The organism is Colwellia sp. KS18-150 (genome assembly GCF_057551365.1).
Window position 1 is genome coordinate 1 of the sequence record NZ_BAAJMC010000012.1, and the last position, 57,671, is coordinate 57,671.

Sequence of the window (57,671 nt, forward strand, 5' to 3'; positions counted from 1 at the left end):
GCTTTACTTGTTAATATTTACTTTTACTTTAGTATTGAACTCATGCGGTTAAGTGCTTAAAAAATAATAAATATTCTTAATATGAAACTAAAACGTAAAACACTTTTTTGGAAATTGTATCCGTCTTTTTTAACAATTTCCTTTATCTCTCTTTTTGCCATTGTGATGATCGCGCTATGGTCTATTAAGACCTTTCATTATCAGGAGCGTGCTGACGATTTAGAAATTCGAGCAAAAATATTAACACCTGAATTTTCTCGACTGATACAAGCTAAAGACTATCAAGAAATTCAACAGCAATCTCTCAAACTAGGTAATTATTCATCTACCCGAATAACCATTATTTTGCCATCTGGAGTGGTGATTGGTGATAATAAAAAAGATCCATCAACCATGGACAATCACAAAGAGCGCCCAGAAGTAAAACAGGCAACACGTTTTGGTAAAGGGCTTTCAATTCGGTATGGTCGAACATTAAAAGTTGATTCAATGTATTTTGCTAAACCTATCGTGGTAGAGAACCAATTAATAGGGATAATGAGAACATCTACAACTTTGGACACCCTGCAAAACACCTTGCTGAGTATTTACTACAAAGTTGCCTTAGGTTTTTTTATTCTTATCATCATTATGGCGATTGCCAGCTGGTGGATGTCGAAATCTTTAGTCAGACCCTTAGTCGTTATGAAAGTACAGGCGCAACGTTTAGCCAAAGGTGACTTTTCTAGCCGTGTACAATTAAGTGCTAATGATTCGCTTGAATCTGAACAATTAGGCCAAGCATTTAACGAAATTGCTATTCAATTAAATCAGCGTATAGAGATTATTCTCAACCAAAGGAATGAGCAAGAAGCAGTGTTTTCCAGTATGGTTGAAGGGGTAATTGCCGTCGATAACAACGAAAACATTCTACGTATTAACCAATCAGCCTATAATATTTTAAAAATATCAGAGAAAGATATTGAAGGTGTAAAGTTACAAAATGTAGTTGAAAATGTTGAATTGCATAAACTTATTCTCTTCGCTTTACAACAAGATAAACCGTTCGGACAAGAAATAGTAATTCATAATGACGTTGAGCAAGTGTTATTTGCTCAATCAGCACCATTGCTTGATATACATAAAAATAAATGTGGCACACTAATCGTATTTAATGATATTACTCAGCTGAAAGAGTTTGAATTACAAAGGAAAGAGTTTGTCGCCAATGTATCCCATGAATTGCGAACACCTTTAACGGCAATACAAGGCCTTTCAGAAACTTTGATTGAATTTCCAGATGTTGGTCGAGAAAAAATGACCGAATTTATCGAGGTAATTCATACTCACTCTATACGTTTAGAAAGTATTATCGAGAACTTATTAACCTTATCTAAAATTGAGAAAGAAACAGAAATAGATGAAATTGATTTTGATGATGAGTCTATTACAGCAGCATTAAGTAATGCGATATTCCTTTGTAAAGATAAGGCGCTAAAACGAAACATTAACATTATCTTAAATAGCGGCGAAGACATCACTTTTAAACATAATTCATCGTTAATAGAACAAGCGATAATCAATCTGCTAAATAACGCCATAAAATACAGTAACGGCGATAGTGAAATAATAATCACAGTCGTTAAAGAAGATAATGCCGTTGTCATTAGTGTAGAGGATAAAGGAACAGGAATTCCGGAAGAGCATTTGTCGCGTTTATTTGAGCGTTTTTATCGGGTAGATAAAGCTCGAAGCAGAGCATTAGGTGGCACAGGGTTAGGCCTATCAATAGTTAAACATATTGCTTTAGCTCACAATGGCTCTATCAATGTGAAAAGCGAAATAAACAAAGGTAGTGTATTTTCATTAACATTACCTTTAGATAACTAAGTTTATCAATTCAAAGAGTGCTGTTCGCTAGCAAACCGCTTAATTAACAAATTAGATGAAACACCACCCTCTTTATTAGAGGCCGGTGTTTATAATAAAGGTGTGAGTTACTAACTATCAGATTGTGCTTTTAGTTTTCGTGCTTGATGAAGTTTTTTATAACTTTCAATTAATCGCAGGTGTTTATCTAAACCTTCAAGCTCCATGCTGGTTTTGATTAAACCATAAAATCTCACTTCTCCTGATATCGAACCTATAACATTTTCCATTACTTCTTTACTGAACATTTTATTTAAGTTATCGATAAAGTTATCTAATGCTAGTTCATCATCAAGCGATATTTCTAATACGGTTTGAATTGCTTGGTAAAACAAACCTCTCTCAACCGTATTATCATTGTATTGTAAGAACTCTCCTACCAACTCCATCGCTTCTTCCTGTTCACCAAGAGCAAGATAAATAAGAATTTTCAACTCAAGTATGGTTAATTGTCCCCAAACGGTATTCTCATCAAATTCAATGCCGATTAAGGTGATAATATCGATGTAATTGTCTAACTGGCTCTCTTCAAGGCGTTCGACCAAATCAACTAACGAATCTTCACTTAACTTATGAATGTTTAAAATATCTTCACGGTAAAGTAATGACTTATTGGTATTATCCCAAATCAAGTCCTCTACAGGGTATACTTCAGAATAGCCCGGGACCAATATACGACATGCAGTAGCGCCAAGCTCATCAAACACAGCAACATATGCTTCTTTACCCAGCTCGTTTAAAATAGCAAATAAGCTTTCACATTCTTGCTCGTTAGTACCTGAAAAGTCCCAGTCGTTGAACTGATAATCGTGTTTATTGCTAAAGAATCGCCAAGATATCACACCTGTTGAATCGATAAAGTGTTCAACAAAATTTTCAGGCTCAGCAACAGCCATGCTATTGAAAGTCGGTTTTGGCACATCATTAAGACCTTCAAAGCTGCGACCTTGTAGTAGTTCCGTTAGACTTCGCTCTAGCGCTACTTCCATGCTTGGATGAGCACCAAATGAGGCAAATACCCCACCATTTCTTGGATTAATTAATGTAACGCACATTACCGGGAACTTCCCACCTAATGATGCGTCTTTAACAACAATTGGAAAGCCTTGCTCTTCAAGACCTTTAATACCTGCAATGATATCGGGATATTGCTCTAAAACATGTTGAGGAACATCAGGTAAGACAATTTCTTGCTCAATAATCTGTCTTTTTACTGCCCTTTCAAATATTTCAGACAAACACTGTACTTTAGCTTCGGCGAGGTTATTGCCTGCACTCATACCATTACTTAAAAATAAATTCTCTATTAAGTTAGATGGAAAATAAACCGTTTCACCATCAGAATGACGGGTGTATGGAATAGCGCAAATACCACGTGTGACATTTCCAGAGTTTGTATCTATTAAATTTGAGCCACGTAACTCATTGTCAGGATTATAAATATCATGGCAATAATCATCTAGGATTCCCTCGGGCAATTCATCGTTAACCTCTGGTTTAAACCACTTTTCATTTGGATAATGAACAAAATCACTATTGGCGATTTCTTCTCCAAAAAACTGATCATTATAGAAGAAATTACAATTTAGCCGCTCGATAAATTCTCCTAGCGCTGAGCAAAGTGCACTTTCTTTGGTAGATCCTTTACCGTTTGTGAAACACATTGGCGAAGCAGCATCTCTGATATGTAAAGACCAAACATTAGGCACAATATTACGCCAAGAAGATATTTCTATTTTCATGCCTAAATCCGCCAAGATTTTAGTCATATTTTCGATAGTCTGCTCTAACGGTAAATCTTTCCCTAATATATAGGTATTGGTATCTTCCGTCGCTTGCCCCATTAACATGGCTTGAGCGTCTTCTGCGAGGTTTTCTACCGCATCAACTTTAAATTCAGGAACTTTTTGAACTACTTTTTTCACTGTACAGCGATCGATAGATCTTAAAATACCCTTTTTATCCTTCTCTGAAATACTTTCAGGTAATTCCACTTGAATTTGAAAGATTTGATTATATCGATCTTCAGGGTCAACAATATTGTTCTGAGATAGCCTTATGTTTTCAGTAGAAATATCACGAGATAAACAATATACGCGTACAAAGTAAGCCGCACATAGAGCTGATGATGCTAAAAAATAATCAAATGGACTAGGTGCAGATCCATCACCTTTATATCGAATAGGTTGGTCGGCTATTACACTAAAGTCATCAAACTTTGCTTCAATTCTAAGGTTGTCGAGATAATTTACTTTAATTTCCATTACTTTGTTTCCGAAATCATGTGAGGTTACTGCTATCTTTTTACTTTATGTCTTTTTAGTCACGATTAAAGATTAATAGCGAATAAAACTAAATTAAACTAATTATCGGTGTTTTTAAGTCAATAGTCTTGGCTTAATTTCAGAAATAAAATAGTTAGTTCCCTGTGCTGTTCAAAAAGAAAACATAAAGAGCACATGAACACGATAACCAATAGTCAATAAAGGGTATAAAGACTTAGGATAAATAATACTTTATAGATGTGAGTTTTAATTATTGAAGTGCCTTATATAACAACTTCACCTAAACAAAACAACTGCCATTGCCCAGGGTTCATTTTATGCCAGGTTTCATCATCCGTTAACGGCTGGGTGGCGATCACAGTAACTATATCATTGGCTGTCGTTTCTTTATGAAAATCAACAGCCATCTCAGCATCAATTAGACTCGCTTTACCAAATGGTGCCCTGCGAGTAATCCAATGTAAATTATTAGAGCAATACGCAAATAAACTTTCACCGTTGGTGATAATGATATTAGCCACTCCTAACTCATCTATTTTACTGGCTAATGAGGCTATATAACTAAAGAGTGTTTTTGCTGATGGCTCATTAGCACCGAATTTATTGTGAAGCTGATCAAGTATCCAACAAAAAGCATGCTCACTATCCGTGGTACCAATTGGTAGATGGAATTTAATCGCTAATTCTTCATCAAAGGATTTTAGTTGACCATTATGAGCATAAGTCCAGTTTTTCCCCCACATTTGCCGTGTAAATGGGTGAGTATTCTCTAAACAGACTCCACCAGAATTAGCTTGACGAATATGACATATTACCGCCTCACTTTTCATCGGGTATTTAGTGACTAACTCTGCAATGGGTGATTGTGCACTAGGGTTTGGATCTTTAAAACTTCGACATCCCTTACCTTCATAGAAAGTCACCCCCCAGCCATCTTTATGTGGTCCGGTATTCCCACCTCTTTGCATCAAACCACTAAAGCTAAAACAGATATCGGTTGGTACATTGGCTGACATCGCCAAAAGCTCGCACATAAATCTCCCCTTTCATAGGTCTTTTTTCTAATATAGTATTGTAAAGCAAAGGTAAAATATGCTTGGCTAACAGGATAATTTATCCTATAAATATAGTATACCATTGAAAAAAATTATTTTTGTATTCATTACTTTATAAACTTTAGGGAAGTAAATTCATGGACATTGGCATCTGGCTCTTAATCGCATTTTCGTTATCTTGGTACATGAGTTATAAAAGAATTTCATTATCAAGTTTTACCTTGGCATTTATTGCTCTGATGGCAATAGGCTCATTTGTAAATGTTATCGGTTTTGTTTCTTGGTTATTATTTGCCGTCATTGCGCTACCTCTAAATATCAGCAGCTTTCGTAAGCAGTTCATCTCTATGCCATTATTGGCAATATTTAAAAAAATAATGCCGCAAATGTCTGAAACAGAACAGCAAGCCATTGATGCAGGTACAACTTGGTTCGACGCTGAATTGTTTAGAGGTAATCCTGATTGGAAGAAATTACATAATTACCCTCAGCCAAGGTTAAGTGCTGAAGAAGAAGCATTTCTTAACGGTCCGACAGAGCAAGTTTGTGCCATGATGGATGATTGGCATACAACACATGAAATTGCTGATTTATCACCACAAGTTTGGCAATTTTTAAAAGATAACAAGTTTTTTGCCATGATCATCAAGAAAAAATATGGTGGTCTAGAATTTTCAGCTTATGCACAATCAAGAGTTTTACAAAAGCTAACCGGCGTTAGCACCGTTTTAGCTAGCACTGTTGGAGTGCCGAATTCACTAGGCCCCGGTGAATTGTTACAAGCGTATGGCACCCAAGCTCAGCAAGAGCATTACTTACCACGCCTTGCTAGCGGTGAGGAAATCCCCTGTTTCGCACTAACTAGCCCGGAGGCTGGGTCTGACGCAGGAGCTATTCCTGATACTGGTATCATTTGTCGTCAAGAATTTGAAGGTAAAGAAGTGCTCGGTATGAACCTCAACTGGGATAAACGCTATATTACCCTAGCTCCTATTGCGACAGTGTTAGGTTTAGCATTCAAACTAGAAGATCCAGATCATTTGTTATCTGAACAAACTGACTTAGGGATCACTTGTGCACTTATCCCTACGGATCTAGAAGGTATTACTATCGGCAGACGACATTTCCCACTTAATGTCCCTTTTCAAAATGGCCCTACTCAGGGCAAAGATGTCTTCGTTCCTTTAGATTATATTATCGGTGGTAGCGATATGGCAGGCCAAGGCTGGCGTATGTTAGTTGAATGTTTATCGGTAGGTCGTGCGATAACCCTTCCCTCAAATAGTGCTGGAGGCATCAAAGCAACAGCATTAGCTACAGGGGCTTATAGTCGCATCCGTCGCCAGTTCAAACTTCCAATCGGTAAAATGGAAGGTGTTGAAGAGCCTTTAGCGCGCATTGGTGGTAATGCTTACTTAATGGATGCGGTGACGACCATGTCTACTGGAGCGATAGATTTAGGTGAAAAACCCTCGGTAATTTCTGCTATTGCTAAGTACCATTTAACCGAAAAAATGCGTTCCTCTATTATTGATGCAATGGACATTCATGGTGGTAAAGGTATTTGTATGGGGCCTAATAACTACCTAGCTCGTGGCTATCAAGGAGCCCCCATCGCCATCACAGTTGAAGGAGCGAATATATTAACTCGTAGTTTAATTATTTATGGACAAGGCGCAATAAGATGCCACCCATATGTACTCGCTGAACTTCAAGCAGCTAACAATGATAATGAGCTGCAAGCAATTGAAGACTTTGATCATGCATTATTTGGCCATATCGGTTTTAGTATCAGTAATATTTCAAGAAGCTTATGGTGTTCAATCACTGGCGCTCGATTTCTTTCAAGCCCATTTAATGATGAAACTCAGCACTACTATCAATTATTAACTCGATTTAGTGCTAATTTAGCCATGCTTTCAGACATAGCTATGCTCTCTTTAGGCTCAGACTTAAAACGTAAAGAGCGACTATCCGCACGACTAGGTGATGTACTTAGCCACTTATATTTAGCTAGCGCCTCTTTAAAACGCTATAACGATGAAGGGAGAAATAGTGATGACTTGCCATTATTACAATGGGCAGTGGAAAGCTCATTATATGAGTGCCAACAAGCAATAGATGGGATTTTACATAACTTTCCAAATAGATGGTTAGCGTTCACTTTGCGTCTTATTATTTTTCCATTAGGAACTTGGCTTACTAAACCAAGTGATGATTTAGATCATAGAGTAGCAAGGTTACTACAAACACCAAGTGCCGCTAGGTCTAGAGTGGGTCAAGGTCAATATTTATCCCGTGAAAATGACAATGTATTTGGCTTACTTGAACAGACACTTGAGAATATTATTGCCTGCGAGCCTATTTTTAATAAAGTCTGCACTGCTATCAACAAATCACTGCCTTTTTATGACTTGGACAAAGTCGCTGAGCTTGGTTTACAAGCTGATGCAATTACAGAGCAGGAAGCAAACTTACTTATAAATACTGAAGTAGGAAGGAAATCAATTATCGCAGTAGATGACTTTGATCCTTCAGAATTAACTACTAGCTAATATTGATTACACCGTTTTTGCTAAACACATTTTCTACATAATTGATTAAAAAAACAAAATTGAAACATGTTTTAAATTTATGTTAAAATATGGTTAATTTTTAACTAGTTCATATTTAGAAGATTGATAAATGTCTTTAGCGAAAATGGAAACCACAAAGAATAAAACTGTTTCACGTCGTTCAAAAGGCGAGCGAACCCGTGAAAAAATATTAATTGCAGCCATTGAAGTATTAGCTACTCACGGCATAAAAGGGACAACTCATAGAGCAATAGCTACTCATGCAGACATTCAGCTTTCTTTGACTACATATTACTTTAAAGATATACAAGAATTAGTTCAGCAAGCATTTGAGTTAAACTCAAGTTTAATGCGAAAACGAACAGATTATATTTTACAACAGGCATTTAAAACCTTTGAAAACATTGATAAAGCAAGTTTAAGAAAAGTTTCAGTAAAAACCGAACTTTGCGATAATATGGCAACCATGGTTGCGGAATATATCTTCGATCATATAAACACAAATACGATATCTCTTGCTGTTGAGCAACTCATGTTCACAACAATGCAAGTGACACCAGAGCTTAAAAAGTTAGCTCAGATTCATGAAGAATCACAATTGAGACCGTTCACCATGTTAGCGGGATATTTTAATAAAAAAGATCCGGAAATAGATGCGCAATTAATGATGACGGTTTTTTCACAATTAGAATATAGTCAATTACCTTTAAAGCATAGTGAGCGTTCAATTGAACCAATTTACCAAGTTACGCGAAAGCTAATGGGTTGGATTATGGGCTTAAAGAGTTAACTTTTATAACGTTTAATAAAAAACGCACAAGTGATTCACTTGTGCGTTTTTTTTAGCGTAAGATTAATTCTTACAAAAATGACAATAACTCTTGATCAAGTTGCATCAATGTCTTTGGATCTGCCATCATAGTTTTACCTAAAGACTTTGTTTTAGGTAGCATTCGTTCAAAATAAAACTCTGCGGTTTTAATTTTAGCTCGATAAAAGTCTCTATTTTCAAGGTTTTTATCCGCTAACTTCTCATAAGAAGCTTGCGCCATTTTTGCCCAAAAGTAACCCATCACTATGTAACCAGAAAACATTAAGTAATCTACTGATGCTGAGCCGACAATATCGCGATCTTTCTTCGCTTTTAACGCTAATCTAAGTGAATATTGCTGCCAATTAGCAACCGCTTTACTTAATGGCCAGATAAATTTATTCATTTGGCGTTTATGCGGGTTACTCGATAGCATGCTTTTATCTTTACAAAAGCCAAGCACTTCTTTGGTAAACGTTTTTAACGAACGACCGTGAGTTAATAAGATTTTGCGACCAAGTAAGTCAAGAGCTTGAATACCAGTTGTGCCTTCATACAAAGTAGAAATACGCGCATCACGAACAATTTGTTCCATCCCCCACTCTTTGATATAACCATGACCACCAAATATCTGCACACCATGGTTTGCAGCTTCTAGGCCTAGCTCTGTTAAAAAGGCTTTTAAAATAGGTGTGATAAATCCTAATTTATCATCAGCTATTTTCTTTTCTTCATCTGTTTTGGCCATTTCTATTTCATCAACAATTTTTGCTGCGTAATAGATCATGGCACGACCACCTTCAGAAATAGCTTTCTGAGTCATTAACATTTTACGTACATCAGGATGAACAATAATAGGGTCAGCAACTTGTTCTGGATATTTCTTGCCCGTTAATGAACGCATAGATAAACGTTCTTTAGCATAGATCAGGGCATTTTGATAAGATAACTCAGCAGCACATATACCTTGTAAAGCGGTACCAATACGTGCCGTATTCATAAAGGTGAACATACATTCTAAACCTTTATTTTCAGGACCAATTAGCTCACCCACAGCATTATCGAAATTTAATACAGCTGTTGATGATGCTTTGATACCCATTTTATCTTCAATCGAACCACAAGTAACATTGTTAGACTCACCTAATACACCTTGTGTATCAGTTTTCACTTTAGGTACGATAAATAATGAAATACCACGGGTACCTTTTGGCGCATTGGGTAATCTAGCAAGTACAATGTGAATGATATTATCAGTTAAGTCATGCTCACCTGCTGATATAAATATTTTAGTGCCGGTAATATTATAAGTACCATCATCATTTGGCTCAGCCTTGGTTTTAACTTGGCCTAAATCAGTACCACATTGTGGCTCAGTTAAACACATAGTACCTGTCCAAGTACCTTCTGTTAGTCTCGTTAAATATAATTCTTTTTGTGCTTCAGAGCCATGTGATTTAACAGTATTCATCGCACCATGACTTAAACCTGGGTACATTGCCCATGACCAATTCGCTGTGCCCATCATTTCAGAGCTAACCATACCAAATGAGGGAGGTAAACCTTGACCACCGTGCTCTACAGGGTGAGATAAACTTGGCCAGCCTCCTGCTACAAATTGCTCATAAGCAGCTTTAAAACCTTTTGGTGTAGTTACTTGACCTTCATCAAATGTACAACCTTCTTTATCACCACTTTGGTATAAAGGAAGCAACTCATTTTCACAGAATTTTGCACATTCTTGAAAAATAGCGTCACCAAGATCTGGTGTAGCTTCTTCAAATTCTGGATATTTTTCATAGTGTCCATAATAATCAAAAACATCTTCAATTAAGAATTTGATGTCGGTTATTGGTGCCTTGTAACTAAGCATAAAGTGCTCCTACCAAAAAAGTGATTTATTTACTGGGTAAATTAAATATAGATAATAACAGTGATTAAAACACTGGTCGTACCACTTATTCAAGTCTTTTTTTACTATTTAGTAAATATTATCGATAAAAGTTAAATAAAACCTTGTTATAAATATGATTAATAAATAGGTAATATTCAGCAAAGGGATGACAAAATATAAAGCCCTTGCTATATTTTAGCCTAGTTACATTTGTTACAGGACGTTAAAGTGTCAAAGTTATCATGGTTATCAATGTTATTAGTACTTACAGCGTTAAGCGCCTGTCAAAGTACTAGCAAAACTGAGTCAATAAAGTTACCTAATTGGGTTACAAGCCCTCCACAAGATACCAGCAATGTTTTTTACGGTTTAGGTAGTGGTTACAACTTGAAAACGGCTAATGCTGCTGCACTTAAAGATGTATCGAGCAAGCTTGGTGTCACTGTAAGTAGCATCTATCAACAACGTCAACAGGTTGCTAATCAAAGTTATCAAAAATATATTGATGATCAGGTACAGCTATCTACTGAACAAACACCAATAACTCAATATCAAGTTGTTAAGAATGAAGCATTTAACCAAACTGTTTATTCATTAATTAAAGTTGAAAAAGCGAAGATATTACAGGCAAGCAAAGAAAAATTATTACAAGAAAATAAGCTTGCTGAAAATATGTTGGAAAAGAAGAATACTACTAGCAAGCTTGTTTGGTACTCACAAAGTAACAACTTACTCCAGTCAAATGCTAGCTCAGCTTATCGTTTAGCAGCAATTATCAAGTTATTGTCTCCAGAAAATGATATTAACACCAACCTATCTTCTTGGAACTCCTTATCAGAGCAAGTAATTAAAAATCAAAAAGCTTTATGTGTAGCGCTAATTGATCAAAACAAACAGTCTGCTGACTTTATTAAAGCAGTTAAAGAAAGTTTAACTAAACAACAAATTAGAATTATTAATAGTTGTGAAGATAAATTATTAGTTGCAAATACCGAACAGCAAAGTATCTTATTTAAAAAATATGTTTCTTCTAATGAAGTAAGTTTTGAACTAATTGATGATAAATCAGTTAGTTTAGCTAGCCATAGTATGACACTGTCAGGGCAGTCTGTGTCTAACTATAACAATGCTAGAAAAGCTGCAGTTGCACAAATGAAAAACAAATTACAACAGCAATCCATTTGGCAAATATTAGCGATAACACAATAATAAAAAGGATTTCACATGAACAAAACTGCCCTAATAATTCTAAGCTCACTATCGGTAGTAGCTTGTAAGTCGACTATTGATAATAAATTAGATTTTCAAAGTAACCCTAAATATCAACGCCCTTTAGCTAAAGCGCAAATAATGCCTACAAAAGAGCAATTACAGGGTAAAGCAATTAGAGTTATCGTCGTCCCTACTGAAACTAATAATCAGTTAGCAAAAAAGTCGCAATCAGTTAACGCACTGAATAACTCGCTTGATAACATATTACAAAAAGCCGGCTTAGAAATTATCGACCGCTCAATGGCAGATAAAGTTAAGGATGAGCTCATCGCTTATGAAACTACCGGGCAGTATAGCGAATCAACCGTCGATGTTGCTGATATTGCTATATGGACAAATATAGCGTCAGCATCATTTAGTCATGATTTTACTGAAGGACATGAAGGAAAAAATATTTTCACCGGTAAAAAAGTCTGGATTGAGCCTTCTTGTACTTTCAAAGCGAAAGTAAAAGGAACAGCAAAGTCATTTAAACTACCTAATTTAAAATTAAATAATCAAGTGTCTTTAGATGGTGTTGCAACCATTAGCCGTGATACCAGAGGCTCTAGTTGTCGATTACCAGCTGTTGAAATGTATGGTTTGATTAATGAAGCCGCAACTACGGCAGTACGTAACTACCGTACAACAATTCAAAATGCATTCGCACCTAAAGCTTATGTTTTAGAATATAGGGTGGTGAATAACAAACATTACATTCAAATTAGTTTAGGTGCTAATCGACAGTTAACCCACGGTGATGATATTAAATTTATACGACAAGTTGAAAAAAGGCACGCACTAACAGACGAAGTTTCAGTTAATGAGTTTGAAATTGGGGATGGCGAAGTAACTGATATCATTCAAAATAAATCATCATGGGTTGAGGTAAATCCACAAGTGGCTCAACAACTTAACCTTGGGGATATCGCTAAGGTGATTTATAGCAAAAGCATTTTCGAACATGTTACATCGGTTGGGCAAACATTGAATAGCCTTTAAAATTCGATCACTGTGGCAATAACCTACATGACAGATATTCAAAAAGTACCTTCAATCTATCCTAAAATAGCTTGTTTCTTTATCATGCTTTTTATGAGCATAGTAAGCCATGCTCACAATATCTCGCCATGTTGGTTTAACACCCCCGTTAATCAGCAACATTTAGGTTTCATTGGCGCGGCTAGTCCATTTAGTGCCAAAGTTAATGGTTCATTAATTGCTAGCAGACAAAGAGCTCTGATGAAACTACTAGATTATTATTCATTAGATGAGCCACAAGATACTTATGACTTCACCAGTAATTCTCTTACCTTATCTTCAGGTGCTAAAGTGGTATTTTCTGAACCGTACATTGATAGTCAGGCGATGTACGCGTATGCAAGTCTGGAGGATAGTAAAAATATTAAGGCTCAGCAAACGTGGTTACTACAAACATGCTCTCTGCAAACATGTAACTTTAGTCAATGCTCTCCAAGTTGGTTATGTGACACTGATAACAAGCATATTATCAGTGTCAGTCAAAACACCAGTAACCCTTCAAAACAGCTAAATAAAACGTATGAAAATGCACAAGTCTTTCTACAATTTATCTCTAAATCAAAGGTCGATGATTATAGCTACAAAGTAAAATCTGAAGGTAATTTTCAGCAATGGGGCTATAGCGAACACAAGGGGAATATTCAAGCGTTGGCAGACAAACGTAAATTGTTAAATACTCAAAGCTGCCAGACCCCAAGTTATATGTTTGCACAATATAGTTACCTTAGTGGTCATGATATAAAACCGCACAATACACACCTAATAAATGATAAAAATGCTAAACCATTTTCTTTGTGGAAAACTGAGCCAAACCTTGAAAATATAACCGGTGTGGTTGGGATTTTCTCAGGCATTACTGCTGATGGTTTATTTAGCAGCGCAATAAAACATTCGATAAAAGAGGGCTTATTAGAGCTTGCAAAAATTAAACAAATTGACATTGATCATAATTACCAAATTCGTAATGAAAATGGCTTATATTCACTAGCTAAAACCACAATGACAACGTCAGCAACGGTATCGGCTAAGTTACAAGACATTAAAATTATTGAAGAAGATAATCAATTAGTCATCTATACTTGGCTCTTGGAAGAAAATCAAAACAGTCAATAAACGCTCTTATTTAAAAGATAAAATTAAAATTACATAGCAATATCAATAGAAATTATTTATAACTAGTATTTAACAATTGAATAACAAAAAAGGAAATAACATGAAAACTCAAAAGCTTATCATTGTTGCAGCCATGACTACTATTTTGGCCGCTTGTGGTTCAACTAAAAAAGAAGAGGCTCCAGCGCCAAAAACAAATAGCTTAACTGCAGGTATCCCTCAATGGGTACTTAACCCCGTTGTTGAAGATGGTATTGCCGCCACCGATTGCGTGAAGTTTTCTGGTAATTTATCTGTCGATCAAAAAATGGCTACTGCAAATGGTCGCCTAGCGTTAGCTCAGCAATTAGAAACTCGTATTGAAGGTTTAGATAAAACTTATTCAAATCGTACCGATTCTAATGACGATACTACAGTAGGCTCCACATTTAGCTCTGTTTCAAAGCAACTAACCAAAAAGACTCTAGTCGGCTCTCGTGCAATAAAGTCTGATATTGTTGATATTGCTGGCAAGCAACACTTTTGTGTTTTAACAACATTAAGCCCATCGGCAACAAAAGAATTGTTCGATGCCATTGTTAAAGAAAGCGGCCGCTCAGTTAACCCACAAGATGAAAAATTCTTATATCAAGAGTTTAAAGCGCATAAAGCAGAGCAAAGCCTTGAGAAAGAAATTCATCGTTTAACAAACTAATTAGTTTATCTAAATGAGTCAATCTGTGTAGGGTAACAAACCTGCTCTACACAGATTTTTATTAGCGCCAATAGTGTAAAATTAAGATTATGGATGAACAATTAAAAGATGTTGTTGAAGATCTTGTTGAAGATAGCTTAGAAGAGCAAGCAGCTACTCCCACCCCGTCTTTTTGGAAAAAATTACAAACTTCTATCATGATGATTGGCATCGTAATGATCACCGCCGGCCAATTTAACGACACCAAAGATTTAGCTTCAAGTATTTATGAAGCGACACTGACACACTTCACCCATAGTATTGAATACGATCTCATTGAAAAAATACATGTTGGTAATAGTATGGAGTATGTTAAATCTCTCGTTGGAGAGCCACACGTATTAAAGCGATCATCACTAAATCTTCAATTGCAATTTCACTATTATAGTAAAGCAAAATACCATCTAACTTTGATATCTAAAGACGATCGCTTAGTCGGTTATAGTGTCTTCCCTTTAAAAGACGGTTTTGCGCCTAAAATTCCATTTTCTGAAGAGTTAGGGACAAAAACGTTAGCAAAAGCGCATAAAACAACCGGTATTTATAGTTATGATGTCGGAAATTTACTCTATTTCATTGAATCTCAAGACTTAGGTAAGCAGCAGATGTTTCTTACCTTGATGCGAGGTTATGTTGAATACGGCGCGATGCCTCAAGAAAGCTCGTCACTAATAGATAATAAAAACAAAGTGGCTAAATTAATAGAAAACCTCGATCAAAAAGTAACGTTCGCCGAAGATGAACAAGCATTGGTGGCCCCAATAAATGATATTAGAAATATTATTCATCCTAACTTTTATGCTATCACTGAATTAGAGCCTATTGTTATTGCCGAAGCTCTACTGACCCGCTACGAATTCCAAATGTTTACAAAAAGCTAAAGGATTACCCCCATGAAATTGCGTTTAACAACTTCAGCTCTATTACTGACACTAACATCAGCTATTTCTTCAGCAACTTTTGCTGAGCAAAATAATCCACCTGAAGATGATCCTTTTGCTGAATTAGATCAAGCCATGGAAGCATTTGAGTACGAAGGTAGCGAAGCTGAGTTACAAGAGTTTGAACAATGGAAAGCTGACTATTTGGCAGAGTACCAACAATTTAGACAAGAACACTTTCAAAAACTTGATGATGTTAGAGACAACTTAATTAGTTTATGGGGAGATGCCGAAGTATCATCACAAGAAGAGTACGTTGACTACAGCGAAGACAAAAAGGTTAAAACGGTTCTCGATTTTGAAAAGAACGAAATACGCGTTAGTGTTTTACACGATAGCGATGAAGGTGTTGATCAGCAAGCAGTAGTAGCAGCGTTAACTGAGCAATCTCAAAAAGATGAAGCTTTGGCACAGCTAGTTGGTGAAAGTGTTGATGAAAAATTAGCGACGAAACTTATTACATCTGCAAATAAAGTGGAAATAGCTCCCTCGCCTGTTGACAATCAAAAAGCTGTTGTTGAAAAAGAGATAAAAATTATTGAGCAACAATCAGCTGCACAAGAGCAACAAATAGAGAAAGTTTATGACCTTCTCAATGCCCAAGAAGAAATTCAGCCAGATAGTAGCGTTAATGCAAAAGTAGAGGAAGAAACAACCGAAAAAAGTATTGCGCAACAAAAAGCACAAATAGAAAAAGAAAAACAACAGCGAATTGCAGCTTTGCAAGCTCAAACAGCTAAACTAGTAAATAACAACAAACAAAAAGAAGCCTTAAAAAATAAAAAAATTACTACATTTACCATGCCACTTGCGCATAAAAATAACCTAGCTAAAGCTGAGCCTTTTATTGCACAAGTAAAAACTCAAAGTGATCGTTGGCAGCTTTCACCAAGCTTGATGCTGGCAATTATGCATACTGAAAGCCACTTTAATCCCAAAGCACAATCTCATGTTCCAGCATTTGGCTTAATGCAAATTGTGCCTAGAACAGCGGGAGTTGATGTTAATCGATTTTTGTATAAAAAAGATCAGCCAATGGCGCAATCTTACTTATTTTCACCCAATGAAAATATAGAAACCGGTGGTGCTTACTTACACATTTTGAATTCTCGCTATTTAAGAAAAATCACTAACCCGCAATCACGACTATACTGTATTGTAGCTGCCTACAATACTGGGAGTGGTAACGTAGCTAAAACCTTTAATAAAGATAAATCTCGTAATATCAGCCGTGCTGCTAAAATAATTAATACTTTGACGCCTGATGAGGTATACCAACAGTTGGTTGAAAACCTACCTTATGATGAAACCAAACATTATGTACAAAGAGTAATTAAGCGCCAAAATATTTACCGACCGCTTGACCGCACAACACTGTAAATTTTAATTTAGGGGTAAAATGAATATAATTGAGCATCCCCGCTTATATCGCTTACTTGGCTCGGCTTCGAACTCTTACCCCGCGCAATGGCAAGAAGTTGAAGATGAAGTTTGGCAAATGTTCGGCCAAGAAGCGCTAGTGCTGGTGACCGATATGTCGTACTTTACTCAAGTAACCAATGAACTCGGTATCGTTTACTATTTAACCATGATAAAGAAAATGCAAGACATTATCTCTATGTCTGTACCTCGATATAATGGTAAAGTCATTAACTTTGTTGCCGACAATTCTTTCTCAATTTTTACCGATATCAACGACGCCATTAGTGCTATTGTTGAAATTAATGATAAAATGTCGCAAATAAACAGCCTATCTCCAGAAGCTCGCGATATAAAAATTTGTGCAGGGATAGACTTTGGGAAGTTTTTAAATATTAATGGTCAATACCTCTACGGAGCTTGCGTTAATTCAGCGAGTGTATTGGGTGAAGATATTGCCGAAGCGCAAGACGTACTCCTTAGTAAGAAAGCACATGCTTTAATCAAAAACTCATCTTATAAGTTTAATTCATTAACAGTTGAATTTAATGAGATAACCATAGAGTACAAACAATTAATCTATTAATTCATCTTGCTATAAATCGAAAAATAATCAATTAAGGAATCCAGTGTCAAGTTATCTAGAAATACAATTAGCACAGCAACCTATAGAGTTATGTAAGTTATTAAAAGTAGCTGATCTCGTTGGCGGTGGCGGAGAAGCTAAAATCGTGATCAGTGAAGGTTATGTACTACTAAATGGCGAGGTCGAATTTCAAAAGCGCAAGAAAGTTTATCATAACGATATTGTCGAATTTAACGGTGAAGTTATTCAAGTTATTATTAATGAATCACTTGCCGAACAGGTAAATGAGCCTAAATCGAGTAACTCTGTTGATGAAGCAATAAAGCCATCAGATAAAAAACAAAATAATGAAAGTAATGAAAACAATAAAAATAAAGAGCCAAGAAAGAGAAAACCTATTTCCTTTTAATACCTGACTCAATACGATTGCCCTTTACTGTGACAACTTTTTCTCCCAAAAAAGAGCATGCCCTGTACTTGCATCAAGTTCATAACCAGCAAAGCCCAATTTCTTATATGCATTTTGAGCAATCGTATTTCCTTGTAATACTTCTAATGTCAGCTTACAGCTGCCCTTTTCAAGGGCTATCCTTTCCACTTCAGCAAATAGCTTCTGACTTAATCCTAACCCTCTATATTTAGCTAGCACACCACAGTCATGAATATTTATAAGCGATTTACATTGAAAAGTAGAAAAGCCTTCAACACAATTAATAATTCCCGCTGGCTGCCCATCAACATAACAAAGTATGCTAAATACATCACTACGTGATGCCAATGTTGGTATTAGATTCTGCTTAGTAAATTCACTGAGGGCTTCCCCGCCCCCCATAGGGTCGAGAGCATACGCATTCAACAACATCAACAAGTCACGACCATGCTGAACATTGTTATAATCTGCTTTAACTAACTTAATTGACATAATTATCCTTTATCTGCATTACTATTTTTTATTAAGGCGCACTATACTCTTAATATGAATAAAGAACAGCCCCTATGTCAATATCAAGATCCTGATAATAGCCCTCAGCAAAAGTTTTGCTGTACTGAACGTGCCAATAACTCAGGCTTGTGTTTTTGGCACGATAAATCGATTGCAAAAACAGCTGATGACATCAAAGAAAAATTAGAAAATCATGCCCAATCTGGAGGGATGCTCAGAGGAATAGACTTGTCTCGAGCCCAGTTATCTGGTGTTGATCTGGTAAATCATCATAGTAAACAAGGTTATGATTTATCCCACGTAGATCTTTATCATGCCAACCTGTGCGGTGCTCATATGTTTAACATTAATCTATGTAATGCCAGCATAATGAAAGCAGATTGTAGAGATGCCAACTTCAACTGTGCAAACTTTGAAAAAACAAATTTACTTGGGGTGAAATGGGCAGGAAGCAAGTTCGAAAATGTCACTATAGGAGCCAAAGTAAAACAAGAGTTAGATGCTAAGCAAGCACTTAAAGAAGGTAAGCAAGCAGATTCAAACGATTACCTTCAACAAGCAGAAGAAATTTATAGAGACCTTCGTAAACATGCCGAACAAGAGGGTATATTCACATTATCAGGCTTTTTTATCCATAAAGAACTAACAATGCGCCGTTTGCAGCTACCACGCTATAGTGCAAAACGATTTTTATCAAAGCTCGTTGATGTTTTTTGCGGTTATGGCGAAGCACCATTGCGCATTATTGGCTTGTCTGTGGTCATTATCTTTATTTGTGCTGTGCTCTATTCATTTACAGGGTTAAATTATCAAGGAACCATTCATCAAGTATCGAGTTCTAACAGTGTAGAGGAGAACATATCGTTATTATTTTCCTCTATATATTTCTCTGTAGTCACATTTACCACGCTTGGCTACGGTGACTTTAATCCGATAGGGTTATCACGCGCCATTGCTGCTATCGAAGCATTCACAGGAAGCTTCACCATAGCGCTATTCGTGGTTGTTTTCGTAAAAAAAATGACTCGCTAATTAATACTTCTACTTTTTTTATCCAAGCAGCACTTTTTTAGATGTTAAATAGTTAATTTAATACTGTTTCATCAGCATTCGCCCTGTTAGAATAGCCAAAATTATATTTGTTACCGCTAGCTTCTTATACTTTTAGTTAGTGGAAATCTTTACGGAATTATAGTGTCATGCGTACCAGCCAATACCTACTCTCTACTTTAAAAGAGACACCTGCCAGTGCAGAAGTAATCAGCCATCAATTAATGCTTAGGGCAGGACTTGTTCGTAATCTTGCTTCAGGCTTATATACTTGGTTGCCTACTGGTTTAAGAGTATTGAAAAAAGTTGAAAATATTGTGCGTGAAGAAATGCAGCGTGCAGATGTGAATGAAATTTCAATGCCAATGGTACAACCTGCAGACTTATGGGAAGAGTCTGGTCGCTGGGATGATTACGGCCCGGAATTATTGAGATTACATGATCGCCATCAGCGCCCTTTTGTATTAGGACCAACACACGAAGAAGTTATCACAAAATTAGTTGCTAACGAACTAAGTAGTTACAAACAGTTGCCATTATCTCTCTTTCAAATTCAGCAAAAATTTCGTGATGAAATTCGCCCACGTTTCGGTGTCATGCGTGGACGAGAGTTCTTAATGAAAGATGCTTACTCTTTCCATTTAGAGCAAGAGTGTTTAGAGAAAACCTATCAAAAAATGTTTGATGCCTATTGTAAAATATTTGACCGACTGGGTTTAAATTATCGACCAGTATTGGCCGATACGGGCTCTATAGGCGGGGATGCTTCACATGAGTTTCATGTGCTTGCCGACTCGGGTGAGGATGATATCGCTTTTAGTGATGAGAGTGATTTTGCAGCGAACATTGAAAAGGCACAAGCCCTTGCACCAAACGGTGAACGCGCTCAAGCAACAAAAGAATTAACTAAAATAGATACACCAAATACAAAATCGATTGATGATGTCGTAAGTTTATTAGATATCGATATCAAAACAATTGTTAAAACGTTACTTGTTTGTGGTGTAGAAAATGAGCAAGGTGAAACGCCATTAGTTGCGTTAATTGTTCGTGGTGATCATCAACTTAACGAAATCAAAGCCGAGCATTTACCTCAAGTTGCAGCTCCTTTAACTTTCGCCAATGAAGAACAAATATTAACTGTAGCGGGTTGTAATTCAGGCTCTATCGGACCTGTGTCACTAAACTGTGAAATAATTGTTGACCACAGCGCTGCTCAGTTAAGTGATTTCGTTTGTGGCGCAAATGTCAATGACAAACATCTAACCGGCGTAAACTGGGAACGAGACTGTTCATCGTTCACCGTTACAGATATTCGTAATGTTGTAGAAGGCGACCCTAGCCCATGTGGACAAGGTAAAATAGTCATCAAGCGTGGTATAGAAGTGGGACATATTTTCCAGCTTGGTTCAAAATATGCTCAAGCGATGAACTGCTCGGTATTAAATGAAGGTGGTAAAAACCAAACGTTAACTATGGGTTGTTATGGCATCGGTGTTTCACGAATTGTCGCTGCTGCTATTGAACAAAATCATGACAAATACGGGATAAAATGGCCACAAGCTATTGCACCATTTCAAGTTGCAATAGTGCCAATGAACATGGCTAAATCTGCACGTGTTAAAGAAACTGCTGAAACATTATATGAGCAATTAAACCAAGCCGGTATTGAAGTACTATTTGATGATCGTAAAGAGCGCCCAGGCGTGATGTTTGCCGATCATGAGCTAATGGGTACACCATTGTTACTTATTATTGGCGAGCGTAATTTAGATGCACAGCAAATCGAGTTAAAAAATCGCATTACTGGTGAAAAGTCACTTATGACTATAAGTGATGTTATGTCACTTTTTGATAAATAGATTATCATCAATCAGTTTTAAAAGGGGCTATATGCCCCTTTTTAGTCACTGGCTATTAATAAAATGGCCTTGTTATGCTTTTTTAATAAAATTTTTTGCAATTATTCATTAAAAACTTAATCTTAGCTATTTCAATACCCCTCATTATTAGCAACAATGTAACATTACCCTCAATTCCCTAATTTAAGAAGTAGTTCACCATGAAAGCAATAAACAAGTCATCTAAACTCAGCAATGTATGTTATGAAATTAGAGGACAAATTGCAGCAGAGGCCCGCCGTTTAGAAGACGAAGGTCATAAAATTCTTAAATTAAATATTGGAAACCCTGCCCCATTTGGTTTTGAAGCGCCTGATGATATTTTAAAAGATGTTATACATAATCTACCTAGCTCGCAGGGATATAGTGAATCACAAGGTATTTATTCTGCTCGCGTTGCTGTAATGCAGTACTTTCAACAGCAAGGTATCAAAGATGTACGTGTTGATGATATTTTTATCGGTAACGGTGTTAGTGAACTCATCGTTATGGCTATGCAAGGATTACTTAATAATGATGATGAGGTATTGATCCCTGCTCCAGACTATCCACTATGGACAGCTGCAGTATCACTTTCAGGCGGTAAAGCGATACACTACCGCTGTGATGATGAAAATTATTGGTATCCAGACCTTGATGATATGGCGGCTAAAATAACGGATAAAACTAAGGCTATAGTCCTTATTAATCCGAATAACCCTACCGGTGCTGTCTACCCTGAAGAAATTCTTCAAGGAATCCTTGCATTAGCAAGAAAGCATAGCTTGATTATTTTCAGTGACGAGATTTACGATAAAATTCTTTATGATCAAGCCAAGCATATTCCTATCGCTTCCCTAGCTCAAGATGTATTAATTATTACCATGGGAGGTTTATCTAAAAATTACCGTATTGCTGGTTTTAGAGCCGGTTGGATGGTGGTTTCAGGCCCTAAAATTCATGCTGAAGATTATTTAGAAGGTTTAACTATCCTCGCTTCAATGCGTTTATGTGCAAACGTTCCTTGTCAACACGCTATTCAAACCGCTTTAGGTGGCTATCAAAGTATTAATGAGTTGATTGAAGGGGATGGCAGATTACTTAAACAACGCAATACTGCTGTAAGTATGATCAATGATATCGATGGTTTATCGTGTAATACCGCGATGGGTGCCCTGTATCTTTTTGTAAAAGTGGATGCTGAAAAGTTTAATATTAAAGATGATGAAAAGATGGTTTTAGATCTACTAAAACAAGAAAAAATATTACTCGTACACGGTAGTGCCTTTAACATCACTGAAAAAAATTATTTCAGATTGGTATTTTTACCGCATGTTGATGAGTTAATACCTGCATTAGAAAAGTTAAAGAGTTTCTTTGCTACCTATAAGCAAATCTAGTCAGGACGAGAAAGCTCATCGAGTGTTTGCATACAAGCAGGGAATTGAGAGTTATAAAATTCAGCAACTTCTGGCCATTGTTGACAATGGTCAGCCACCCTTTTTTCAAGTAATTTACAAGCATCAGTAAATTCCCTGTTACCGCCATTCACTTCTGCCAAACTATAATGATATGCAGCCAAATCATCAGCAGATTTAACTATCGCCTTAATTTGTTTATCAATATTGGATTGAATGACAAAGGGAGCCATTGCTTCATGTAGATAATCAGGTAAGCCTGAATACACCATTGAGTGTTCAACCTCACTTTCAATTTTTTTTATTTGCTTAGTTAAGTCAGGGTTATAATATTTTAATGGGCTGGGAATATCTCCCACTCCTCCAGATTCTGAAGCCTCGTGATAAAGTGCTGTAATGGCGATTAATGCCGGATCATAATTGCGATCAAACTTTAGCTTACCTATTAAAGCAATTTGATGACTGATCAGTGACACTTCAAAAGAGTGTTGAGCACAAGTTTCTGCTTCTCGTGTCGTCATTAGTGGCCATCTAATGATTTTTCTTAAGCGAAGCATCCAAGCAGTAAAGCTACCCTTTTTATGATGAAACATCATAATATTTCAATAGTAGAAGATTAGTGTGATTTTTCAATTTAATGCTCATCTGGATCAGGGTACTGCTCTCTTATCGCTGAGAAATTATCATAATCATCGATAATGATATCGACTAATTTATCTTCAAATTTAATATTTTTTTGCTCAACCAAATATCCTTTAATTTTATCATCCGTCCAAGGCTCTTTGTAACAACGTTTAGAGCCAAGCGCATCGAATACATCCGCAATAGCCATAATTCGAGCTTCAATAGGTATATCATCCCCAACTAAACCTTCAGGATAACCAGAGCCATCCCAATTTTCATGATGATAATGAGCTAACCGCGCTGCTAATTTAGACACACTCACTGTCGATTTTTCTAAAATATCACCACCAATTTGCGCGTGTGATTGCATTATGTTCCACTCATCACCTTCAAGCTTCCCTGGCTTGTGAAGTATATATTCAGGGATAGCAATCTTACCTAAGTCATGTAATGGTGCTGCCAAACGTAAAGCCTCAATAAATGCCTCACTCATGCCTAAGTGTTTAGCAATTAATTCACAAATAATGGCGACTCTTTTAACGTGAGATCCAGTTTCCTTACTGCGAGCTTCTACAGCTTCACCAACAATAAAGAGCAATTCTTTTTGTGTTTTTTCAATCTCTTTTTGACGCGTTAGCCCTTCTAAAATTAAAGCGACATTCGTCGCGAATAATTCAGCTAGACTGGCTTTAAAGTGCTCATTGTCATCCTCAAATTCAATATAAAGCACTGAGGCTGCGTTTACAGCAGCTTGGTAATAACCAACAAAACATTTCTCATCGCTATAATGAGCTTTATTAATGAATACTTGTTGTATTTTTTCTTTGACTTCATCATCAATGTCAGATGATTCTAGTGAGTCTGATTCACAAACATACTTCCCAGTACAAGCAATAATTAAGTTGGTTGCATTTAAATCAAAATCAATCTGAGTCCGAGCGATATATAAAGCTGAGCTTTCAACATTCATTAAGGCTAATAAGTGATTTAACGCCGCTGAGCCAAAAGATTTCAATTGATGTATTTTTAGTAAATCGTGAGTAGTTTCAATAAGCTTCTTAAAAGCATCTAAACTACGCTGAATAGTCATAATATCGCGATAGGCACGTATACTTGCGTAAACGGTCGTTATCATTTTATTGGAAGTAAAGTCGGTTTTTTCTTTGTAATCATTAATATCAAAATCTTTAATGACTTTAGCTTCAGGTGCTGTGCCTGCTTGACCAGTACGTAACACTAAACGTATAGCTTGGTTTTTTAAATCTTCCCTGATCCATTGTACTAACTCTAAACCTGCATGATCTGTTTCCATAACAACATCAACAAAAGCCATACAGAAATCACTATCATTTAATAATGTTTTTTTTGCTTCTTCCATAGAGTACACAGAAACAATTTCTAAATGGCGATTCTCAATTTCAGCATCAGATAAAACTAACTTCGTTACTTGATGTACCGAGTCATCATCATCAACAACTAATATACGCCATTTCTTTTGCGTTTTATTAGTAACTTTCTTATCTGAGTCTAAAGGTTCATCCTTAAAGATAAAATCATTCATTGCTACATACTATTCTTATAACAGGCCTTATATTAGAGTGTAATCTAGATAATAAAAAATGCACTAAAATATTAAAATATATATAAAAAAAGCAGCTAATGCCGCTTTAATGTTTAATCACAAATTTATTCAACTTAGTGAAATTGTGCAACCACTTGGTGAACGATATCTCTAATCGTTGCTGAAGGTGCTTCTTTATCCGAATCGGTTATACGTTTAACTGCCCAACCATGCCAAGCTGGCTGATGCGTTTTAACATCATAAACATCTACTGCTAATTTTCCTTCGGTATACTGTCTAACACGGGTTTCTGTGCCCATATTTGCACCGTACATACCGCCGTAATAGCCGCCGTAATAACCTCTACCCCAGCCAAAACTAGAATTATAGCTTGCTGGATAGCTGCTAACCTTGATTTTATCTCTGTTACCTACAGTATAAGAGATAGCAAAATCAGCTTTTTCTGCATCTTCAATTAATTTATAACCTTTTGCCATGAATGCTTTTTCAATTTCTTCATCAACACGTATTTTCATTACCGGATTAATATCTTCTGCTGGCGCCATTATCTTGCCAGGAGTTAACCACGCAAATGTTTTATATGTAGCGGTATCTATTTTAGTATTTTTATCAAAATCGACATCAGCTTCATAAGTACTTGAACAACTAGCAACAGCAACAATAAATACTGCGGTAATTACTTTCTTTAAATAAGTCATATTATTTTTCCATGTTTCGCCGATAAGTATAATACCTACAGCCTACTCTGTTAGTAACGACAATACTGTCATGAAATGTAACTATAAAACAATATTTGCAACTAAAATAGCAAAAACAATAAATTATAGTTAGATTTAATGTTTATATGACTAGGTCAATACTCAGTACTGTATTTTATTGATGTAATTGCGAGTACTTTTGTATTTAATGGTTGACACTTGCCACTAAACCCTTTAAAAATAGAGCCAAGCTTTACTGTAATTTAAAGAGATTAATTCAGGAAATCATGAATTCATTTACACACATTAGCAAACTCAATAACGTCCTCATAGTCGTGGTGATTGTCAAATCACTACGAGGGTTGAATTGTCTAAAAAGCTAAGTGTAATTAAGCAACTAAACAAAACCAAACCCTCGCTCTTTATAAGGCCGAGGGTTTTTTATATTTAATCAAAGATAGAATTAAGGATATTAGCATGACAACAGAGCTATTTACTGGTGCTGAAATGGTAGTTAAGGCGCTATCAGCACTAAAGGTAAAATACATTTTTGGCTACCCTGGTGGCTCAGTATTAGATCTATATGATGCTATTTTTCAACAAGACGAAATTGAACATATTCTAGTACGCCATGAACAAGCAGCCACTCACATGGCAGACGGCTACACGCGTTCAACAGGTGAAGTAGGAGTGGTTTTAGCCACTTCAGGACCTGGCGCGACCAATTGCGTAACCGGTATTGCTACAGCTTACATGGACTCTATTCCCATGGTTGTATTAGCGGGTCAAGTGCCCACCACGCTCATTGGTAATGATGCTTTTCAGGAAACAGATATAGTTGGCTGTACCCGTCCCATTATTAAACATAGTTTCAATTGCCGTGATCTAGCTGATATTCCAAACGTTCTTGCCAAAGCTTTTTTTATAGCCAGTACAGGGAGACCGGGTCCTGTTGTTGTTGAGTTGCCAAAAGACCTACTGATCCCGCAAAACAAGGCTGAATTTAATATTGATCTAAATGTTAAACTACGCTCTTACAATCCGAATGTTAATGGTCATCCAAAACAAATTCGTAAAGCTGTTAAAACTATCAGCGAAGCTGAAAGATTAGTGGTGTATTCCGGTGGCGGTATTGTGCTATCCGATGCTTCAGAATTATTAACAGAGCTAGTTGAAACACTTAAGGCACCAGTAACCAATACATTAATGGGTCTAGGAGGTATTTCTGGTACTCATGACAATTTTGTTGGAATGCTAGGTATGCATGGCTCTTTCGAAGCCAATAAAACCATGGCGAATGCCGATGTGATTTTAGCTCTAGGTGCACGTTTTGATGATAGGGTTACCAACAATGTAGAAAAATTCTGCCCAAATGCCACCATTATTCATGTTGATATTGACCCTACTTCCATCTCAAAAACCATTAATGCCCATATACCAGTAGTAGGTTTAGTGGATGTAGTTATTAAACAAATTCTTGCAGAGCTTGAAGCTACTAAATTTACTCCCAATGATGAAGCACTAAAAGATTGGTGGCAACAGATAAATTTATGGCGTGATATGCGACATGTAGGATACAAGCAGGTTGAAGGTGAAAAAATTAAACCACAACGAGTTGTTGAAGCACTGTATAGAATAACTAAAGGTGAAGCTTATATCGCATCAGATGTAGGTCAACATCAAATGTTTGCTGCACAATACTATCCATTTGAAAAACCTCGACAGTGGATAAACTCTGGAGGTGCCGGCACCATGGGCTTTGGTTTACCTGCAGCGATGGGAGCAAAACTTGCTTTCCCTGATAAGCATGTCATTTGTATAACCGGTGATGGCTCAATTCAAATGAATATTCAAGAGTTGTCAACCTGTCTGCAATACAACTTACCAGTTGTCATAGTCACACTCAACAATCGCTCACTTGGTATGGTTCGTCAATGGCAAGACATGGTTTATGATGGGCGTCATGCTTCATCTTACATGGAGTCCTTACCCGACTTCATTAAAATCGCCGAAGCTTATGGTCATGTAGGTATAAAAATAGACACCTTAGATGAGTTAGATAGTAAACTTGAACAAGCTTTTGAAATTAAAAACAAACTAGTATTTGTTGATGTATTAGTTGATGAAAAAGAACATGTATACCCTATGCATATCCGCCAAGGTGCGATTGATGATATGTGGGTAGAAAAAGGAGTAAAAGCATAATGCGTCATATTTTATCAATATTACTAGAGAACGAACCCGGTGCGTTATCCAATATTGTCGGCTTGTTTTCACAGCGTGCTTTTAATATAGAAAGCTTAACGGTTGCTCCAACTGACGATAATACGTTATCTCGCATCACAATAGCCACCATTGGCAATGATCAAGTGTTAGAGCAAATAGTGAAGCAAGTAAATAAGTTAATTGATGTGATAAAGATCACGGACTTAACAGAAAGAAAACATGTTGAACGCGAATTGCTATTAGTAAAAGTTGCTGCAATGAATGATAAATCAAGAACCGAAGTTAAGCGAATCAGTGATATTTTCAGAGGTAACATTGTTGATATCGGTAAGCAAATTTATACCGTAGAGTTAACGGGTAGTAGTGATAAGCTCAATGCTTTTATCGAAACGTTAAATAACGAAACGGAAATAATTGAGTCAGTTCGCTCAGGTTGTGTCGGTATAGCTCGCGGCGAAAAGGCGTTACGAGTATAATAGTAAGGCCGTAGAGTAGTGAATCTCTACGGCCTTACATCGTCAAATATAATTAAGAGATAAAAATGGTCAAACTAGGTAAATATCAACATTTTAAAGGAAATTATTATCAAGTACTTCATATTGCTAGGCACAGTGAAACAGAGGAGTATTTAGTCGTTTATCACCCAGAAAGTGATAAAAGCGATATTTGGGTTCGTCCGATAGCAATGTTCAATGAATCAATTGAACGTGATGGCAAAACCATACAGCGTTTTCAATATATTGCTGATTAACTAATGGCAAAAAAACTATGCTCTTGCCAGTCAACTTGTTTTTTCTGCATTTGAGTAACTTCTGCTTGTTTTGGTCCATGTTTTAGCCAAGCAAGCATTTTTTCAACATTATCTTCTTCACCGCATATCATCAATTCAACATCTCCATCGGCTAAGTTTTTTGCATAACCACTTAAACCATAATCAATGGCTTTTTGTTGACTTGATACTCTAAAATACACACCTTGCACCTTCCCTGATACATGAGCGATATAGCTTACATTCATAGTGAATACTCTTTTTTTATATTATTAACTAGAGTATAGACGCTTTAAAATAAACAGAAAGAAAACCTAACAATTATCTAAAAACAACTTTAATGGTTAACTGTTTATCGCTAATTTTACTTTTTCTTTGTAACTACGGCTTACTTTTAATTCTTTACCGTTTTTTAATACCAAGAAATATTCGCCGTTAATTTGGCTACAGAATTTTTGAATGTAATGTTTATTTACAATGGTTGAACGATGATTTCTGATAAACAATTTTGGATCAAGATGCTCCTCAAGTTGTTTCATAGTTTTACGCAAAATTAGCGTACTTTCTTGACTATGATTTGTGTTATCGAACGTATGAACACACATATAATCACCTGCCGCATCTATCCAAATAATATCTTTTACGGGCACCCTACTCACTTCACCTGCATCTTTAATTGCAAGGACATCAGAATAGCTAGAAAGACTCACAGGTTGATTATTAGCGAGCTCTGTTAAAATCTTTTGACAATCATTACCTGTAACATCACTGACTAAACGAACGAGTTTAGCTTTGTGATCTGCATCTGTACTAGAGTTGAAGTAACTTCTTATTTTTGTAATCGTTTGATCAAGACGCTCTTCATCTGCGGGTTTCATAATGTAATCTAATGCATGCACTTCAAATGCTTTAATCGCATATTGATCAAATGCCGTAGCAAAAACCACCATAGGTAACTTTAAACCTTGGTTATTAATTTCCTCAATCACTTGAAAGCCATTTAGGCCAGGCATTTGAATATCAAGAAACATTAAATCAACTTTATAGGCACGTACCGCTTCGACAGCTTCCCTACCATTACTGCACTGTGCAACAATATTAATATCATCATAAGCTTGTAAACGCACCATCAACCCCTTACGAGCAAGGGGTTCATCGTCAACTATGATTGTTCTAAGTGTCATAACCTAAAATCCTGTTATTCATTTATGTGGGTTATTCACCTGTAAATTCAAGTGGCATACGTATGCTCACTTTAACACCTGAAGGGGTATTGTTGGCAACAACTAAAGAAAAGTTTTCTTTATATAATGCTTGTAATCGTTCTCTTGTATTGACTAATCCAACACCATTTTCACGAAATAAATTGCCATCAACAATATCAGCACCCGGACCATCATCAGCCACTTCTATCATCAAATCATGAGCAAAATTGGTCACGGAAATAGTAATCGCGCCCCCTTGCTCTTGGGTAGCGATGGCATGTTTAATGGCATTTTCAGCCAAAGGTTGCAAGATCATGCTAGGAACCAGTGCTTTTTGACAGTTTTCATCAATATTGAAATGTACTTGTAATCTATCTTCAAAACGCACTTTTTCTATCGCCAAATATAACTCTAGCGCTTGAATTTCACTGATCAAGGTTACTTTTTTCATCGGATCTTTATCAAGAGAATAGCGTAAAAATTCACTTAACTTGGTCACCATACTATTGGCGGTTGAATTTTCTTTTAATAAGATCAGAGTCGAAATAGCATTTAACGTATTAAACAAAAAATGTGGATTTAATTGATATCTCAGCATTTTTAACTGAGCTTGATGGGCAACCGTATTTGCTTTTAACACGCGCTGCTTTTCAATTTGCAGCATTTGATAATATTTGGTGCCAAAATACAAACCGCTCCAACTCAGGATTATATAAAATGACCATACACTCGATTTTGTGTACATCAACCAAAAGTCAGGTTGATAACCGTGCTTATATATTTCCCAATAGTTTATATTTTTAATTACTTGCCAGAGAACACCGGTAAAATAAGAAGCGAAAACAACAACCAAACCTATCTTAATCGGCGTTAAATTCCAAACACGGCGATAAACATAACGTAAAGGGACAGTGATTAACCATCCGGCATAAGCATTAAGAAAAATGATAACTACAAAAATGTCACGTAAATCATGCAATAAAGAGCCAAGATAATGCACTAGCGCAAAACCAAACCAACCTGCACTATGGGCTAACCAAAATAAACGGTTTCTATTTTCGAGTAATTCTTTCCAATTCACATAAAGTCCTAACTTATTTACATTTATTAATTATGCGTTAGCCTCTGAGTAAGTGCACTGCTTTTAATCGTAACTTTGTAACCGTTTATCGCTTTTATCATTAAAAACTATGACTAAACAGACAACATTGGCCCTAATCGTTGTCCCCCCAATAAATGCATATGAATATGAAAGACCTCTTGTCCGCCATCTTCATTACAATTAATTATTAATCTATATCCATTCTCATCAATGCCCTCTTCCTTTGCTAACTTTTTTGCGACAGTGATCATGCGACCTAAGGCTAACTCATCCGCTTCATCAACATCATTAATGGTTGGTATAAGTTTATTGGGTACGATAAGAATATGAGTATCCACTCTTGGTGCAATATCTCTAAATGCAGTGACCAGTTCGTCTTGGTAAAGCAAAGGGGTCGGTATTTCTTGTCTAATTATTTTTGAAAATATTGTTTCTTCAGCCATGTGTAAAACTCAACTATTAATGTTGCCAATAGTTTAGCGCGGAAATATTGTTAAACCAAATGGATTATCCAATCTATTGTTACGATGACATTTATTTGGTCATCAACCACTTTTATTGACCTTAATCAAAGCTAAGCAATAGTGATATATGACATGCTATAGCTCAAATTATTAGCTGATACAGGGCTGTTGATCTTTCGAGATTGTTTTTGCAGCGAATTGTTGGGTATTTATACAAGGTAGAGCCTTTGCCATGTGGTTGTTCCACATAAAAAGGCGACAACGCCGTAAAAATGACCAACAAACGGGGTCGAAGGATTCGGCTAAAAGCGCTTTACTCATTGTTGAGTAGTATTTGCTTAGAATGACTAGGCTAAAAACTACTCGCCGCAATTAAAACGCTTTTATCTCGAACAAAATTTAACCGCGAAAGATCAATAGCCCCTAGTCAAACTTAGGATAACGATATGGACATAGATTATAGCGAGATTAATTACCTACAAGATCCTAAAACACAAGAGTTACAGGCTGATTATGTACAGTTTTTATTGTCGATGACAGGCCCAACTGTTATTGATATCACAGGAGCTAATACCAATAGCTACCGAGTCATTGTGACACTGCTACAAGGTGACGAGCCTTCAGGATTAATTGCGATACATAGATGGTTAACTACTAGAGATGAAAGTGAACTTCCTCACAGTAATTTACGCTTAATCATTTGCTCTGTAGAAGCAGCTTCACAAAAACCTATTTTCACCAATCGTTTTATCAGTGGTAGTAAAGATATTAATCGATGCTTTGGCAAAGCAGGACAACATCATAGCTTTCAAGACGACCAACAAGGCTGTTACGAAAGAGCAAACTTGATAGAACAAGCGATACGTGAAGTTCAAGCGGATATGATAATCGATCTTCACAATGCAAAAAGTCCGGGCCCAACCTTCGCTATTAGCTCAACAATCACCACAGAAACCTTATCCATAGCAGCATTTTTTTGCCAAACATTAATCTTATCTGACTTAAGTTTAGGCTCACTAATGGAGCAAAACTTTTCCTGTCCATTAATTACAATTGAATGCGGCGGCTCTTTAGATGAGCAAGCCCATGAAGTTGCTTATTCAGGCATTAAGCAACTAGTACAAGCGGGTAATATTGATTATATTCATCAAGCCAAAAATGTTGAAGTTATCTATCGCCCACTAAGGTTACACCTTAATAAAGATGTAAATTTATCATATGCAAAACATGATGAAGGCTATAGCGGTGTAACATTAAAAGATAACATTGAATATTTTAACTATGGTGGTGCTCATCAAGACGAAATGATTGGTTGGCTCGATGGTAATGGCATAGACAACTTAATGCTCTTCGATAAAAATGGAGACAACGTCATTAATGAGTACTTTTATAGCCGAGATAACCAATTAGTCTGCAAACGAAATATACGTATTTTCAAGGCAACCACACAAAAAAAAGCAGCCTTAAACGACTGCTTATTCTATTTAGTAAAACAGAATATTAATGACACTTAATATCTGCCAATTAATAGTACTAATAAATAATAGGCGACTCTATTACAGGAGTTTCTGCAAAGCTAATCGAAGCTAAATACTGCTCACTCGCTTTGTTTGCACTATCAACTGAGCTTGCATGAACTCTTGCCAAAACATCCCCTCGATTAACTAAGGTTCCTATCGGTAAAATTCGATCAAAGCCAACACTATGATCTATTTTAGCGCCATTATCGATACGGCCACCGCCGAGTGAAACAACCGCTAAACCGATATCTTTTGTTTGCATCTCGCTGATATACCCATGACATGGTGCGAGTACTTCAACGATATAGTCAGCCTTAGCCATCGATTGCCAAGGATTCTCGATTAAGTCACTTGGGCCACCTAAGGCATAGATCATCTTGTCAAATATTTCAGCCGCTTTACCTGAGGATAAAGCCATGTCTACTTTTGCTTGAGCATCGACGTCACCATCAGCTAACTTAGTATTAATTAACATAGCTTTAGCTAATGTAACCACGACATGATGCAGCCTAGGCTCACGTAATTTCCCAGTTAAATACTTTACCGTTTCATAAATCTCTAAGGCGTTGCCTGCTGTACTGCCAAGCACCTGATTCATATCAGTAATAATTGCTTGGGTGTTAACCCCAGCATTGTTGGCAACTGTGGTAATACTCTTTGCAAGTATTTTAGCCTCTTTTAAGGATGTCATTTGTGCGCCATTACCTACTTTAATATCCATAACTAAAGTGTCTAACCCGGCAGCAAGTTTCTTTGATAAAATTGATGCCGTAATGAGCTCAACAGAGGCTACTGTTGAGGTAACATCCCTAATGGCATATAAACGCCTATCAGCTGGTGCAAGCTCTGGGGTTTGAGAAATAATTGCCACCCCCAGCTCTTTTACTACGTCTTTAAATTTTGATAAAGAAGGCTGAACATTAAAACCAGATATGCTTTCAAGTTTATCTGCTGTACCACCAGTGTGACCAAGACCGCGCCCAGAAATCATAGGAACGTAACCACCACACGCGGCAACAATCGCTGCAAGCATAAAACTGACTTTATCGCCAACACCACCAGTAGAGTGCTTATCAACGATAGGCCCTTCTATGTCGGGCCAAGATAATACTTGACCAGAATGCATCATAGATTGAGTTAATGCTACCGTCTCATGTTCACTTAAGCCGTGTTGAAAAATAGCCATTGCCATGGCGCCAACTTGCGCATCATTGAATTCGTTTGACACTAAACCATCAACAAAAAAACTTATTTCATCGTTTAGTAAGGGTAAATTATCTCGCTTTTTTGCAATAATTTCTTGAGGTAACAACATTAGTAATCCTTATTCCTTTTCTTAGTCGTTCTGCGTCTTATCAAGTAGCTCAGCTGGCGTAAATGCATCAGGCAATAGTTGTGCAATAGTCCATTGAAGATGCTCGTTAAGATGATTCACTGACATAATGACAGCTGTTGGCTGGAAAAATTCACTGATAACTTGTCTACAAGCACCACATGGCGGGGTTAGTTTGACTTGCTCTGTATAGATAACCATTGCACTAAATTTAACCGCAGCACTATTTTCATTTTGAATGACACCTTGAGCAATACAGTTACGCTCAGCACAAACCGTCAAACCATAAGATGCATTTTCGACATTACAACCCTGAACAATGGTGTTACTCGTGGTTAACCCAGCAGCCCCAACATTAAAATCACTATAAGGCGCATAGGCTCTATGATAAGCAGTCCGCGCCTTTTCAATAAGCGCTGGCCAAGGCTTTTCTTCTATATTTTCAATTAATTTATTATTCATAAGCTCCACCCAACAAACCTGACCAATTAGTCAAGAACAGATGATATAGTAACATTATTTGTATATTTGTTAATAGCGCCATGAAAATTTTCCAAAAAAAACCGCACAATAAAGTGCGGTTTGTATTGAACTTGATTTAACTTAGAACTTATATGTTAAACCAACACGCACTTCCCAAAGAGAAGGCTCTACTTGTACACTTTGATCTTCATTGCCACTATAGAACTCTTCAAAAACATACTGACCTTGATCGTTGATTGAAGCTTCAACCATTTCATGACCCACAAAGGTACCTTTGCGCATAACGCCCCAATCATCATTTAACATATTGCCAATGTTTTTAACGATGAAGAAAGCACTACTCTTATGACCATCCATAAAGCCAGGTAACTCTTGCTCAACTTTTAAATCAAACGTTGTCCACCAATCGGCATTATGGCTATTGCGTTCTTGAATTTTACCACGTGATAGACCCTCGCTAGCAATAAATGCATCAAAGGCAGCTTTATCAAAGTCATCTCCATACACTACGTTTGCATCACCTTCTGTTGGAACATATAGAAGTTGACGTGAGCCATTCCAGTTACTGTCACCAAATGCACCATCAGAATCAGAGAATGTATAAGAGTACGGAGCTCCAGAGCTTGATTGACCAAATAAGCTAAAACGAGTTTGTAACTCAGAAATCAACTGCACTGAATAGTTTATTGTCATAGTAAAGCGATGTGGTATTTCATAGTCTGATGTAGCCATATGAGGATTCAAAGCATCAGTTGTTGCTAAGTTACCATAATTAGAGCCAGCTACTGAGCTTGTCATTGGATTTGCATCTTCAGACGACGTATATGAATAACCAATAGTTGCGTCTAATCCAAAATCAAATGCTTTATGAGCACCTAATGAAAAGACAGTAGATTTACCATCTCTATCACTATTAGTTAACACATATTCAAATGCACGGCCTGATGGGCTTTCTAGTAGAGGGCGTCCATCTGGAGCTACTTCACCAGAATATTGAATACCTGCATCTTTAATCGTGGCAGAGTTCATTTTCTTATTCAATAATAAATCGGCGGTAAAACTGTAACCACTATCAGTGGTATAGGTCGCACCTATTGAATACTTCCACTCTGATGGCACATCAAAATCAGGATCGATAGCATTTACCGAGCCATCACCACCTTGTTCTGGAATACCTGCAATTTCATCGTACATTGCTTGAGGTACACCATAAATTGGCGTACCTGGCGAAGTCCAATTATTAGCAAATAAATCTACTAAGCCATCATCATTTGTGACTAAATCTACATGGTATTCTCGTGTAGCAATTTGCACTAAACCATCATTTGAAAATGAGTTAGACAACCAAACATTTGGGTTACCACCAGAGTATAAACCAACACCTGCTCGTACATCTAAGTTATCATCAACAGTCCAATTAAAACCTACACGTGGCTGTAAAATACTAATACCATCAAAAGTTTCATTATTGGCATAACCGTAGCGGTCAACGAAGTTTTGGTTATAGCGAGGCTCGTCTGAACTCTTATACATGTCATAACGTAAACCAAACATTAATGTCGCGTCTATGTCTGTAAAGGTATACTCATCTTGTAAATAAAAAGTATGAACATCATAAGTAAACTCTTGACTTGCATCAGTTGGTTCATTGGTGCCAGCAGAGTTATTATAATAAATACGTGACGCTAAACCATTTTCAAAATCTTCAATTGAGTTGAATCTAAATTCACCATCAGTATGCTGCATAAATAAGTTAAAAGCAGTTAACGATTCATACTCATAACCTGCAGTTATAGTATGTGAATCTAAATAGTAGTTACCTGCGATTTTAAACGTTTGGTTATCCCAATAAAGCTTGTTACTTTGGCGTGAATCATCTGGACCTAAGAAAATCGTACTACCATTGTGACGTATTTGTACTTCACCAAAACCACTATCCGCATCTAATGACTCTTGACGATTATCAAGATCCATTTGCCCATAGCTCATCTGTGTCGAGAAATTATCCGACCAATCAGAGTATAAAGACACGACAAAAGATTTTAACTCTGCACCTTTTTCGTAAAAGTGACTATCAAGAGTTAATGCCCAGTCATCTGATTGGTCTAACTCAAAACCATCATTATAGTTATATACAAAACTTGCACGATGATCTTCATTGATGTTCCAATCAAGTTTTAATAAGAATTTTTCATCTTCAACAGGCATACTACCAGGCATACCACCCGCATCGTAATCATAAACACTTTGTGATGCAGCAAGTACTCTATCAACATCACCTTGAGCAATTTGATTACCTAAAGGTGAATAAGTAAATATTTCTGCCCCATCAAGTTTCTCATAAGAAACAAAAGCAAAAAGTTTATCTTCAATTAAAGGGAAGCCAACATTCACACCGTAACGTTTTTCGCTAAAACTTCCTAAGTCGTAATCTTCGCCTTCAATACTATCGCCTTTCATCGAGTCGTTAGTGTAGTCGTAAAAGAAACCACCGTGAACTTCATTAGTACCCGATTTACTAACAGCATTGATATTACAAGCACTAAAGCTACCGTACTTAACATCGTAAGGTGCAAGTTCAACAGACACTTGTTCAATAGAGTCAAAAGAAAATGGTACGCGAGTGGTAGGATAACCATTGGCATTTAAACCAAAGTTATCATTCATTTTCGCGCCATCTAGCGTCAGACTATTAAATCTTGGGCTACCACCACCACAATGAATAGCATCAGAGCGACTTTCATCAATATAAATTCTAGGGTCAGCTCTAACAATGTCTTTTAAATCACGATTGATAGCTGGCATGTTTGCTAAATCTTCAGCATTAAAGTGTGATGAAGGGCTAGCGCTACCAGAAAATTGCGACATTTTACGACCAGTTACCACGATAGTTTCAATGTCATCTGGGTTTTCTAAAGTTACATTAACAGGGTATGTTTCATCTAAAGTTAAAAATATATCTTTAACTTCAGTATCTTGAAACTTATCTGAATCAATGATTACTTTATATGGACCACCAACACGTAACCCCTTGGCAGTGAATAAGCCAGAGCTATTAACGGTTGCAGATTTAGTTGTACCTGATGGCACATGAATTATAGTGACTTTAGAGCCAACAGCAGCATTCCCCTGTGGACCAACAACTTGCCCCTTTAAAGCCGAGGTCGTGGTATTTGCTAAAACATCTGTTGAGATAACAGATGTAGATAAACCAAGCGCAACAACTAACGCGCCAGTTATGCGTGATAGAGAGTGGGTTTTCATTTGTAGTTTCCTTTAGTGTTTTGAATTTAATTCTTATTATTAACTGCCGTGCCATCAAAATAATAGCAGCAGATGTAATTAACTGCTTAATAGCCTGCAACAGTTTTATTACAATTTAATTAAAAAAATATCACAAATCAATTAAACTTACCATCAGGTCAACTTTTGTTTTTCGCTATTGTGCATTATTGTGGGTATAAGGTAAGGTAATAAAGGCCAAAGTGAACCAAGTGGACAAGTATTTAAAGGGCTGTACGGGTAAGTAATTTTTTTTCAATAAATTGTCATAAAATTAATCTGTTACTTTGATAGAAAATAAGAAATAATCCCTGCTTAAAATAATTTAGACAACAACGTTAGTTAAATAAAATGCAAGAAAATCAACATAAAACCATTAGAGCAAAAAGTGTAGAAAAAATATTAACAGCAGCTCAAGATGAGTTTGTGTCGCAAGGTTATAAAGGGGCGACTGTTCAATCTATTGCTGATAAAGCCAAATTACCTAAAGCTAATGTGCTGTATTATTTTAAAAACAAAGAAAATATCTACCATGCTGTGTTAGAGCAAACATTAAACATGTGGGATGAAGGTATTGGTGATATCGACATAAAGGATGGTCCTAAGTTGGCGATTGAAAAATTTGTACGCGCCAAAATCAACATGTCTTTTAAACATCCAAAAGCGTCTAAAATTTATGCCATGGAAATTATCCAAGGCGCACAGCATTTACAAGATTTCGCCCGAACTTATCAACGACAATGGGTTAGAGACAAAGCAAAAATATTTCAAACTTGGATAAATAATGGTGAAATGAATAATGTAGATCCGATGAATTTAATTTTTCTGATCTGGTCAACAACACAGCATTATGCCGATTTTGATAACCAAATATTAACGATTATGAACCGAGCTGATTATGAAGATAAAGATATTGACCATATCACACACTTTTTAACTGACTTTATTTTACGAGGTTGCGGTTTAGCCCAATGATATTAAAAAAACTTAAAGCAATCTCAACTCTATCAGTGGTGATTGGCAGCTTAATACTAGCGAGCAAAACTATGGCATTTGAATCACCTACTAAGCTTCGCATCGCAACATTTAATGTCAGCATGGAGGCTCAAAATTATCTTGATAAAGGGGCAGCAGTTCATAGCAATGAACTGACTAAAGAGTTAAGAAAGAACTCACAACAAATTAAAAATATTGCAGAAATTATCCAACGGGTAAATCCTGATATTATTTTACTCAATGAATTTGACCGAGTAGATAATAAGCACACCAATTTACGTTATTTTCTAAATCAATATTTAGCGCAAGGCCAACAAGGTCAATCGGGGATTTCTTATCCTTACTTTTATCAAGGACCCGTTAACACCGGCGTTACAATAAATGATGATTTAAATAAAGACGGTAAAGTAAATCAACCACCACAAGACACCCATGGATTTGGTTATTTTGAAGGCCATTATGGTATGGCGCTATTATCAAAATACCCAATTGATGAGAGTAAAATCAGAACATTCCAGCTGTTTAAGTGGCATGATATGCCAAACGCATTAAAGCCTGTGGTGCCAAGTACAAATTTACCTTGGTACAGTGAAGAAACGTGGAAAAAGTTAAGACTCTCTTCAAAGTCTCATTGGGATATTCCTGTAAATATAGATGGCAATACTATCCATATTTTAGCCAGTCACCCTACCCCACCAGTATTTGATGGCCCTGAAGATAGAAACGGTAAACGTAACCATGATGAAATTCGATTTTGGTTTGACTATATCAATGGTGAGCAAGGTCATTATATTTATGATGACTCAGGGACAAAAGGTGGTTTAACGCCCAAGCAGCCTTTTGTGATATTAGGGGATTTAAACGCCTCAATCATTAATGGTAATGCTATCGCAAGCCCCAAAACACAAGGTATTTATGCGCTTTTGAACAGTGATAAAATTCAAGATCCAAAACCTAAAAGCTTAGGTGGGCAACAGCATGATATTAACAACAAAGACGCTATGTTTTACACTGCTCATTGGGGGATGCGCCCAGACTATGTGTTACCGTCTAGCTTTGGTCATAAAGTATTAGGCTCTGGCGTATTTTGGCCTGAAGAAAATAACGATAGCTTTCGTCTGATTAAAGACAGAAAAGCCTCATCAGATCACCGATTAGTTTGGGTTGATTTGGAAATAACAAAATAATACCGTTAACTCATTGGAAAAATTAATGAAACTATTCTTACCCGCACTAGTAATTACTTTACAAACACTATCTTTTGCCAATGCTACAACCGTAGAAAAGCACGAAGTTGAGAAGCAACAGGCTCCAAAAAATATCATAATGGTTATTGGTGATGGCATGGGTCCAGCCTACACTACTGCTTATCGCTACTTCAGTGATGATCCTCAAACAGAGGTAGTAGAAGAAAGCGTATTTGATCGTCATTTAACAGGTATGTCTAGCACATACCCTGCCCCAGTATCTGGTGTAGTTACTGACTCTGCAGCGAGTGCAACCGCTTTAGCAACCGGCGTAAAAAGTTATAACGGTGCTATTGGTGTCGATGTTGATAAAAACAGTGTTGAAACCGTCTTAGAGCGAGCAAAACTAAACGGGAAGAAAACCGGCGTAGTGGTAACGTCACAAATCAATCACGCGACACCTGCATCATACTTAGCACACAACGAAAGCCGTAAGAACTATAACGACATTGCAAATAGCTATATCGATGATGGTATTAAGGCGGATTTATATTTTGGCGGCGGTTGGAAATATTTTATCCGCAAAGATAGAAACCTAGTAGAAGAATTTAAACAGGCTGGCTTTCATTATCTTGATAACTATCAAGGCCTAAAATCAATGCCTGAAGACAAGCCTGTTATGGGACTTTTCGGTAAAGTTGGGCTACCTTCAGCGATTGATGACACTGATAAACACCGTTTAGCCACCATGACTAAATCAGCACTTCATCATCTAATTAACCTACAAAAGAACGATAGCTCCCCAGACAATGGGTTATTTATGTTGATTGAAGGCAGTCAGATTGATTGGGCTGGTCATGCAAACGATATCAGTGGTGCTATGGCAGAAATGGATGATTTGGCAAAAACATTAGAGTATTTAGAGCACTTTGTAAGTCATCACCCTGACACGTTAGTTATTGTTACCGCCGATCATAGTACCGGTGGCTTTACCTTAGCAGCAAATGGTAAATACGAGTGGCAAGCTAAACATTTACGAACCATGAAACATTCGGTTAATTATATTGCTAAAAAACTAGTGAATATTGAAATAAATGCACAAAGCACCACTGAGCTTTTTAACTTTGAGTTAAGTGAAGAGGAAATTGCTTCACTAAATAAAGTAAAGACGAAACCGGAAACTGAGAATTCCTCTAATATTTACCAAGATAAAAAAACATCAACTGTTCAACTTGCTTTATTGAAGCAAGTTAAATACATAATTGATGCTCGAACTAACAGTGGCTGGACATCAGGTGGGCATACAGCCATTGATGTACCGGTATTTGCTTTTGGTAAACAGAGTGATTTATTTAATGGCCTGCAAGACAATACCGATATCGCTAAGAAGATTTTTACTTTGCTAGGTGAAGTTCAATAGATACCCTGTTAGCCTAAGTTACGCTCTTCTATGCTTGGGTACAAAATTTAAAATAGAGACGGGCACGACTTTTTTGACAGGGAAATATGTAAATTCCTTTCTGTCGATAATGTGCCCTAAACGACTTTCAATAGCACATAACTCTCTAAAGTTATCCTTGGAAACGAGTGAAATAGCTTCTCCTGTTGCCCCTGCTCTACCAGTTCGCCCTATGCGGTGAATGTATTCGTCTGCCTGAGCAGGCAAATCATAATTCACCACTCGGGTAAGGTTATCGATATCAATCCCCCTCGCAGCTATTCCTGTCGCGACTAGCATAGTAATTTTACCTGACTTGAAGTCGGCTAAGATTTGCTCACGAACAGCTTGTGTTCGACCACCATGAATAGACTCAGCTTTAATGCCTCGCTTTTCTAATTGCGATACTAGCTTGGCAGCGCCATGTTTAGTTTCAATAAATATAAGCGCTTGTTGCCATTGGTGCTCATTAATTAAATAACTTAATAAGGCTGACTTATTACTTTTATCAACCGTAACTAACCATTGCTTAATATTGGGTGTTGAAGCTTTATTTGGTTTGATTACAATCTCAACAGGATTGTTTATCGTTCTTGTGGCTAGTCCACGAACATCTGGTGAAATTGTTGCTGAAAACAACAAATTCTGTCGCTTTGAAGGTAAGCGCTCAATAATTTTATTAATATCATCAATAAAGCCCATATCAAGCATTCTGTCTGCTTCATCTAGTACAAGTACGGACAATTCATCAAAATGCAATGCGCGTTGATGTACTAAATCTAATAATCGACCAGGTGTTGCCACCAGAACATCAACTCCCCAGATCAGTGCTTGTTTTTGGGATGCTGCATCGACACCGCCATATACAGCAAGCGATGTTAACTGCAGGTTTTCACTGTATTTAGCGATATTAGCTTCAACTTGTACTGCAAGCTCACGAGTGGGCGTAAGCACAAGCGCTCGAACACGCTTACCACGTAACTTAGGTTTACTATTATCGGTATTTTGTAATTGCGCTATTTGTTCAATTATCGGTAAGACAAAGCTAGCTGTTTTTCCGGTACCCGTTTGCGCAGCAGCAATGATATCTTTACCCGATAAAGCAATAGGTATCGCTTGTTTTTGAATGTCTGTTGGTGTGTTATATCCAAGCTCTGCAATGGTACTTGTAATAACCTCAGACAGGCCAAGAGAAGAAAATGACATCACGATACCTTATTATACGAATGTTTTGATATTAAGCTTGAAACTTAATTTGTAAACCTTTTAAGAAGGTCGATAAAACCTCATCACTACAATCACGGTAATGTTTATGATTGACGTTTCTAAAAAAAGCACTGAGTTCATATTTCCCTAGACTTAAATCAGCTAATTCTAGAATGGCAATAACTTCATCGGCTTTTAATGCCAGTGCAATTTTAACTTTATTAAAAATTAAATTATTATTTAACTCTTGCTCAATAGGATGTTGAGGACCATCTTTAGGCCCTCTTTTTTCAATGATTAAACCATTTAAAAAACTGGCTAACTGAACATCTGATAATACTTGATAATCGTCTTCATTTTTTTCTTTAAAAAATGACGTTAACTGCTCAGCGCTAATATCACAATCGACTAAGGAAAATATTGCTAAAAGTTTTTCATCGTTAAAAGCAAAAATTTTACTCAAACGGCGTAAGATATCATTGTTAATCATAAGTAACCTTTATGTTATGGGTAAATTAAGCAACTTTGCTTTGAATTTGTGCATTAGCTAAATACTCATCGAGTGAGCCTTGGAAATTAACAAAGCCTTTATCTTTAATATCGATAATTCGTGTTGCTAAACTTGAAACAAACTCACGATCATGGCTGACAAAAATTAATGTGCCTTCAAAAGCTTTAAGGGCATTATTTAGTGCGTCAATAGCCTCAATATCCATATGGTTAGTCGGCTCATCCATGATAAGCACGTTAATATCAGCCATCATTAATTTGCCAAATAACAAGCGGTTTTTCTCTCCACCCGAGCAGTTACGAGCTTTTTTATTGGCATCATCATCAGTAAATAATAATTTACCCAACATACCACGTACACTTAAGTCATTATGACAAGGACGACGCCACTGAGACATCCAATCCATCAAGGTTAAGTCATTATCAAAAAGTGCACTGCTATCTTGTGGACAATAGCCGACAGATGCATTTTCAGACCACTTAACTACCCCTTCATTACAGGCTAGTTCGTTGACTAAACAACGTAAAAAAGTTGTTTTTCCTACGCCGTTTTCTCCAATAACCGCTAATTTAGCACCGGCTTCAAGCAGTAAATCACCTTTTTCAAACAATGTCTCGCCATCAAAGCCATGACCAATGTTCTCAAGCTCTAATGCAGAGCGGTGCATTTTTTTGCCAGGTGCAAAGGCAATTTTAGGCGTGATACGACTTGAAGACTTAACTTCATCAAGTTTAATTTTATCCATTTTTTTAGCGCGTGAGCTTGCTTGCTTAGCCTTAGAAGCATTAGCACCGAAACGGTTAACAAAGTCTTGTAATTCAGCAATCTCTTCCGCTTTTTTGGCATTGCCAGATAGTAACTGCTCCCGTAATAAACTCGATTGCTCTAAGAAAAATTCGTAATTACCAGGATAAATTCGCAACTCACCATAATCAATATCAGCCATGTGAGTACAAACAGAATTAAGGAAATGTCTATCATGAGAGATGATGATCATAGTACATTTTCGTTTATTCAACTCCCCTTCTAACCAGCTGATAGTATGAATATCTAAGTTGTTGGTTGGCTCATCGAGTAACAAAATATCCGGATTTGCAAAAAGTGCCTGTGCTAGTAATACACGTAATTTCCAACCTGGTGCAACTTGCTGCATCGAACCATAATGAAAAGACTCTTCAATACCAGCTTCTAGCAAGATTTCACCCGCGCGACTCTCTGCCGTATAACCATCCATTTCGGCAAACTCGCTTTCTAGCTCACCAGCACGCATACCATCAGCTTCACTCATTTCTGCTTGAGCGTAAATAGCATCTCTTTCTTGTTTTACTTTCCATAACGCCATATCACCCATGATAACAGCATCGATAACATTATATTCTTCAAAAGCAAACTGGTCTTGCCCTAAGGTACTCACTTTATTCCCTGTGCTTACTGACACATTACCTGAGCTTGGAGTTAAATCGCCGCTTAGGATCTTCATAAACGTTGATTTACCACAACCGTTAGCACCGATTAAACCATAACGGTTACCATTGCCAAATTTTGCAGAAATGTTTTCAAATAAAGGCTCAGCGCCAAATTGCATGGTAATGTTCGAAGTAGTGATCAAAATGATATTCCTAGCTGTAGCTAACTCAATAGCACCAATAGTGATTGAATGAAAAGCTGATCAACAAAGACAGCCCAAACCACTCAAAATAATAAGGTCGCGAATTATACAGCATTAAGCCCAAGCTCCCTACTACTATTGAACTTTTTGGCTTATTTTTAACTAATCAATTTAGAAAAGTGATGTTATCTATAGCAATTAAACCGGCAATACATCACATGGAGTCGTCATTCGGTAGGCTTGTTCTTGGAATGGATTTGTTCCGTGCCAAATATAAGAAGGGAATAATGCGCAAAGCCCTTCTTGTGGACAAACAGATACTGCGGTTTTTTCTCTTGCCTCACCTAGGTTCATACCTGTGGCACCAAAATTAACCCAGCCAGCTTTATTTGGATCGTCAGTACGAATTGATTTAGGCACTTCAATATAAGTAGGACCAGAAAACCAACCGTCAGGATGAACATGATTAACATGAAACCCTTCTTGCTTTAACCTGACTGACCAACTGCCAGAAAAACGGAAATCTTTAGTTATTCGGCTTAAAAATGGATGAGTAGGATCTTCTGGCATACCAGCTAAATATTCTCGAATACGACTCTCTAAAACCTGACGGTAGTCTTGAATAACTTTAACGTCTTGAAATAATAATCTACCCGGTGTTTGAGTACCGTTACGCACACTTTGATCAAGTGGAGTACTAACTTTTTGATGCATGCCAATTAATGCAGTGCGCAATTCATGAATAAAGTGCTCGAAATTGTCATAACCTTGCGGTGTATCTAAAAATTTCGCCTGTACAAACAGGTCGTAATTATTTAACCAAGCTTCACGTTCATCACCCGTTAACCGCCAGCATAAGCCTTTTAATGCCCACATTTCTTGCTCAAAAGGATTTATTTGCTGAGCAACATCTAAGTGTGACATCGCCGTTGTATATTGCTCCTGTTGAATTAGAAAGTTTGCAACGTCAATTCTGTAGCGGATGTTGTTTGGATCCTGTTTCACCGCATCAGCAACAAATTCAACGCCTTGGGCAGAGTTACCCGTTTGGCCAAGAAGTAACCCTAAACTGTGATTAATTTGTGGTAAGCCGCCTAAATCTTTTAATGCCGTATTTAATACTGAAACAGCTTCTTCACTACGCTTAGCAAGTTTTAGCATATCGGCATAAGCAACTCGTAATGGCGCTGAGTTAGGCTGCTGTTTAATCGCTTTTTGAAATGACTGAGTAAACTTGTCGTGCTCGCCATGTTCCCAATACATTTTATTTAATGTTTCGTGAGCAAGGACATAATCAGGCTTTAAAGTAATAGCCCGATTTAGACAAACATCTGCCTCTTTGCCGTTACCTAAATCATAAGCAGCACAGGCTTTACTAAAGTGTAATTCAGCAATATTTTCAGCTTGGGTTATTGCAATGTTATAACTGTCAATAGCTTCCGCTGGCTTTTGTAAGGTACGTAAAGTCACGCCTTTATTATGTAAGGCATTGATATTATTCGGTTGAATACTTAATGCCTTGTCAAAGGCGACAATTGCTTCATCAAGTTGATCAACTTCTTTTAAAGCACTGCCTAACGCCGACCAAATTTGTGCATTTTGTGGTGATTGCTGGCTTGCCGTGGTCAATGCGGCTATCGCTTCTGCTTTTAAACCTTGAGCGCGGTAAAGTAGCCCTAAATTAAAATAGGCTATGGCAAAAACAGTTCTTTTCTTAATAGCTCGCTGATAAAAACTGATTCCTTGCTCGACCCGATTTAACTTTCCCATTAAATTGCCCAAACTATTTAAGACATCAGCTTGTTGGGAATGATTTGGTAATGCTTTTAACATCAGCTGTTCTGCTTGAGTTAACTGCCCTTGTTTTTGACGCACACCACCAAGGAGAAATAATGCATTAGGCTCATTAGGTACTTGGGCCAGAACCCAATTAAAGCATTGTTCAGCCACACTTAAATTACCACTGTTCAATGCTTGTAGCCCTTGATTGAGTGCCTGTTGAAGCTTTTGCATTTACTTTTCCTATTATTATTTTTATCTAGAACAATTGAGTGAAGTTTATCATTATTACAAAACAAACATTAATGATATTTGACTTAAATTAAATAACACTCAAAATTTTTAAAATGTTTTCTTAAACCATTTGTCGATTGACTCAAACAGCTCTACCGTTGCCTTTCTGCTTGGGTCTAGTAATTCGTCACTAGAGGTTTCTAGGTCATCAAATAGCTCATTGCTACTTTCTTTAACACTCTCCCAAGCTTCATTTGCAAAATGTGCTGAGTCTTGTTTTCCTTGCTCTAGGCATGCTTGCATATGAAATTCTTCTTGGCGATCAAATAACAAATTAGCATCTTCATTTAAAATACGTTTTTCATCGCAGTACTGGCTTACCTCTAAGTACGTTAACGTGCCGATAACCGCAACCGTACCAATAGTGGCTGCTGACACAGCAGTAATAGCGACTTTTTTCCCTGAGCGCTTAATGAAGCGTTTCGATACATTAGCACTTTTCTGTTTATGTCGACTCTGTACTTTTTGCATGACCTTTTTAGAATGAGTTAAGCTTTGTAGGTTTTCTATCGGTAGCGCCGCATAGCCAAAAAGAGCAAAGATACTGGTGAAAAAAAACTTAATAGCAATAAAAGCTATCAGTGACATGATTAAAATGGTTGAAATAACCGCTTTCATTGTTACTCCTCAGCCTCAGGTGCAAAGATGCCAATGTAGCTTGCAGACTTAGATGACTTTTTAGCTCGATACATACCTTTAGTATTAAATGGCATGCTGATGTTTCCTCGAGTATCTATAATAATGACACCACCCGTCCCGCCAGCTGGCATAAGAACATCATGAATAACTTCACTACCCGCTTGCTCAATACTTTTCCCTTGATATTGCACCCTTGCACATATATCAGCGGCAACATTATAGCGAATAAAGTATTCGCCATGTCCGGTAGCCGATACGGCACAGGAGTTATTATCAGCAAAAGTTCCCGCACCAATAATAGGTGAATCTCCTATACGGCCAAAGCGTTTATTGGTCATACCGCCAGTGGATGTTCCTGCAGCTAAATTTCCTTCGCTATCAAGCGCGACAGCGCCTACTGTCCCGACCTTATATTCTACGTCTAAACTTTGGTGAGCAGCCTGATAACTGTTATTTTGCTGCGCCTTTTTCATCTTTTTTTTCGCATCTTGTAAGGACTGGTAACGATGCGGCGTATCAAAGATATTGTTATCCACCATCACGACACCATTTTGCTCAGCAAACGTTTCAGCCCCTTGACCACTTAACATGACATGTACAGATTTTTCCATCACCAATCGGGCTAGATTAATAGGGTTTTCGATACGAGTAACACTCGCTACAGCGCCTGCTTGCCTATTTTTACCTTCCATAATAGAGGCATCAAGCTCATGACGTTCATCGTGAGTATAAACTGCGCCTTTTCCAGCATTAAAAAATGGTGAATTTTCTAAGACATTAATCGCTGTTGTCACAGCATCTATACTGGTTCCTCCAGAATCTAATACTGAATATCCAGCTTCAAGTGCCTCAGAAAGTTTCGCCCGATAAGCCGCTTCTTTTTCAGGGGTAAATTTAGATTTTTTGATAGTGCCCGCACCACCATGAATAGCAATAGCGATATTTTTATTAACAAGTGTTGGTGAGGACGTATTGGCCGATAAGGAAAAATGTGGCCCGATGCAAAGTGCTAATAACGCACTTAAAGGGAAAATCACTTTTTTATTATTATCCATAAAAGGTTAATCACGGTGAATGAATGATTAACCTTTTATATCATAAGCTTTATAACATCACAAAGCTGGCAATAAAGTAACAAATTAAAGTTAAAATGCCCCCAACAACAGCATAAGGAAGCTGTGTTTTCACGTGTTCAAGTAAATCACATCCAGAGGCGATTGCTGATACGCAGGTTGTGTCTGATATTGGCGAACAATGATCACCAAACACACCGCCACCTAAAATGGCAGCAATAACTAACGAAGGCGGTAAGCCTAATGATTGAATTAAAGGGACACCGATAGGGATTAATATCGCAAAAGTACCCCACGAGGTGCCTGTGCTAAATGAAATAATACCACCTGCAATAAACAACATGGGCACAATAAACACTAGTGGTAAATGATCGCCAACAAAGCCCGCAATAAACAAACCTGTACCAAGCTCTTTCAAGCTCGCACCTAACGTTAATGAAAAGAGTACTATGGTGACTAAAGGTAATAACTCAGATAATCCTTCGAAACCAACATCCACTAACTCTTTATGTGTAAAGCGCTTAGAAAAAAGTAAAAGAAAATACGCCACCATTAATGCGAAACAGGTGGCATAAAGTACTGATTTTCCACCACTACCATTAGTAATATCACCATCGCCCGTCCAATACATAAAAAAGAACATTGAAGCAACCATACTTACTAGAGGAACCACCATAAATCTTGCCTTTGTTGGCGCAACCATGGTTTCTTCTACTCGTAGTTGTTCCTTTTCATTAACTTTATGCAGCTCTAGTTCAGATTGTTTTAACGGGCCATGAACTTTGTCTGTCACTACAGTGTAAATCACCATTAACAAGGCGATAATGGCATAAAAGTTAAAAGGTATCGTGCCCCATAATACCGCCATTGACGTCTCTTCTAAATCATAATTACTCAGTAACCCTAGAACATAAGCCCCCCAACCATTAAGTAGTATTAAAATACAAATCGGCGCTGAAGTACTATCAATAATATAAGCTAAACGGGCTCGACTCATTTTAAACTTATCAAATAAATCTCTTGATAAAATACCCGCTGTGAGTACGCTTAGGTTTGACTCGATAAATATCACCATGCCCGTAAACATAGTGACAGTACCCACTTGTCGTTTACTTTTGGCAATGCCTTTGTTGACTATTTTATTTACTAGGGCTGTGACTCCGCCAGAGTTTCTAACGTAGGCGAGTAATGCCCCAATCAGTAAACTAAAAACAAGCAGCCGGCCATTTCCAGGTGAGCTTACAACATCAACAACACGTTCAATAGAGCCAAGGAATGCATAAAAAATAGGGTTGCTATGCTCATTAAAAGCTAACAATAACTCGGAGCTAAATACCGCTGCCAGTAAGGCTAAAATAACCTCTTTTCGCCACAAAACAACAACAATGGCCACTATTGGTGGAATTACCGACAACCAATCCATATTTAAACCTTAATAAACGTAAATTTGAAAAACAAAACAGTGTGGCAAATACAAGTAGAGTATTCAAGTGATAAAATGACAGGCTTTTTTAGAGGTGAGGATTCTATTGCAACGAGATTTAATAATGCAATATCAACCAAGGAATGTTAGTGGAGATCACAACATCAAATCGGTTTATTCAATAGCCTAAACTCGGTTTAAGAGATATTTAGCTAATTGAAATAGAATAATTAAATTAACTATATTTCTAGCTTGATAGTTTACTTAATTCAAGAAAAATTTCGCATCAATAGCTAGCTTATTACAAGTAAATATCAATAAAATAACAAGAGTTATAAGATAAATACATAGAAAAAAAAGAAGTGATTAAGTAAACTTAAGAAATAACATTATCCATCCATGGATAATGTTAATAGAACACTTAGTAGTCATCAAAATAAGTTACAAAGTGTATTTATATCGAACAATCAAACGTTCTTGTTAGCCTGCGGTACACCCGCCATCAACATAAATAATTTGACCGTTGATGAAATCAGATGCGGGAGAAGATAGAAACAATACTAACCCCACCATATCATGTGTTTCAGCAACTCTTCCCATTGGAAGTCTAGCTAAAAAAGGTGCAATTCGAGCTGGATCTTCACAAATCTCTTTTGTTAAAGGAGATTTGATTAAAGTTGGTGCGATAGCATTAATATTGATAATAAAATTTTCTTTTACGCCTTTAATTGACCACTCTGTTGACAATTGTTTAGTTAAACTATCAACGGCAGCTTTTGACGCCGCGTATGCAGTGTAGCCATCAGGGTGGCCAGAAAACCCTCTGACGGAAGATGTGTTTATAATTTTACCATGGCCTTGCTTCATGAAGTATTTAGCAAATACCTGACAAGGAATAAGTGTGCCAGTAACATTAACACTCATGACTTGATTAAATTTATCGGCAGGCATCTCTTCTGCGGGGGCACGAAATGCCATGCCTGCGTTATTGACTAAAATATCTATTCGTCCGAATTTTTTATCAATACTCTCAACTAATGTCTGAATTTTTTGACTATCCGTAACGTCAGAAGCAATAGCGATACATTCACCACCTACGGCTTGAACTGATGCAACAGTCTCTTCAAGTGTTTTCATATTTCTAGCAGTAACAACGACTTTTGCGCCATGTAAGGCAAAAGCTTGTGCGTAGGCAGCACCCAAAGTACCATTACCGCCAGTAATCACTGCCACTTTGTTTTTTAAATTAAATATATTTTGAGCAAGATCGTTGCTCCACGTTTCGGTCATAGACATGACTACATCCTCTTAATATTTACACTATGGATTACTTTCTGTTATCGTTAAATTAAACTGAGAAAACGACTAAGAAGTAGAGACAGTAACCAGTACAGTTGCTGTTTTATTTGTTTTATTTAGTGCCGATCTACCTTCATTAGGTAACATTGCAATTGAATCACCAGCCATTAAAACAAATTCATTTCCTTGAGTATCAAGTACTGTAATTTCACCTTCAATGACAAAGTACGTTTTTTCAAATTCAGCGCCAAAGGTGCCAGCTTCGTATTGCACTTCACAACCGCCATTTGGTAGAAAATACGATAAGCCCTGCCAGAACTTTTTAAGACCACTTTCTTCAAGACCTTGAAGTTTTAGCGCAACCATACCGAAATGCGATGGTGGGTTATAAGGTTTTACATCATTTAATTGAATTGTTTTCATTGTATTTATCCGAACGTAGAATTTTAATGGATAATTAGATATTTGAAATTTAACTATAATGGCTAGATGAAGTTAACATTGTCTTCACTTACTTTTAGGTTTGGTGTTTAACGCCATTAAACTAGAAGTTAAATAAAGTTTGGTTTGTTTGACCGTTCTATAATTAATAGAACGATCAAATATTCCTTAAACTGAATAACCTAAGCTAGTTTGGGTTGCTTAGTGATCACCGTATTTGTATACGCGTGTTGGAACGTCGTTCAGATCGTCTTCATCAATCTCTGCAACTAGACGTACCATTGAACCATCACCTTCTACCCAGCGAATTGGGAAGCCCATTACTTTGAAACGTTTTCCAACGACTTTTTCAAGATCGCCGCCTACGTTTTCCCAGCCAGTGATACCATTACCAAGCATTAATTTATGACAAGGCTCCCATGTGCCAACACAACCGGCTTTTTCTTCAATTAACCCATACATTTCGTCATAAGCTTCTTGTCCATGAAGTTTGATGAACGTTTCTTTGTGAAACCAAGCGTACGCTTCTTCACCAAACTCTTCTATGTACTCCTCAGTAATTGGTTTAGATGAACGTCCAACAAGGTTCATGTTAGTTCCATTTAGACCCATTGAAGTATGTAGTGGGTGATCAAGTGCTTGTTGATCTAAACCAACAGTTTTTACTTTATGTTTTACAAACCAGTGGCCTGCTTCAACACCAGTACCTGCACAATAGTGGTAGTAATCTTTAGAATCATCCCATTTTAAATGCATACCTGTACGAATAATAACAATCATCCCTTCAAGGTCTTCATGAGTAACTGCTGAGCGTTCAACTGCATCATCAAGATCAACAGCAGAAATAAGACCCCATTGATGAATTTTTACATCCAAACAAACAGCATCGCCGTAATATTCATCTAATTCCATCTCGTGTGTATAGCGAGCACGTTTTCCATCAAACTCATATTCCAAAACATGGCGAGGTGAATCAGCATGTGTACCACAATGCATAACAAAATCGACTTTTTGAGTTAATACACCTGCCTTTGAAAGGCCATGCATAGTTTCAATTTTTGGTTTCTTAAAATATGGCCATACTGGCATGTTTGAACCGAAAGGGTGTGTTAAATCAACGAGTACTTTTTTTCCCATGATATTTCTCCTACTTATTCATTATTAGGTTAAATGATGTTATTTAATTCTTAATTGGACAGTTTTTTAAATTGAGTATTTGACGTGCTTCATCTGGCGTAGCAATCTTTTTGTCAATTTCAGCCACCATACGTTGAGTTCGTTCGACAAATTCAACATTAGATTTAGCTAACTGGCCTTTTCGATAGTAGATGTTATCTTCCATTCCTACTCGAAGATGACCGCCTAATGCCAATGATGCGTACATAATTGGTAAATGCCCTCTGCCGATGCCTAGAGCTCCCCAAGTGAAATTATCGCCTAAGTGTTGTTGGCAAATATCTAATAAAAACATTAAGTTTTTAACTTCTGCAGTCATGCCCCCTGGTGCTCCTAGAACAAATTGAAAGTGAGGTCGCTCGTTTAATAGCCCTTTTTTCAAATAATAAAGTGCGTTGTAGATCATACCTGCATCAAAAATCTCAATTTCAGGTTTAACATCACATTCGGCTGTTGCTATCGCGAGCTTTTCTAAAAATTTAGGACTATTTTCAAAAATGGTGCTGTGCGCCCAATTCATAGTGCCGGCATCAAAAGATGAAATTTCAGGACGTAACTCTTTTAAAGGCATCATACGAAGTTCATCAGCTGGCAATGCATTTGGATCGCTTAAATCTCCACCTGATGTTGTTAGGTTTATAACAATATCGCAACGGCTTCGAACTAGCTCAACCGTTTCACGAAACTTTTCTAAGTCCATTGAGGCATTGCCTTGGTTATCACGCACATGAATATGGGCGATAGATGCACCGGCTTCCCAACAACGTACTATTTCATCTGCTTCATCAACAGGCGTAAGAGGAATATATGGGGTTATATCTTTTGTCGGCCATGCACCCGTGCAGGCGACAGTTAGCATTACTTTATCGTCAAGTGACATTATTAGCCTCGCTTTAATTGTCTGAATGTGGAAATGGATTTTCAGTAACTTTTATAAGGTACTGTATTAGATTCTGTTGTACTTCTTCAGCCTGTTCCTGACTCCAACTTCTTAATCCTTTATTTGTTTTGATACCAAGTTCACCACTAGTAATTTTGTCTAACAAAATCTTAGCTGGACCTGTATCTTTATTTAGGTCGGCAAGCACAACATTATGAATATCTTGAGTTAAGTCGAGCCCAACTAGATCTGCATTCTCGATGGGACCGAGTACAGGTAAACGCATACCAAAACTATTTTTAACTGCTATATCAACTGTTTCTGCATCACAAACACCATCATTCACCAGCGCAATAGCTTCTCGCCATAATGCGTGTTGCATCCGATTTGCAACAAAGCCTGTTACATCTTTTTTTACGTGAATAGGTTGTTTACCGACTTCATGTAACAATGAAATAGTTTTTTCAATAGCATTTGGTGATGATCGATTTGATTGAACAACTTCAACGAGAGGAATTAAGAATGGAGGATTCCACCAATGCGTTCCTACAAGCCTACCACCGTGCTCTAAATCTTCACCTATATCACTAATCGGGATAACAGAGGTATTACTTGCTAAAATTGCATCATCTTGAACTAAAGGAAGAAGATCTTTAAAAATTGATCTTTTAATCGCTAATTTTTCTGGTGCGGCTTCAAAAACAAAATCTGCATCATGTACTGCATCATTTAGTGTTTTACAGGCAATGATATTTTTTAGGCAGTCATGAGAAGTTTTCATTAAATCAAGATTCTGACTAATACGCTTATGCAAAGTGTCAAGAGATGAAGAAATAGGATCATAAACTTTGGTATTTAGACCCTTGCAGGCAAATACCTGAGCTATTCCTGCTCCCATAAAACCTGCACCTATAATTGCTATTTTTGTCATGTGTCCTCGCTAGTATCAAAAAGCCAAATACTTTAAACAGATATACTTATCTTATTAAAACTTGACTGCCACCCTAAAGATGAACCACTATATGGTACATTAAACCCATATAGTGATTTATGGTACATCCTGTACCATAATACGATACATGTCAACCATAAAAAATATTTGTTATGTGTTTTTATGGGAAGTTTGGTTACAGTGAATAAATAATAATGACTTTTAATAAGTTATATGTAATTTAGCCGTGCTAGTTTGTATTGCATCGTGATACACTTGATGCGAAGTAAATAAGTAAGGTTATGACAAAAAGGATATACAGATGAGTACTGAAACTGGTTCCCGCCAAGGAATACAGGTTATATCAAGAGCCGTTAAGATTCTAAGATCCCTTGAAGGAAAGTCTGATGGACTTAGCTTAAGTGCTATAGCAAATATTGTTGATTTACCTAGATCAACAGTACAAAGAATAGTTTATGCCTTGGCTTCTGAGCGATTTCTTATTTCAGCGACTCAATCATCTAGAGTGCGTTTAGGACCAGGATTAGTTTCATTAGGCTCGGCGGCAAAAGCAGACATTGACCGCGTATTACTACCACACATGAAAAATTTATCACTCGAGATTGAAGAAACAATCGATCTATCTGTTCAAGATGGAGATATGATGATATTCATTGATCAGGTGGTTTCTAATACGCAAAAATTGCGCGCTGTTTCATCAGTAGGCGATGCATTTCCGGTGTACAGTTGCGCCAATGGAAAAGCTATACTGGCAACAATGACAGATGAAGAGCTTATTCGTTTTATTGAAGAAAACCCAATAAAAGCACTAACTGAAGTATCAATTACTGACAAAAACCAGTTATTGGAAGAAATATCAGTAATAAGAAAAAAAGGCATTGCTTTTGATAAGGAAGAGCATTGCGAAGGTGTTTGTGCTGTTGGTATTGCTATTAAAGATCCTTATGGAAGAAATATAGCGATTTCGATTCCAGTTCCTTCCGTTCGCTTTAATCGCAATAAAAAGTTGCTTAGTGCGAAGCTTCTTGAATTTAAAGCGATTATAGAATCAGCGTTAGGGCGAGTTGCTGATTAGGCGCAATTTCTCATACTTTCAACTATAAAGTTATGTTAACTATTTTCAATAGCATTTCTTCTATGGAAGCTAGGCCTTGATTCAACTATTTTTTGATGGGCTAAAATCGCTGGAAATTTATCTAGCGAATAACCTCCTCGCAAAGCTCTCGTACAGCACCAGTGCATATAGACATCAACAATAGACCATTGCTCGCCATACCAGTAAGTTGACTCCATTAGACGATTTTCCGCAATCTCAAAGTATACTTTGAGTGCGGCCTCCCCTTTTTGTACTACGTCATCAACATCACTACTTACGGTATAAAATGAAGGCATGCAGACATGACGAACTGATGGATGAAATGAACTCGAAAACCACATCAAATCAGAATAATAAAATGACTTTTGATATGTATTCCCTGTTGAAGGAAGGAGCTTCGAACCCGGAACTAATGAATTTAAATAAATTAGTATCGCGGGATTTTCGGTCAATAGTTTGCCGTCAATAACCAAAGCAGGAACCTTACCATGCGGGTTTATTTGTAAGTATTCAGCTTTTTTTTGTTCGCCTGAAGCGAGATCTACCTTTCTATATTCGCACTTAAGATCCAATTCTTCTATTGCATTTATCGTTACACCTGAGCACGCCCCAGGTGAGTAATATAAAACTAAAGACATCCTTATTTCCTTGTCGTTGATTAAAGTAACAATCACTTTACCGTGTAAATTTAATCATCATCTGAATGATTGGCATAACGCATAGCGATAGCGTAAAAAACAACACCAAAAATAATAACACCTAACATCCATAGCTCTGTTGATGAGTCCATTGTCATAATTATTCTCCCAATTTTTCAATAATTTTTGAAATAACAGTCGAGATAAGAACAATAGTTATAATAGTTCCTAAGGCGATTAAAAATAGCTCTGTCGCAATATTCATATATATACTCCTAATGCTTAAATTTATATTGTTTGAACAAGATTACTTTCATGAGTTTTAGAAAATAGCCCTGGCTTAGATTGCTTAGCTAAAAAATTACCTATGATGGTGGAGGTCAATGCAACGATCGCAACAATATGAGCATTCTCTAGATACGCTAAACCGATTATTTGTTTAATACTAGTGAATGACCACAATAAATTTACTAGCCAAGAAATCATTACAACAAAATGCGCCACACGTGAATTTCGTTTCCAAAAAAGACCCGCAACAATAATGAAGAAAAAAGGAACGAGCCATGCAAATAACCAAGTAATAGCTAAGATAACGTTAGGATGTAAGAAAAAAGTTAAACCTGCGGCAATAATACCTATAGCAAAAATAACATAACGGATCAGATTTTTTTCCCGCTCAGGCTCTAAACCACCTTCTACGTTCGCACCAATAATGTCTTTAGCAAAAATAGTCGCTGGCGCTAGGGCTGACATAGCAAAAGTTGATAACAGTGCTCCTAAAAAGCCTGCTTGTAATAATACAACTAACCAAGTTGGAAACAATTCTACAATCATAGTGGCTC

The 57,671-nt window shown here is 37.0% G+C and carries 50 protein-coding genes (1 of these 50 running past the window's edge); 22 read left to right on the plus strand and 28 right to left on the minus strand.

Annotation, left to right across the window (positions count from 1 at the left end; genetic code table 11):
- Positions 1 to 81: 81 nt before the first annotated feature.
- Positions 82 to 1,869 carry an ATP-binding protein gene (locus tag AC27IF_RS13740; RefSeq protein WP_487054907.1) on the plus strand — a complete coding sequence of 596 codons (1,788 nt, stop codon included), beginning with the start codon at positions 82 to 84 and terminating at the stop codon, positions 1,867 to 1,869.
- A 110-nt stretch (positions 1,870 to 1,979) separates the two neighbouring features.
- On the opposite strand, the gene AC27IF_RS13745 is transcribed toward AC27IF_RS13740, so the two are convergent.
- Both AC27IF_RS13745 and AC27IF_RS13750 read right to left on the minus strand, forming a co-directional pair.
- Entirely contained in the window at positions 1,980 to 4,172 is a 2,193-nt protein-coding gene (locus tag AC27IF_RS13745) for an OsmC domain/YcaO domain-containing protein (RefSeq protein WP_487054908.1), read from the minus strand.
- A gap of 284 nt (positions 4,173 to 4,456) precedes the next feature.
- Positions 4,457 to 5,227 carry a class II glutamine amidotransferase gene (locus tag AC27IF_RS13750; protein WP_487054909.1) on the minus strand — a complete coding sequence of 257 codons (771 nt, stop codon included), beginning with the start codon at positions 5,225 to 5,227 and terminating at the stop codon, positions 4,457 to 4,459.
- 158 nt (positions 5,228 to 5,385) lie between these two features.
- Here AC27IF_RS13750 and fadE point away from each other — a divergent pair, with 158 nt between their 5' ends.
- Together fadE and AC27IF_RS13760 are read left to right on the plus strand one after the other, a co-directional pair.
- Positions 5,386 to 7,803, plus strand: coding sequence for an acyl-CoA dehydrogenase FadE (gene fadE / locus AC27IF_RS13755; RefSeq protein WP_487054910.1), 2,418 nt, complete (start codon positions 5,386 to 5,388; stop codon positions 7,801 to 7,803).
- Positions 7,804 to 7,933: 130 nt separating this feature from the next.
- Entirely contained in the window at positions 7,934 to 8,614 is a 681-nt protein-coding gene (locus tag AC27IF_RS13760; protein WP_487054911.1) for a TetR/AcrR family transcriptional regulator, read from the plus strand.
- A gap of 70 nt (positions 8,615 to 8,684) precedes the next feature.
- On the opposite strand, the gene AC27IF_RS13765 is transcribed toward AC27IF_RS13760, so the two are convergent.
- A complete protein-coding gene (locus tag AC27IF_RS13765) occupies positions 8,685 to 10,508 on the minus strand; it encodes an acyl-CoA dehydrogenase C-terminal domain-containing protein (protein ID WP_487054912.1) in 1,824 nt (607 codons plus the stop codon).
- Between the two features lie 249 nt (positions 10,509 to 10,757).
- Between AC27IF_RS13765 and AC27IF_RS13770 the strand changes: the two genes are divergently transcribed.
- The 8 genes from AC27IF_RS13770 (at position 10,758) to AC27IF_RS13805 (ending at position 18,022) form a co-directional block, all read left to right on the plus strand.
- Positions 10,758 to 11,738 carry a hypothetical protein gene (locus AC27IF_RS13770; protein ID WP_487054913.1) on the plus strand — a complete coding sequence of 327 codons (981 nt, stop codon included), beginning with the start codon at positions 10,758 to 10,760 and terminating at the stop codon, positions 11,736 to 11,738.
- Positions 11,739 to 11,753: 15 nt separating this feature from the next.
- The gene (locus tag AC27IF_RS13775; RefSeq protein ID WP_487054914.1) at positions 11,754 to 12,782 is read left to right on the plus strand and encodes a hypothetical protein; all 1,029 of its coding nucleotides are present in this window, start codon (positions 11,754 to 11,756) and stop codon (positions 12,780 to 12,782) included.
- Positions 12,783 to 12,809: 27 nt separating this feature from the next.
- Positions 12,810 to 13,934 (plus strand): hypothetical protein, encoded by a 1,125-nt coding sequence (locus AC27IF_RS13780; protein ID WP_487054915.1) that lies wholly within the window; start codon positions 12,810 to 12,812, stop codon positions 13,932 to 13,934.
- 100 nt (positions 13,935 to 14,034) lie between these two features.
- Complete coding sequence (locus AC27IF_RS13785; RefSeq protein ID WP_487054916.1) at positions 14,035 to 14,628, plus strand: hypothetical protein; 594 nt, start codon at positions 14,035 to 14,037, stop codon at positions 14,626 to 14,628.
- 89 nt (positions 14,629 to 14,717) lie between these two features.
- Positions 14,718 to 15,548, plus strand: a complete 831-nt coding sequence (locus AC27IF_RS13790) for an ETEC_3214 domain-containing protein (protein WP_487054917.1) — start codon at positions 14,718 to 14,720, stop codon at positions 15,546 to 15,548.
- A 12-nt stretch (positions 15,549 to 15,560) separates the two neighbouring features.
- A complete protein-coding gene (locus AC27IF_RS13795; protein ID WP_487054918.1) occupies positions 15,561 to 16,988 on the plus strand; it encodes a transglycosylase SLT domain-containing protein in 1,428 nt (475 codons plus the stop codon).
- Positions 16,989 to 17,007: 19 nt separating this feature from the next.
- Complete coding sequence (locus AC27IF_RS13800; RefSeq protein ID WP_487054919.1) at positions 17,008 to 17,613, plus strand: nucleotidyl cyclase domain-containing protein; 606 nt, start codon at positions 17,008 to 17,010, stop codon at positions 17,611 to 17,613.
- A gap of 43 nt (positions 17,614 to 17,656) precedes the next feature.
- A complete protein-coding gene (locus tag AC27IF_RS13805) occupies positions 17,657 to 18,022 on the plus strand; it encodes an RNA-binding S4 domain-containing protein (RefSeq protein ID WP_487054920.1) in 366 nt (121 codons plus the stop codon).
- A 24-nt stretch (positions 18,023 to 18,046) separates the two neighbouring features.
- Here AC27IF_RS13805 and AC27IF_RS13810 read toward each other — a convergent pair whose 3' ends face one another.
- On the minus strand, positions 18,047 to 18,535 hold the full coding sequence (locus tag AC27IF_RS13810; protein ID WP_487054921.1) for a GNAT family N-acetyltransferase: 489 nt from the start codon (positions 18,533 to 18,535) through the stop codon (positions 18,047 to 18,049).
- Between the two features lie 54 nt (positions 18,536 to 18,589).
- On the opposite strand from AC27IF_RS13810, the gene AC27IF_RS13815 reads away from it, so the two are divergent.
- The 3 genes from AC27IF_RS13815 (at position 18,590) to AC27IF_RS13825 (ending at position 22,886) form a co-directional block, all read left to right on the plus strand.
- A complete protein-coding gene (locus AC27IF_RS13815) occupies positions 18,590 to 19,588 on the plus strand; it encodes an ion channel (protein ID WP_487054922.1) in 999 nt (332 codons plus the stop codon).
- Between the two features lie 167 nt (positions 19,589 to 19,755).
- Positions 19,756 to 21,468, plus strand: coding sequence for a proline--tRNA ligase (locus AC27IF_RS13820; RefSeq protein WP_487054923.1), 1,713 nt, complete (start codon positions 19,756 to 19,758; stop codon positions 21,466 to 21,468).
- 200 nt (positions 21,469 to 21,668) lie between these two features.
- Entirely contained in the window at positions 21,669 to 22,886 is a 1,218-nt protein-coding gene (locus AC27IF_RS13825) for a pyridoxal phosphate-dependent aminotransferase (RefSeq protein WP_487054924.1), read from the plus strand.
- Here the strand turns inward: AC27IF_RS13825 and yfbR are convergent.
- From yfbR to AC27IF_RS13840, 3 genes are all read right to left on the minus strand, one after another.
- Complete coding sequence (gene yfbR, locus AC27IF_RS13830) at positions 22,883 to 23,500, minus strand: 5'-deoxynucleotidase (protein ID WP_487054925.1); 618 nt, start codon at positions 23,498 to 23,500, stop codon at positions 22,883 to 22,885. The genes AC27IF_RS13825 and yfbR overlap by 4 nt on opposite strands.
- 38 nt (positions 23,501 to 23,538) lie before the next feature.
- On the minus strand, positions 23,539 to 25,089 hold the full coding sequence (locus AC27IF_RS13835) for an HD domain-containing phosphohydrolase (RefSeq protein WP_487054926.1): 1,551 nt from the start codon (positions 25,087 to 25,089) through the stop codon (positions 23,539 to 23,541).
- Positions 25,090 to 25,223: 134 nt separating this feature from the next.
- Positions 25,224 to 25,808, minus strand: coding sequence for a DUF4136 domain-containing protein (locus AC27IF_RS13840; RefSeq protein WP_487054927.1), 585 nt, complete (start codon positions 25,806 to 25,808; stop codon positions 25,224 to 25,226).
- Between the two features lie 477 nt (positions 25,809 to 26,285).
- Between AC27IF_RS13840 and AC27IF_RS13845 the strand changes: the two genes are divergently transcribed.
- The 3 genes from AC27IF_RS13845 to AC27IF_RS13855 all read left to right on the plus strand — a co-directional run bounded on the left by AC27IF_RS13845 (position 26,286) and on the right by AC27IF_RS13855 (position 28,785).
- The gene (locus AC27IF_RS13845; RefSeq protein ID WP_487054928.1) at positions 26,286 to 28,013 is read left to right on the plus strand and encodes an acetolactate synthase 3 large subunit; all 1,728 of its coding nucleotides are present in this window, start codon (positions 26,286 to 26,288) and stop codon (positions 28,011 to 28,013) included.
- A complete protein-coding gene (gene ilvN, locus AC27IF_RS13850) occupies positions 28,013 to 28,510 on the plus strand; it encodes an acetolactate synthase small subunit (protein WP_487054929.1) in 498 nt (165 codons plus the stop codon). Before AC27IF_RS13845 ends, ilvN begins: the two co-directional genes overlap by 1 nt.
- Before the next feature lie 65 nt (positions 28,511 to 28,575).
- Entirely contained in the window at positions 28,576 to 28,785 is a 210-nt protein-coding gene (locus tag AC27IF_RS13855) for a DUF1653 domain-containing protein (RefSeq protein WP_487054930.1), read from the plus strand.
- Here AC27IF_RS13855 and AC27IF_RS13860 read toward each other — a convergent pair.
- From AC27IF_RS13860 to AC27IF_RS13875, 4 genes are all read right to left on the minus strand, one after another.
- A complete protein-coding gene (locus AC27IF_RS13860) occupies positions 28,782 to 29,051 on the minus strand; it encodes an acylphosphatase (RefSeq protein ID WP_487054931.1) in 270 nt (89 codons plus the stop codon). The genes AC27IF_RS13855 and AC27IF_RS13860 overlap by 4 nt on opposite strands.
- Before the next feature lie 96 nt (positions 29,052 to 29,147).
- Positions 29,148 to 29,987 carry a LytR/AlgR family response regulator transcription factor gene (locus AC27IF_RS13865; RefSeq protein WP_487054932.1) on the minus strand — a complete coding sequence of 280 codons (840 nt, stop codon included), beginning with the start codon at positions 29,985 to 29,987 and terminating at the stop codon, positions 29,148 to 29,150.
- A gap of 31 nt (positions 29,988 to 30,018) precedes the next feature.
- Positions 30,019 to 31,089, minus strand: coding sequence for a sensor histidine kinase (locus AC27IF_RS13870; RefSeq protein ID WP_487054933.1), 1,071 nt, complete (start codon positions 31,087 to 31,089; stop codon positions 30,019 to 30,021).
- Between the two features lie 113 nt (positions 31,090 to 31,202).
- Positions 31,203 to 31,553, minus strand: a complete 351-nt coding sequence (locus AC27IF_RS13875; protein WP_487054934.1) for an HIT domain-containing protein — start codon at positions 31,551 to 31,553, stop codon at positions 31,203 to 31,205.
- Positions 31,554 to 32,020: 467 nt separating this feature from the next.
- Here AC27IF_RS13875 and AC27IF_RS13880 point away from each other — a divergent pair, with 467 nt between their 5' ends.
- Positions 32,021 to 33,088: a M14 family metallopeptidase gene (locus tag AC27IF_RS13880; RefSeq protein ID WP_487054935.1), complete on the plus strand. Its 1,068-nt coding sequence runs from the start codon at positions 32,021 to 32,023 to the stop codon at positions 33,086 to 33,088.
- Positions 33,089 to 33,107: 19 nt separating this feature from the next.
- Here the strand turns inward: AC27IF_RS13880 and deoA are convergent, their stop codons facing one another.
- The 3 genes from deoA to AC27IF_RS13895 form a co-directional block, all read right to left on the minus strand.
- Entirely contained in the window at positions 33,108 to 34,409 is a 1,302-nt protein-coding gene (deoA, locus tag AC27IF_RS13885) for a thymidine phosphorylase (RefSeq protein ID WP_487054936.1), read from the minus strand.
- Positions 34,410 to 34,430: 21 nt separating this feature from the next.
- Entirely contained in the window at positions 34,431 to 34,889 is a 459-nt protein-coding gene (locus AC27IF_RS13890; RefSeq protein ID WP_487054937.1) for a cytidine deaminase, read from the minus strand.
- A 141-nt stretch (positions 34,890 to 35,030) separates the two neighbouring features.
- A complete protein-coding gene (locus AC27IF_RS13895) occupies positions 35,031 to 38,174 on the minus strand; it encodes a TonB-dependent receptor (protein ID WP_487054938.1) in 3,144 nt (1,047 codons plus the stop codon).
- A gap of 369 nt (positions 38,175 to 38,543) precedes the next feature.
- On the opposite strand from AC27IF_RS13895, the gene AC27IF_RS13900 reads away from it, so the two are divergent.
- From AC27IF_RS13900 to AC27IF_RS13910, 3 genes are read left to right on the plus strand one after another with little or no spacing between them, the layout of a single operon-like run.
- Positions 38,544 to 39,167, plus strand: a complete 624-nt coding sequence (locus AC27IF_RS13900; protein WP_487054939.1) for a TetR family transcriptional regulator C-terminal domain-containing protein — start codon at positions 38,544 to 38,546, stop codon at positions 39,165 to 39,167.
- Positions 39,164 to 40,375: an endonuclease/exonuclease/phosphatase family protein gene (locus AC27IF_RS13905; RefSeq protein WP_487054940.1), complete on the plus strand. Its 1,212-nt coding sequence runs from the start codon at positions 39,164 to 39,166 to the stop codon at positions 40,373 to 40,375. Before AC27IF_RS13900 ends, AC27IF_RS13905 begins: the two co-directional genes overlap by 4 nt.
- A 25-nt stretch (positions 40,376 to 40,400) precedes the next feature.
- Positions 40,401 to 41,795, plus strand: a complete 1,395-nt coding sequence (locus tag AC27IF_RS13910; protein WP_487054941.1) for an alkaline phosphatase — start codon at positions 40,401 to 40,403, stop codon at positions 41,793 to 41,795.
- A gap of 18 nt (positions 41,796 to 41,813) precedes the next feature.
- Here the strand turns inward: AC27IF_RS13910 and AC27IF_RS13915 are convergent, their stop codons facing one another.
- The 12 genes from AC27IF_RS13915 to AC27IF_RS13970 form a co-directional block, all read right to left on the minus strand.
- On the minus strand, positions 41,814 to 43,019 hold the full coding sequence (locus AC27IF_RS13915) for a DEAD/DEAH box helicase (protein ID WP_487054942.1): 1,206 nt from the start codon (positions 43,017 to 43,019) through the stop codon (positions 41,814 to 41,816).
- 31 nt (positions 43,020 to 43,050) lie between these two features.
- Positions 43,051 to 43,509, minus strand: a complete 459-nt coding sequence (locus AC27IF_RS13920; RefSeq protein WP_487054943.1) for a YehS family protein — start codon at positions 43,507 to 43,509, stop codon at positions 43,051 to 43,053.
- Positions 43,510 to 43,534: 25 nt separating this feature from the next.
- Positions 43,535 to 45,139, minus strand: a complete 1,605-nt coding sequence (locus AC27IF_RS13925; protein WP_487054944.1) for an ABC-F family ATPase — start codon at positions 45,137 to 45,139, stop codon at positions 43,535 to 43,537.
- Between the two features lie 198 nt (positions 45,140 to 45,337).
- The gene (locus AC27IF_RS13930; protein WP_487054945.1) at positions 45,338 to 47,152 is read right to left on the minus strand and encodes a tetratricopeptide repeat protein; all 1,815 of its coding nucleotides are present in this window, start codon (positions 47,150 to 47,152) and stop codon (positions 45,338 to 45,340) included.
- Positions 47,153 to 47,260: 108 nt separating this feature from the next.
- Positions 47,261 to 47,830 carry a hypothetical protein gene (locus AC27IF_RS13935; RefSeq protein ID WP_487054946.1) on the minus strand — a complete coding sequence of 190 codons (570 nt, stop codon included), beginning with the start codon at positions 47,828 to 47,830 and terminating at the stop codon, positions 47,261 to 47,263.
- Positions 47,831 to 47,832: 2 nt separating this feature from the next.
- On the minus strand, positions 47,833 to 48,906 hold the full coding sequence (locus AC27IF_RS13940; protein ID WP_487054947.1) for an isoaspartyl peptidase/L-asparaginase family protein: 1,074 nt from the start codon (positions 48,904 to 48,906) through the stop codon (positions 47,833 to 47,835).
- A 49-nt stretch (positions 48,907 to 48,955) separates the two neighbouring features.
- Complete coding sequence (locus AC27IF_RS13945) at positions 48,956 to 50,347, minus strand: Na+/H+ antiporter NhaC family protein (protein ID WP_487054948.1); 1,392 nt, start codon at positions 50,345 to 50,347, stop codon at positions 48,956 to 48,958.
- A gap of 480 nt (positions 50,348 to 50,827) precedes the next feature.
- Entirely contained in the window at positions 50,828 to 51,643 is an 816-nt protein-coding gene (locus AC27IF_RS13950; RefSeq protein ID WP_487054949.1) for an SDR family NAD(P)-dependent oxidoreductase, read from the minus strand.
- Between the two features lie 69 nt (positions 51,644 to 51,712).
- A complete protein-coding gene (locus AC27IF_RS13955) occupies positions 51,713 to 52,069 on the minus strand; it encodes a cupin domain-containing protein (RefSeq protein WP_487054950.1) in 357 nt (118 codons plus the stop codon).
- Positions 52,070 to 52,288: 219 nt separating this feature from the next.
- Positions 52,289 to 53,224, minus strand: coding sequence for a cyclase family protein (locus tag AC27IF_RS13960; protein ID WP_487054951.1), 936 nt, complete (start codon positions 53,222 to 53,224; stop codon positions 52,289 to 52,291).
- Between the two features lie 43 nt (positions 53,225 to 53,267).
- Positions 53,268 to 54,143, minus strand: a complete 876-nt coding sequence (locus AC27IF_RS13965; protein ID WP_487054952.1) for a beta-keto acid cleavage family enzyme — start codon at positions 54,141 to 54,143, stop codon at positions 53,268 to 53,270.
- A gap of 13 nt (positions 54,144 to 54,156) precedes the next feature.
- On the minus strand, positions 54,157 to 55,074 hold the full coding sequence (locus AC27IF_RS13970; RefSeq protein ID WP_487054953.1) for a 3-hydroxyacyl-CoA dehydrogenase family protein: 918 nt from the start codon (positions 55,072 to 55,074) through the stop codon (positions 54,157 to 54,159).
- Between the two features lie 322 nt (positions 55,075 to 55,396).
- Between AC27IF_RS13970 and AC27IF_RS13975 the strand changes: the two genes are divergently transcribed.
- Entirely contained in the window at positions 55,397 to 56,170 is a 774-nt protein-coding gene (locus AC27IF_RS13975) for an IclR family transcriptional regulator (protein WP_487054954.1), read from the plus strand.
- Between the two features lie 35 nt (positions 56,171 to 56,205).
- Here the strand turns inward: AC27IF_RS13975 and AC27IF_RS13980 are convergent, their stop codons facing one another.
- Entirely contained in the window at positions 56,206 to 56,829 is a 624-nt protein-coding gene (locus AC27IF_RS13980; RefSeq protein ID WP_487054955.1) for a glutathione S-transferase family protein, read from the minus strand.
- A 288-nt stretch (positions 56,830 to 57,117) separates the two neighbouring features.
- A protein-coding gene (locus AC27IF_RS13985) for a sodium:solute symporter family protein (RefSeq protein WP_487054956.1) crosses the window boundary here: on the minus strand, positions 57,118 to 57,671 show its final stretch. 913 nt of this gene lie beyond the right edge of the window; only the last 554 of its 1,467 coding nucleotides appear in the window; the start codon falls outside the window, past its right edge; the stop codon is at positions 57,118 to 57,120.

Bases quoted from the DNA above. Each gene is read 5' to 3' on its own strand.
- AC27IF_RS13740 (WP_487054907.1), top strand. From the start codon at position 82: ATGAAACTAAAACGTAAAACACTTTTTTGGAAATTGTATCCGTCTTTT.
- AC27IF_RS13745 (WP_487054908.1), bottom strand. From the start codon at position 4,172: ATGGAAATTAAAGTAAATTATCTCGACAACCTTAGAATTGAAGCAAAG.
- AC27IF_RS13750 (WP_487054909.1), bottom strand. From the start codon at position 5,227: ATGTGCGAGCTTTTGGCGATGTCAGCCAATGTACCAACCGATATCTGT.
- fadE (WP_487054910.1), top strand. From the start codon at position 5,386: ATGGACATTGGCATCTGGCTCTTAATCGCATTTTCGTTATCTTGGTAC.
- AC27IF_RS13760 (WP_487054911.1), top strand. From the start codon at position 7,934: ATGTCTTTAGCGAAAATGGAAACCACAAAGAATAAAACTGTTTCACGT.
- AC27IF_RS13765 (WP_487054912.1), bottom strand. From the start codon at position 10,508: ATGCTTAGTTACAAGGCACCAATAACCGACATCAAATTCTTAATTGAA.
- AC27IF_RS13775 (WP_487054914.1), top strand. From the start codon at position 11,754: ATGAACAAAACTGCCCTAATAATTCTAAGCTCACTATCGGTAGTAGCT.
- AC27IF_RS13780 (WP_487054915.1), top strand. From the start codon at position 12,810: ATGACAGATATTCAAAAAGTACCTTCAATCTATCCTAAAATAGCTTGT.
- AC27IF_RS13785 (WP_487054916.1), top strand. From the start codon at position 14,035: ATGAAAACTCAAAAGCTTATCATTGTTGCAGCCATGACTACTATTTTG.
- AC27IF_RS13790 (WP_487054917.1), top strand. From the start codon at position 14,718: ATGGATGAACAATTAAAAGATGTTGTTGAAGATCTTGTTGAAGATAGC.
- AC27IF_RS13795 (WP_487054918.1), top strand. From the start codon at position 15,561: ATGAAATTGCGTTTAACAACTTCAGCTCTATTACTGACACTAACATCA.
- AC27IF_RS13800 (WP_487054919.1), top strand. From the start codon at position 17,008: ATGAATATAATTGAGCATCCCCGCTTATATCGCTTACTTGGCTCGGCT.
- AC27IF_RS13810 (WP_487054921.1), bottom strand. From the start codon at position 18,535: ATGTCAATTAAGTTAGTTAAAGCAGATTATAACAATGTTCAGCATGGT.
- AC27IF_RS13815 (WP_487054922.1), top strand. From the start codon at position 18,590: ATGAATAAAGAACAGCCCCTATGTCAATATCAAGATCCTGATAATAGC.
- AC27IF_RS13820 (WP_487054923.1), top strand. From the start codon at position 19,756: ATGCGTACCAGCCAATACCTACTCTCTACTTTAAAAGAGACACCTGCC.
- AC27IF_RS13825 (WP_487054924.1), top strand. From the start codon at position 21,669: ATGAAAGCAATAAACAAGTCATCTAAACTCAGCAATGTATGTTATGAA.
- yfbR (WP_487054925.1), bottom strand. From the start codon at position 23,500: ATGATGTTTCATCATAAAAAGGGTAGCTTTACTGCTTGGATGCTTCGC.
- AC27IF_RS13835 (WP_487054926.1), bottom strand. From the start codon at position 25,089: ATGAATGATTTTATCTTTAAGGATGAACCTTTAGACTCAGATAAGAAA.
- AC27IF_RS13840 (WP_487054927.1), bottom strand. From the start codon at position 25,808: ATGACTTATTTAAAGAAAGTAATTACCGCAGTATTTATTGTTGCTGTT.
- AC27IF_RS13845 (WP_487054928.1), top strand. From the start codon at position 26,286: ATGACAACAGAGCTATTTACTGGTGCTGAAATGGTAGTTAAGGCGCTA.
- ilvN (WP_487054929.1), top strand. From the start codon at position 28,013: ATGCGTCATATTTTATCAATATTACTAGAGAACGAACCCGGTGCGTTA.
- AC27IF_RS13855 (WP_487054930.1), top strand. From the start codon at position 28,576: ATGGTCAAACTAGGTAAATATCAACATTTTAAAGGAAATTATTATCAA.
- AC27IF_RS13860 (WP_487054931.1), bottom strand. From the start codon at position 29,051: ATGAATGTAAGCTATATCGCTCATGTATCAGGGAAGGTGCAAGGTGTG.
- AC27IF_RS13865 (WP_487054932.1), bottom strand. From the start codon at position 29,987: ATGACACTTAGAACAATCATAGTTGACGATGAACCCCTTGCTCGTAAG.
- AC27IF_RS13875 (WP_487054934.1), bottom strand. From the start codon at position 31,553: ATGGCTGAAGAAACAATATTTTCAAAAATAATTAGACAAGAAATACCG.
- AC27IF_RS13880 (WP_487054935.1), top strand. From the start codon at position 32,021: ATGGACATAGATTATAGCGAGATTAATTACCTACAAGATCCTAAAACA.
- deoA (WP_487054936.1), bottom strand. From the start codon at position 34,409: ATGTTGTTACCTCAAGAAATTATTGCAAAAAAGCGAGATAATTTACCC.
- AC27IF_RS13890 (WP_487054937.1), bottom strand. From the start codon at position 34,889: ATGAATAATAAATTAATTGAAAATATAGAAGAAAAGCCTTGGCCAGCG.
- AC27IF_RS13895 (WP_487054938.1), bottom strand. From the start codon at position 38,174: ATGAAAACCCACTCTCTATCACGCATAACTGGCGCGTTAGTTGTTGCG.
- AC27IF_RS13900 (WP_487054939.1), top strand. From the start codon at position 38,544: ATGCAAGAAAATCAACATAAAACCATTAGAGCAAAAAGTGTAGAAAAA.
- AC27IF_RS13905 (WP_487054940.1), top strand. From the start codon at position 39,164: ATGATATTAAAAAAACTTAAAGCAATCTCAACTCTATCAGTGGTGATT.
- AC27IF_RS13910 (WP_487054941.1), top strand. From the start codon at position 40,401: ATGAAACTATTCTTACCCGCACTAGTAATTACTTTACAAACACTATCT.
- AC27IF_RS13915 (WP_487054942.1), bottom strand. From the start codon at position 43,019: ATGTCATTTTCTTCTCTTGGCCTGTCTGAGGTTATTACAAGTACCATT.
- AC27IF_RS13920 (WP_487054943.1), bottom strand. From the start codon at position 43,509: ATGATTAACAATGATATCTTACGCCGTTTGAGTAAAATTTTTGCTTTT.
- AC27IF_RS13930 (WP_487054945.1), bottom strand. From the start codon at position 47,152: ATGCAAAAGCTTCAACAGGCACTCAATCAAGGGCTACAAGCATTGAAC.
- AC27IF_RS13935 (WP_487054946.1), bottom strand. From the start codon at position 47,830: ATGAAAGCGGTTATTTCAACCATTTTAATCATGTCACTGATAGCTTTT.
- AC27IF_RS13940 (WP_487054947.1), bottom strand. From the start codon at position 48,906: ATGGATAATAATAAAAAAGTGATTTTCCCTTTAAGTGCGTTATTAGCA.
- AC27IF_RS13945 (WP_487054948.1), bottom strand. From the start codon at position 50,347: ATGGATTGGTTGTCGGTAATTCCACCAATAGTGGCCATTGTTGTTGTT.
- AC27IF_RS13950 (WP_487054949.1), bottom strand. From the start codon at position 51,643: ATGTCTATGACCGAAACGTGGAGCAACGATCTTGCTCAAAATATATTT.
- AC27IF_RS13955 (WP_487054950.1), bottom strand. From the start codon at position 52,069: ATGAAAACAATTCAATTAAATGATGTAAAACCTTATAACCCACCATCG.
- AC27IF_RS13960 (WP_487054951.1), bottom strand. From the start codon at position 53,224: ATGGGAAAAAAAGTACTCGTTGATTTAACACACCCTTTCGGTTCAAAC.
- AC27IF_RS13965 (WP_487054952.1), bottom strand. From the start codon at position 54,143: ATGTCACTTGACGATAAAGTAATGCTAACTGTCGCCTGCACGGGTGCA.
- AC27IF_RS13970 (WP_487054953.1), bottom strand. From the start codon at position 55,074: ATGACAAAAATAGCAATTATAGGTGCAGGTTTTATGGGAGCAGGAATA.
- AC27IF_RS13975 (WP_487054954.1), top strand. From the start codon at position 55,397: ATGAGTACTGAAACTGGTTCCCGCCAAGGAATACAGGTTATATCAAGA.
- AC27IF_RS13980 (WP_487054955.1), bottom strand. From the start codon at position 56,829: ATGTCTTTAGTTTTATATTACTCACCTGGGGCGTGCTCAGGTGTAACG.